Genomic DNA, 56,815 nt, shown 5'->3' on the forward strand with positions numbered 1-56,815 from the left:
TTGTGCATAATATTTATGGCACTACTGAGCTTACAGTCGAGCTTTTATATGAGCCGATATGTAAATAATCTTGCATATTTGGGGCAGTTCTGCGGAAAATAATTATTCCATTTTTTTGCGTATTTTTTCTTCCTGCTTATTTTTGATTATTCCAGTGTAAGCCTCAACTTTCTTAAGCTGAAGAGGGTTTTTTCTTAGGAAGAATTTGAAAAAAACGGTCTTTTTTATTCCTAATTTCTGTATTTTATCTATTTTTATTCCAACCAATATCATCATTTATCGATCATAATTTTCTTATCAAATATAACTAACATTAAGTTTGCATACTAGCCTTTATATACTCTACTATCATACAATGAGCTTTATAAGCCGTCATAAGTCGATGTATTCCATCGCAGCACGTGTAGTCTAATTTTAAGCCTGTCCTATAATCCCAAGCACTCAACCTTGCCCAACAACCAAAAGATACTCCCATGACCAAAAACTTCTCTCAAACAGCGGCTTTCATCTGGTCTGTCGCTGACCTATTACGTGGTGACTTTAAGCAGTCTCAATACGGCCGCATCATCCTGCCATTCACACTACTGCGCCGCCTAGAGTGCGTATTAGCGGACACCAAAGCTGCTGTGGTGGCTGAGAGTGAGCGTATCGCTGAAAAGGGTCTGCCAGAGGAAGCGCAAGAGAAGTTCATCATTCGTGCCAGCAAGCATGCGTTTTATAATACCTCGCCCATGGATTTGAGCAAGATGGGTCAGAGCGATATCAAAGATAACCTCAATACCTATGTGCAATCATTCTCTAAAGACGCGCGTGAGATATTCGAGCACTTCAAGTTTGAAGAGTTTGTCGGGCAACTGGCAGATGCTAACTTACTGTATAAAGTGGTGCAGAAGTTTGCCAATACCGATCTTAGCCCTGACGCTATCTCTAACCATGAAATGGGTTTTGTGTTTGAAGAGTTAATTCGCCGCTTTGCTGAAAGCTCAAACGAGACCGCAGGGGAGCATTTTACCCCGCGTGATATCGTGCGCCTGACGACTTCACTGGTGTTTATGGAAGATGATGACGCACTGACCAAAGACGGCATCATTCGCACCATTTATGACCCAACAGCAGGTACGGGCGGTTTCCTATCCTCTGGTATGGAATACGTGCTAGAGCTGAACCCTGATGCGGTCATGCGTACCTATGGGCAAGAGCTCAACCCTGAGTCTTATGCCATCTGTAAAGCCGATATGCTGATCAAAGGGCAAGAGGTGAATAACATTAAGCTGGGCAATACGTTGTCTAGTGATCAGCTGGTCGCTGAGAAGTTTGATTACATGCTGTCTAACCCACCGTTTGGGGTGGACTGGAAAAAGATATCAGGTGAGATAAATGACGAGCATACACAAAAAGGCTTTGATGGTCGCTTTGGGGCGGGCTTGCCGCGCGTGTCTGATGGCTCGCTATTGTTCTTGATGCATCTGATTAGCAAGATGCGTCCGATTGTCGGTCATGGACAAGGTGAGAGTGAAGGGACGGATAGTAGCACTCAAAGCAGCGCAAACAGCAATCAAGGCAGCCGTATTGGTATTATCTTAAATGGCTCACCGCTATTCACGGGCGGCGCAGGCAGTGGCGAGAGTGAGATTCGCCGTTATATCTTAGAGGCCGATTTACTTGAAGCTATTATCGCTCTACCGACCGATATGTTCTATAACACTGGCATTGCCACCTATGTATGGGTGCTAAGCAATAAGAAAGCAGATGAGCGCCGTGGCAAGGTGCAATTAATCGATGGTAGCAATCTATACAGTAAGATGCGTAAATCACTGGGCTCTAAGCGTAATGAGATGAGTGAAGACGATATCAAAACCATTACCAAAAGCTTCGGCAACTTTGAGGTGGTCGATGCGCGTGTGCTAGATAAGCCAGAAGAGGTGAAGTCTAACCGTGGCCGTCAGTCTGCCAATCCTAAAGCTGAGCCTGCTAAGACTTTTGCCAGTAAGATATTTGCCACTCATGAGTTTGGCTATCGCCGTATCACGATTGAGCGCCCACTCCGTTTGTCTGCTCAGTTATCTGACAGCGCCATTGATAGCTTACGTTATGCGCCTAAGCCGTTCGATATGGTCATGCCAGCACTGTATGAGGCATTTGGTGATAATTGGACAACTGACAGCAATAATAACAGCTATGGCGATTTATCAGCGGTCACGTTAGAAGCACGAGCAATGATTAAGGCTGATTTTAGCGAGCTGAAAGAAAAGCAAATCAAAGACGTGTTGGATAGCAAAATATGGCAGTCGCAGCTCGCCCTGATGAACAAAGCCAAGGCCCTACAATCGGCTATAGGAACGAATCAGTTCGATGACTTCAATGAGTTTGATAAAGTGCTTAAACAAGCATTAAAAGATGCTGATGCCAGTTTAGATATTAGTCTTGACGCTAAAGAGAAGAAACAACTGCTAGATGCGATCACGTGGAAAAATCCTGAAGCAGAACCCGTCATCAAAAAAGCGGTCAAGGTTGCTAACCCGCTATATGGTGCGTTTAGCTATAAAGCTGCCACGACTACTCAACAAGCAGACAAGCCAGCCAAAATTGTAGAGTTCCAAACAGACAGCGATTTACGGGATTATGAAAACGTACCGCTCAATCCTGAAGTAACCACTACTGAGCTGATTGAAAGTTACTTCGCGCGTGAAGTGCAGCCGCATGTGCCTGATGCGTGGATTAATAGCGACAAGACAGATGCCATCGATGAAGAGATTGGCATTGTCGGCTTTGAGATACCGTTTAACCGTCACTTCTACGTGTATGAGCCACCACGCCCGCTAGCCGATATCGATGCGGATTTGGATGCGGTCAGTAGCGAGATTATGCAGTTATTGGGTGAGGTGCATTCGTAATGGCAAAATATAAGCAGTATGAAGAGTATAAGAATTTTGAGAGTGTCTTTTTAGATGAGATACCAGTTAGCTGGAAAGTTAAGCCTCTTTCTGCTTTGTGTGAGTTTAGACAGGGAAAAGCACATGAGCCGTTTATAGATGATGATGGAGAATTTATCTGTGTAAGTGCTCGGTTTGTTTCAACACAAGGCAAGTCATTTAAGCGTTCCAAAGTAAATATAACCCCTGCAAAGCTCAATGATATTCTCATGGTAATGAGTGACTTACCTAATGGGCGAGCACTAGCAAGAGCTTTTTTTATAGATGACAAAAAGAAATATGCAGTAAATCAAAGGGTGTGTGCTATAACTGCAAAAAAAGTGCATGCTAAGTTTCTTTATTATCAATTAAATAGAAGCCCTTATTTTTTGATGTTTGATGATGGTTCAAATCAAACAAACTTATCTAACGATGCCTTTAATAAGTATCCTGTTTTATTGCCTCCTGAGTTTGAGCAAACCCAAATCGCCAATTTTCTCGACTATGAAACCGCCCAAATCGATACCCTAATTGATAAGCAAAAAACCCTTATCCAATTGTTAAAAGAAAAGCGCCAAGCGGTCATCAGTCATGCGGTGACGAAAGGCTTAAATCCTGATGTTTCGATGAAAGATTCAGGTGTCGAATGGTTAGGGGGTGTGCCTGAGCATTGGGAGTTTATTAAATTCGATTATGTAATAAATGCTGTCGGAGATATTGATCACTATATGCCCAAATCGATAGATACCGGCATACCATATGTAATGACAGGTGATTTACGAGACTTAGTAAGTGAGATTGATTTCGAGAACTGTAAACAAGTTGCTCATAGTGATTACGTAAAACTATCTAGAAAAATTAAAGCATCAAAAGATGACATCATTTTCGCTAGGTATGCAACGATTGGAACGCTCTCATATGTTGATATTGATGCTGATTTTTTAGTCTCATACTCTTGTGTAACCATTAAGCCAAATTCAGAAAGAACGTCTGGTAAGTATCTATTTCGTTATTTAAAGTCGCAAGCATTTTTGCAAGCAATAACAATGTATATCAACTCGAATACTCAAGGCAATGTGGGTATTGATAGCCTAAAAAATGTGAAAGTCATTATGCCACCGCTATCTGAGCAAGAAGAAATAATCAACTTTCTAAATGATGAAGTAGTGAAGATTGATCGACTTCTTGATAAAGCTAAATCAGCAATTACCTTGATGCAAGAACGCCGTACCGCTTTAATATCTGCTGCGGTTACGGGTAAGATTGATGTGAGGGGCTGGCAAGTGCCTGATAACGCTTAACAGGATAAGTTAGATATCACGCAGCATTAGAAAGCATCCTATACCTTTAAAAACTTAAGTTGATAAGCAGCTTAAGTTTAGACTATTAAAAGGGAACACCATGTCGGTTTTACAAAAGATTATTATCGTTCTCGTGCTAGGGTATTGCTCATCAGCGATGGCGGCTGAGAACCTCAACAACTTGATCGCACTAAATAAACTTGGCGATCCTCAAGCGAGTCTCAGCTATCATCCGTCAGATCAGGTAGAGTTCGACGATATGATGACTCAGTATCATTCAGATGCTAAAAAGGGCGATTCAGAAGCGCAAGTTATGTTAGGGATGGCTTATTCAGTAGGTTATGGCATTCCTCAGGATATAGAAGCCGCCGAATATTGGCTTGACAAAGCTTTGGCTCAAGGCAACCAAGATGCTGTTATATATCTAGATAATCTTTATATGCTCGAAGATGAACTGATCGAAATGTTAAGTAATTAAAGGAATTTACGTGACCGACACTACCTACGAATCTGTCTTCCAAGCCGATATCGTCAGCCAAATGCAAACGCAAGGCTGGCAAGTAGGTCATGCCAGCGGCTATCAGGCTGAGACCGCGCTATATGAGCAAGACGCACTCGACTTTGTGCAGACGACCCAGCTAAAGGAGTGGGAGAAATTCTGCCGCACCTTTCCTATCGATTCTGAGCGCCACTTTATCACTGCATTGGTGAAGCAGCTTAATAAGGCCGATGAACACTCAACCGATAGAGCCTCTCGCACTTATGGCACATTGGGTGTATTACGTCATGGCCTCAAGATTCGTAACGCTCGTTTTGATTTATGTCAGTTTAAGCCTGAGCACAGTCTCAACCCTGAGACGATGGCACGCTATGAGGCCAATATCTGCCGTGTGGTTCCTGAGGTGGTCTATAGCCCTCATACCAGCCTAAAGGATAGCACTGACGGTAAAGTCGCTAAGCGTAACCGTATCGATGTAGTGCTGTTCGTCAATGGCTTGCCCGTCACAACGATGGAGCTAAAGTCTGAGTTTAAGCAAGCGGTGCAAAATGCGATTACTCAGTATAAGAAGACACGCCTGCCAAAAGACCCAGATACCAAGAAACCTGAGCCGCTGCTGACATTTAAGCGTGGCGCATTGGTGCATTTCGCTGTTAGTCAGTATGAAGTCTATATGACCACTAGGCTGGCAGGAGATAGTACTTACTTCTTACCGTTTAACAAAGGTACCAGTGAGGGCGGCGCAGGTAATGATATCCCTGAAGATATCAGCCAATATGCCACTGATTACCTATGGAATGAAGTGCTCACGCCAGAGAACCTGCTTGCCATCCTCGGCCACTTCATGCACTTGCAGATCGATGAGGAAGAGGACGCGATTGGCCGTAAGTCTAAAAAAGAGACCATGATGTTCCCGCGCTATCATCAGTGGGATGTGGTGACTAAGTTGGTCAATGCCGCCATTGATGAAGGCGCTGGCCAGAAATACCTCATTCAACATAGTGCAGGATCGGGTAAATCTAACTCTATCGCATGGACTGCCCATCAGCTATCCACCTTATATAACAGTGACGGCGATAAGCAGTTTCATTCAGTCATTGTCATCACCGACCGTACCGTGCTTGATGACCAGCTTCAAGATACTATTTATCAGTTTGAACATGCCGATGGCGTGGTCGGTAAGATCAATAGAAAAGAGAGTGACGGCTCAAAGTCTGAGCAGCTTGCCAGCGCATTGGTCAACTCACAGCCGATCATTATCGTGACCATTCAGACCTTCCCGTTTGTACTCAAAGCCATTGAAGACTCAAGTGTGCTCAAGTCGCGCCGTTATGCCATCATTGCCGATGAAGCCCATTCCTCACAAACAGGCTCTACTGCACGCCAGCTCAAAGAAGTGTTGGTCTCAGGTGATATAGAGAGTAAGCAAGGCAGTACTGCTAATAATGCTGCCGAGAATGATGTACCACTATCTAGCGAAGATAGCCTTGATGTCATAATGGACGCCACACTTGCTGCCCGCCGTAGCAGTCCTAATCTAAGCTACTATGCCTTTACCGCCACGCCTAAACCGAAAACTATTGAGCTATTCGGACGCTTGCCTAATCCTGACTTGCCAGCCTCAAAAGATAACCTGCCAGCCGCTTACCATGTCTATTCAATGCGCCAAGCCATTGAAGAGGGTTTTATCTTAGATGTGCTCAAGAACTACACCAATTACAAAGTGGTCTATCAGCTCAAGCAGAAGCTTGCCGCCGCTGATGATGAGGTCGATGCTCGCCGCGCCAAAATTAAGCTCAATAACTGGGTGCGCTTGCATGAGCACAATATCGCCCAGAAGGTTAAGATCATTATTGAGCATTTTAATGACAACATTAAAGGCTTATTAGGCGGGCAAGCCAAAGCGATGGTCGTGACAGGCTCACGTAAAGAAGCAGTACGCTACAAAATCGCTTTTGATAACTATATTGCTGATTACGGTTATAGAAACATCAATGCAATGGTCGCGTTCTCAGGTGAAGTCACCTTTACTGATAATGACCCTGACAGCGGCGAATTACTTGGTGAGAAGTTCACCGAGCATAATATGAATATCGGGTTAAAAGGCCGTGATCTACGTAAGGCCTTTGACAGTGATGACTATCAAGTGATGCTGGTAGCTAATAAATTCCAGACAGGCTTTGACCAGCCCAAACTGTGCGCCATGTACGTGGATAAGAAGCTAACAGGCGTGGACTGCGTACAGACCCTTTCACGGCTGAACCGTACCTATAAGGGCAAAGCAGAGAGCGGTACGTTTGTGCTCGATTTCTTTAATGATCCTAACGATATTCTTGAAGCCTTTCAGCCATACTATGAGACCGCAACCTTAGCGGATGTGTCTGACCCTGATCAGGTGTTTGACCTTTATGAGAAGTTGCGTGCCAGCGGTATTTTCTTATGGCATGAGGTCGAGCAATTCGTTGAGGCCTTCTACAGTAAGAACAAGTCTAATGCGGCCATCAGTAATATCTGCAAGCCAGCGGTCGAGCGTTGGCAAAAGCAATACCATAAGGCTCGTACAAAAGCACAGCATGCTAAGAATATACTTGAGCAAGCCAAAGAGACCGGCAATGTGGTGCTAATCACCAATGCTGAGAATGACTACAAAGGTTTTAAGACCGATCAAGACGCGCTAGAAATCTTTAAGAAGGACTTAGGGACGTTTACCCGCCAGTATGAGTTTCTATCGCAAATCGTGGACTATGATAGCAAGGACTTAGAGAAACTGAGCCTATACGCGCGTAACCTACAGCCTCTACTACGTGAAAGCGGGCGTGATGAAGATGAGGTTGATCTAAGTAACATCGTCATGAGCCATTACCGTGTCTCAAAGCTGCACCAACAGGACTTAAAGCTGCAAGAGGGCAAGTCTGAGTATCAGTTAGATGGTGGCAGTGGAGCGGGCACAGCCACGCCTAAAGACAAACAAGAAGCGCTGCTATCACAGATTATTGAACGGTTGAATGAAGTTTTTGCTGGTGAGGACTTTACCGACAAGGACAAAGTGAACTTTATGAATACCATTTGGGATAAGGTCACTGAAAACGAGATCGTGGTTAAGCAGTTTACCAATAACAGTGTTGATCAGATTATGCTGGGCGGTTATCCAAACGCTGCCGAGGACGCTATGTTTGATGCCAAAGGTACGTTTGAAGACATGACCATGCATCTACTGTCTAACCCGAATCAGTTTAAGCAGTTTATTCGATTGATGCTTGATACGAAGCTGGGTGATCACGCGTAGGTAAGATTTTTAAAGAAGGATAGTATTTTAAGAGTAGTATTTAGACAAGGGAATCAAAGCATTTTTTCTTGATTCCTTTTTTCTTCTCTGATTCCGCTGTATCTATTGAAGCTTAAGCGATTAGCGTGATTCGAATATCCTGAAAAATGCGATTTTTGATTCCCTTTTAGCTTGATTCCTTGGTTTTTATTCCTAATTTAGGGTGTTAAAGATAGTAAGTAATGGCGGTTAATATGTGTAATCCAAGTTTGGATTAGGGTCTGATTCTCAATAAATATACTGTGATCAAGAAAAAAAAGCAGACGATGAATGCCTGCCTTTCATTCTTGACTCGTTGTCATAGGATGAGGGCTTCACATTAATATGACTTTAAAGTTTGGCATCTTAGCAGTAATGACCACTTCGCTCCCTAGTGACTGTACATAGTTTTGTAGGGTGGATAGTTGAATGTTCTTGCCGCTTTCTACTTGTGATATGCTCATCATAGCGGTAAGCTCCGACTGTTTGAGTTTTCTTATCTTTCTAAGTTTAGCTAGCTCAATAGATTAGCTTAAGCGCTTAGCTTTGTCAGTAATAGGGCTTTGTCTATCTTCTGGCAATGTTGCCATATAGTCATTTGAGTTCGTAAATTTACTCATTTCTTGTTCTCCTTGTTGTCTAGCGTTTCAAGGCACGCTTGATAGATGCTTTCGGCTATTGGCATCATTCGCTCATAAAAACGCTTGTCACCTGTTCTATCACCACCACATAGCATCACTGCCTGTCTATAAGGGTCGAACACATAAAATGCTCTGCATGGCTTACCGTAGTGTTGAATATCTAAGAATAGCTGCTTAAACTGCTTAAGTTGGTTGTAACCTACAATAGGTGTACGACTGGCTTAAGATAGGCGTTTGCTTAGCGTTGCTTAAACTGCTTAAGTTCGTCTCAATTTGGTTTGCTTTAAGTTCAGTTTAAGCACTTTAAGCAAGTTTAAGATTTAAGAGTCTTAATTAAAAGCCCTTAACTACAAAGGCTAAAGGTTATTCAAGCAGCTTAAGCAAGTTTTCTTAAGCGTTAATACTAGTCGTATAGTTTAGGGTTAATGAATATCATCTTGCTAAGACCTTCCATTTCTTGCGTGATATGTTTGGCAGACTCTAATTTGTCTAACTCAATCTGTAATAACTTCGTGCTTTTACGCATAGGATTAGGTGCATTATTAGCAATATAAGTTCTATTTAACTTATTAGTATTTTTAATTTTAGCTTTACCCACTAGCCAGCTACTTAACTTCTCACTATCGTTCTGTTCACCTGTGGGGGGTGCATCAAGATAACGTAAGCGCTCGGCTGTAGAATATTCAACCAACATGAAGGCACGTGTTATATCGTCTGTAGTGATAGTCTTATGCCCCTCAAAGAATGCCATTAATGATGCTATACGGCTGGCGTTTTCAGCCATACGTGACGCATAGGCTTTGACAGTGGCAAACGCTCCGCCTTGCTTTTCTCTATCCTCAATAGCTTGTAACTGGTCATAAAAGGCTTGTTCGGTCTTTTCATCAGCCCATTGCATTTTGGTACGCTTAGGCTTGCCTGTGCTGTCGGTAGGCTCATTAGCTGGTAATGGGTCTAGCAAGGTTTGACAGCGCGACCAGTATTCTATCAGGTAAGGATTAATATAAGGATTGTCATGCCTGCGCTTTGGGTCATTCCATGTCCGATATCCTCGTAAGTCAGGGGGGCAGGCAATCAGAGCGCGAGGTAAAAATCCTTGACCGTTCAGCAGTGGGTCAGTTAATGCTGGTTCCAAAATGATGCGTTGAGCCATCAGCATCAGCGTAAAACGCGCGTCATAAGCTTTAGTACGTGGATTGGCAAAAGCATTCTTAAGCGAGCGTGTACGATTGACCACACCACCACTATATAGGTCGGTGAAACTGGTTAAGGCATTAGCTGCGGTCTTGCTGGTCATTGAATGACCGTTGAAAAATTGCGCCCCGTCATCTGTTGCCCATGAGCCATTAATAATCTCAAGATTGACGTACTTATCAAGTATGGTTTCTATAGTAGCTTCTTTAAAGACAGTTTCAGGATTATAAGGCTTTGGCGTGCTATCAAGGAATGCCGTTAACTCACCACCTTTTAAGCTAGCTTTTTCTGTTTCCCATATATCTAAGTCAATTAAATATTGCTCATATTGCTGCTTTTCATATTCATTTATCTTAAAGTGGGTTAAGTTCATAGCTTCGGTTTTACCTGCACCGCTTTCAGCCTCTGTTATCAGTATCAAGCTGGCTGGCTTGTGACCATGCCCAAACGGTGCATCAACAAATTGCTGCCCTATATGTGCAAGTGCTCCTAATATGCATTGAGCTGCCATAGCAAACGGTACTTGTGCATAATATGCTACGGCTTCAACAACTCGTCTTAAAATTCCGTTCCATGCGTCTATAGGGTAAGGCGTCGGTGTACTAGGGTCATTGGCTAATGGTTCGGGGTCGGGCCATGCCTTATCTAGTAAGTCTTGAATGATGGTATCAGGGTCGCTTAAAACGTCATCAAGCGTCTGATGATTGTCAAAGGATAGCAGCAAGTCAAACACAGTAATAACGGCTTTAACGTTTACCCCTAGCAATGGCTTTGTTAGTTCGTCCTTTCTATCTATGGTAGCTATAACAATGACTTGCTTAACCTCTGCAAAATGCTTGACCATGCTATTAAAGTGAAAAGGGTTAGCACTGACTAAAATGGTGACGTTTAGCACTTGGCTTATTAATTGCCTATATAGCTCTATACCCTCAGTTAAGCTCTTTACTGCATACCATTCGCTATCTAAGTTAAGACTGCCAATGATAAAGGCGCTAGGTTGGCTTGGGTCTGTTACTTTTATAGACTTATCACTGTTAGGGGTATAAATGCCTATATTAGCTGGCTGGTGCAAGTTGTCACTTAATACCATAGCCACCTTGCCAGCAGTGTTAATTATCTCACTTTTTCTATCGCCATTATAGATAGTGAAAGTATCACCAAACTGTCTTAATTTATCGCCTTGACCTAGCTCTATCAGGCTGCTTGTTATCTCATCATTTGCTATAATATCGGTGCTAGTTTGCTTTGTTGAGCCTAGTAAAGTGTTAAGCCCCTTGTCATCAGCTTGGGGCTTTGTTTTATCTGTATTATTCATTTTCATCACCATTAGCCATATAAGACTGTATATAACCACTATCGAGCCAATACACTTGCCAATGTGTATCATCGCTATCAATGCGTTCCTGCTCTATCTGTAGCCCTAACCTTCTAAGCTCGCTTATACGAGTAGCTAAGCAAGTTATACGGTAGAGCTGTATGGCTTCCCATGTTGTAATTGACTTTCCAGATAGCAAGTGAATTTTTATAACTTGTGTCTGAGTAATTTTAGGTTTACGCATCCTGTTTAACCTCCATCTTCTTGATTTCATGCTCCAGTTGTGATGTTGGTTGCTGAAATAGAAGCAATGACAGAGATAAACCTAAAAGACATATCCAGAATAGGAAGTTTATAAAGCTTAGTAATAAGCTGCGTCTTTCTACTGGTTTTTTATGTTTGTACATAATCAGCTGCCCCTCATATCGTTAGTATGACCTTCTAACCATTGATTAATATCAGACAAGCGCCATAGACTAGCCCGTCCGATTTTCACGGGTGCTGGGAATTTATCTTGATTAATTAAATGATAGATATGTTTAGCGGAAAAACCAGTGATACCACGTGTGGCGGCTTTGGGGGTGACGGTACGCTCCTGACCTGACTTTGTAATATAGGTCTTGGCAGTACGTGCGGGCTGATTGGCAAGATCTGCCATTCTCAAATACTGATCTTTTAATATTATCATATTATTTCTTCTCTTAAATTTTTTGTCTAAATTAGCGGTAAGTCAAAAAATTGGCAATAAAGCACCTAGACCGTCTTATTGTTTACAAGACAGATTTAGTTTTTTTGTAATTTAGCTTTACGTCTGCAATTTAGCTTAGCGCCTTGATGTGCATGATTTTGCAGCTTTTAAGAGAGAAGATAAGAGAGGTCTGATATAGCAATATTAACTTGCTAATTTTGCTATCACTGGTAGTATATCTTTAACATTCTATTAATTTTCAAATATAGAATGTTAGCAATAACCAGCATATAAATTTCTGATATCTCTATCCTCTCTTTCGGGGGTTGTTTATCTCAAGAATTTGTTTCCTTATGTCGGTTTCTCAATAAAATAGGTGGGCAGATAAATCGCTTTTAAGTTTGGCGACTAGGCGCGATCTATTAGCCCATACTATTCATTACTTTCTAATCATTTTCACTAAAAGTATCTATGTGCTATCCAGTAACACAGGGTTAGCTTAGCACATCTTTATTTATTCACAATCAGTAGGTTTAGCATCGAATAATCGCTTGGATAGATATTAAAGTTAGCTGACCGTTTATTAAACAACTTTTGTTTAATTATTATGCCAGTCGTTATCAGTCGTTATCAGTCGTTATCAGTCGTTATCAGTCGTTATCAGTCGTTATCAGTTGTTAACGGTAAAATCGTTCACTTTATTGATAATAAACCTCATTATTTGGTAATATTTACTTACAATATTTTGTGTGTAGATCGTAAATAATTTTTTTAATCAATACCTTATTTATTTTTACTATAAATACTTAAGAACTCCTTGTAAGATATCTTTTGGTAACCCTTGCGCTTGTAAGCTCTGTACCAATAGGTCTTTATCATGCAGTGCTATATCAGTCGTCTGTTCATTTCGGCTACTTATTTCTTTAGCGATTTCATTAGGGGTCAATAAATCAAAGCTGATCACCTTGCCAGCACGTAAGTCATCAAGATAGTTCGCCCATCGGTTCATCATCATTTGGCGCTCGGCTAAGTGCTCTGATAAGTCATAGCGTCTTCTAACGCTAGTTTGTTCAAGGTGGGCAAGTTGTATCTCTATTAAACTTTCAGAAAATTGCAATTCGTATAAGCCAGTGCTGGCAAGTTGCCTGAAGCCGTGACCTGTCATCTTAGGGTAGGGGTCGCCTGTATAGCCCATACGTTGTAGGGCCTGATTGAACCATGCTTCACTATAATGCTTGTTTGACTCAAAGTTATAGAACACATAGCCCGTCTGTTCGGTTAAGGGTCGCATACGCTCGATAATAGCCATTGCTTGTGGTGACAGTGGGATAATATGATCTTGTCGCATCTTCATCTTAGCGGCTGGAATACGCCATACATTTTTATGATAATCAATCTCTGACCATTCAAAGTATCTCAGCTCTTTGGTTCGTACAAAGCATAGTGTCATCAGCTGTAAACCTGCTACAGTTTGCTTGTGAGCGTTTGGATGGTTATTGATGTACTGGTCAATATTGCGGAGTAGGTCGGGGAATTGGTGTTGTTCGACTGCTTTCATACGTTCGGCTTTATGTGGTCTGAGTGCCTTGTTACGTCCAATAGCAATATTGGTAATATCATAGCCCAGCGTGTTGATCGCATACTCAAAGATGGCGCTAATCAGCCCCATACACTTAGGTGCAGTTTCCGAGGTGTGTTTACCTTGTTGCTCGAAAGTGGCTTGAATGGCAAGACCTGTCTTAATAATGTCTTGCGCAGTGATCGCACCGATAGGGTAGTCACCTAGATGTTTTAAGATGTGATTGTCTAAGAACCCCTGCAGCTTTTGCACGTTCTTTACAGTGGTCTTGGATTTTTCGTCAAGATAGCTTTTCGCAATGACTTTGAATAAGTCTTTTTGCTCAAAGTTGTTCTTCTCAATGTTTTTGTGTTCGGTAGGGTCGATACCATCAGCCAATAATGCTTTTGCCTTGTCACGTTCTATACGCGCTTGCTTTAGGGAAACCTCGGGCTTGAATTTAGTATCAACCACTTGCGAAGAAAGCTTATAAGTACCGATATGATAGGTTTTTTGCTTTGGTTTGAGGTCTTTATCAGACTGATAGCGATAAGACATAACCCAATAAAGCGAACCTTTGGGATCGTAAATTAAGGAAAGGCTGTCACCGTCACTATACCTAACACGTTTGTCAGGTGCTGGCTGCTTAGCAATTGACTTAAGGCTATTGTCCGTTAGTAGGTAGTTTTTACGCTCACTCATCGTCGCATCCTAAAGCCGCATATTATAAATGTTGTGTATGTACAACAGTATGTACAACATTCTATAGGTGCTACTAGGTAATGACAAGTGATGTTGAAAGACAGGGGTTTAATCTATTGGGGGCTTGTAGAGGTTTCAGGTAATACTGGGGGAGGGTGAAACATAATGATTGGTGCGCTCGGCGGGAATCGAACCCACGACCCTCGGCTTCGGAGACCGATACTCTATCCAACTGAGCTACGAGCGCATAATATGCTGAACCAACGACTCTATTCACGGACACTCAATGGATAAATACTGCGCTAACCAACACAACATATCAATCAATAGTATGAATAATCAGTCGTATTACTAAGTATCGAATAAGTGTCGAAAAATAAAGACCGCTTAGTCTAACAAATAAAAACCATAAAGCCAATAAATGACGGTAGCGATTGATGTTTTTTAAGAAAAAACAAGATAGTCATTAAACAGGCATGGCAATTTACCTGTCTTTTCCCTTATAATGTCATGGAGAATTCATATTTATAATCACCGATTACAAGTGTGCTGGCACGCGGGATGGCTGTTTGCTATTGATGACCAAAGGTTATCAAAGGAGGATAGACAGAATGTCTGAGCTGTGCAGGCCTTTGTATACGTAATAAGAGAACGTGACGAATGAGAAAAGTAGTTATGTTATCGGCAGCTGCCATTCTAGGAATCGCTAGTATCGCGGTGAGCCAAGCTGAAAGTGTTGTAGAAACTCCTGCAACTGTCTCTGCTGTAGCAGACACACAGGAAGTCGTAGAAAATGCGCCTGAGCAGTCAGGCAATGATGCCCAAGCTGCTGCAGATACAACAGATGGCGCAGCTCCTGCTGATGAAGCCGCACCTGTAGATGGTGAAGCTGCTGAAGAAACAGCCGCTGCAGCACCTGCTGCTGTTGAAGAGCCGATTCCACAAGATACGCCACAAGTGCAAAAACTGATTGCACTATATCCTAACCTGATTGCTCGTATTCACCCTGTTGCTACCGTCTGCTTCGAAGATGATGAAGTGTGTGATGTGACGGCACGTGTTGCTGGCCCAGCACCTGGTGATGGACCTCGCGATGGTAAAGCGGTATACAATGCCGTATGTCATACTTGTCATGCAGCGGGCTTGCTAGGCTCTCCTGTCTTTGCTGATGCCGGCGCTTGGGGACCACGCATAGCAAAAGGTACAGATACTCTATATACCCATGCTATCAATGGTTTCAATGCAATGCCTGCCAAAGGTGGCGCGGATATCGTTGATGAAGAAGTTCAGAATGCTGTAGATTATATGATTGAAGCAGCAAGCTAATCTTTAACAAGTGCTTAGCTAAGCTTTTACGATAGATATCTATAAAGCGCCTATCTCATTCAATGGGATAGGCGCTTTTTTCATCATCAATATTATCAATATGAGACTTCAGCTGCACTGTAGTTGAAATTCGTCAATAGTAGCCTCATTTTATGACTTTACAGCATCTATTCTAGCTATTCGTCGTCTCAAAATATTTTTATATACATTTATAACAAACAAAGAGGTCTTCATGTCAGAAGTACCAGCACTTACGATAAAAAACTTATCCAAGACTTATGACAATGGGTTTTCGGCTCTAAAAGGAGTCGATCTAACTGTGCCACAAGGTGGATTTTTTGCATTATTGGGTCCCAATGGTGCAGGTAAATCAACCATGATTGGTATCATCAGTTCGCTGTTTAAGCCGACCACAGGCAGCGTGCATATTTTTGGTACTGACTTGTTGGAAAACCCTTCTGTCGCAAAGCAGTACCTCGGTATCGTACCGCAAGAGTTTAATTTTAATATGTTCGAAAAAGTCGAAGATATTTTGATCACACAAGCGGGATACTTTGGTATTCCTGCCAAAGAAGCCAAGCCACGAGCGAAACGACTACTAACAGCGCTTGGTCTATGGGACAAGCGTGATAGTAAATCGCGTGAGCTATCAGGTGGCATGAAACGCCGTTTGATGATTGCACGCGCATTGATTCATAAGCCAAAATTATTGATTTTGGATGAGCCAACTGCTGGGGTCGATATTGAGCTACGCCGCTCTATGTGGGAGTTCATGCAGCAGATTAATATCGAAGAAAAGACCACGATTATTCTAACCACTCATTATTTAGAAGAAGCCGAGCAACTGTGTAAGCGCATTGCTATCTTAGATCATGGTGAAATTCGTATCAATACAGAAATGAAAGATTTATTAGCACAGCTCTCGGTGGAAACATTCGTCTTTGATTTGGAAGTGCCGGTTAATAGTCAATTGGTTTTGACAGGTGTGACAGGAATAACCCAGCCGGATGATCAGACACTTGAAGTGACCTTGACGGAAGGTGAGTCGATGAATAACGTCTTCGCCCAGTTGTCAGAGCAGGGCATTACTGTGGGAAGCATGCGTAACAAAGCCAATCGATTAGAAGAGCTATTTATGCGTTTGGTAGACAAAAATATTCAAAGTGAAGACAGCATGAAGGAGGCGGGATTGTGAGTCAAGAAATGATAGATCCTAATAAAACCATGTCATTGAGCAAAAAGTGGATTGCATTTCGCACTATATTGTTGAAAGAAGTTCGCCGAATTTTGCGCATTTGGCCACAGACATTACTGCCACCAGTCATCACCATGAGTCTTTATTTTGTCATTTTTGGTAAAATGATTGGCTCGCGTGTCGGTGAGATGGGCGGAGTGCCGTACATGCAGTTCATCGTGCCTGGTTTGATTATGATGTCGATTATTACCAACAGTTACTCCAACGTGGTTTCGAGCTTCTTTAGTGCCAAATTCACCTCTAGTATCGAAGAGCTGTTGGTTTCGCCAGTATCCAAACATGCGATTCTGATGGGGTATATTAGCGGTGGTATCTTCCGTGGACTGGCCATTGGGGTTATTGTCTCAATCGTTGCGCTATTCTTTACTGACCTCGGTATTGAGCATGTGTTCGTGACCATATTTACGGTACTGGGCACCTCTATATTGTTTTCGCTTGGTGGCTTTATCAATGCCGTGTTTGCTCGCTCATTTGATGATATTTCTATCATTCCAAGCTTTGTATTGACGCCACTTACCTATCTTGGTGGTGTATTTTATTCGATGGAAAATTTGTCACCATTTTGGCAAAATATCTCATTACTGAACCCTATTGTTTATATGGTCAACTCATTCCGTTACGGTATCCTTGGCTATTCTGATGTCAATGTCTGGTACTCGATGGCTGCTATTTTTGTATTCTGCGCAGTGTTTTATACCATTGCCTATCGCTTACTCAGTAATGGCTCACGTGTGCGTTTGTAAATTGTGCGTTTATAATATGATAGCCATTAGTTTTATGAGTCGTCATTTCTCATAGTTAGCTTGTAATCAATAGACTGATAACCTTATCATAAGAGCCTAATATTGTTGGGCTCTTTTTTTATGCTTAAAATTTCTGTAAGAAGTATGAGTAAGGCGTGTGCAGCCACGTTATTAAGTACAATTACAAGCATTGCCATCGCAGCCCCATTTGCAACAATGGATGATTATGATTGGGAGGTCATAGAAGCCCCTATTTATCCTAACTTGGGTGAGACTTGTGATAGTAAAAATGAGCTGAAATATCGAGATTGCTTGGATCAGAGTGCGATGATTTATAATCAAAATCTCATCGAAAAACTACAGTTATCAAAATATATTTCTCGTCAGCTAAACCAAACCACTATTACGATACCCAATCATGAAGCTCCTATCATATTGACCGATAAGCCTGTACAAGATGAAGAGGGGGACGGCCTTAGATATGTTTATCTCATAAATCGCTACGATAAGGATAAAAATTGGCTTTATCTATCTGGACAAGTCTATGAAACTAATAACACCGTATTGGTTGATCTAAACACGGGTGTTATACAAGAGTTTGAAGGATCGCATTTGACACTTTCACCAGACATGACTTATGCAGCCACGGTTGAAGTCGAGTTTCCAGGAGAAGAAGAGGTTCTCATTTGGAAAAAGGACAAGTATGGTAGCTATCAATATGATAAAAATAATATAGATTATGATAAATTTCGGCAACACTTCAAGTTCTATGACAGTCGTGAGTATGGTCCAATGCCTTATAGTGCAAAGCTTGAGTGGGTTGCCAATGATAGCCTATTAGTAGATTTTTATTTTAAGATGAATGAGCATGACACTATTGCTTATCGAGTACGATTTAATTATGTGAAGACAGAGCCTACCTCAGACTGGCAAATGATTCCCATAAAATAACCTATTGCTGTAAAATGAATGGTTTTTATTTCATTGTATTTAGGCATGAAAGGTAAGTAATTTATGAGTATCCACGGTATTTTAGGTGAGCAAACCACGGACTATCCAACTGAGTATAGCCCAGAGACGCTATATCCTATCGCGCGAAGTATGGGACGTGATGTGATTGGCTGGCAAGATGATAAATTAACGGTTGGTGTTGATTGGTGGCAGGCATTTGAGATGTCTTGGTTGAACACGCAAGGTATTTCGCAAGTGGCCATCGCGCGCTTTGCGATTCCTGCTAGCTCACCGTTTATCGTTGAGTCAAAATCACTTAAGCTGTATTTAAACAGTATCAATTTTACCGAATTTGCCAGTTGGGCAGAGGTGCAGACGCTGATTGCTAAAGATTTATCAGCTTGTGTGCAAGCAGATGTCATTGTTGAGTTATTTGGCTTAGATGACGAGCAAGGCAATGAGCAGTCGGGATTATTAATTGCACAGCCTGAAGGCGTTTGTATTGATGAGGCCTTGGCAAACAGCAGTGAAAAAGTAGCGCTGTGTGAGTATCCTGATGCATCACTGCTGCGTGATAATGAAGCAGAGACGAGTGGCGAGAGTGTGATAAGTGACAGCACTCAGCCTTATACTTTTTATTCTAATTTGCTGCGTAGTAATTGTCCGGTGACCAATCAGCCAGACTGGGGTACATTAGCAGTATCGATTACGACGGATAAGCCTGTTAATGCGGCTAATATACTGCGTTATATTTTAAGTTTCCGTCAGCATAATGGCTTCCATGAGCAATGTGTCGAGCAGATATTTGCTGATTTGAGTCGATACTATGAGCCAAGCGCATTGATGGTTCGTGCATGGTACACGCGCCGTGGTGGTATCGATATCAATCCTTGCCGTGTCAGTGATATAACTCTCCTGCCACAGCCAAGCCGTTTAATTCGACAGTAAATAAATATCGATGTTATGAGTTGCAGTTACGTCCTATAATCAATTAACTTTATTCATCTAAGGTAAGGATACCAGTATGAAATTGAGAACTCATGTTATAACGGTAGTGGGTGTAGCTGTGCTATCTCTGTATACGATGTTATCAGCACAAGCGGCATCCGCCGAAAGTGAGTACACTTGTGAAGATGCCTATATGGAAGTGGCTTATGACTGTGGTAAAGATGCGGTCCAAGTTGAAAAAAATAGGCTTAACAAAATATACATGACTGCGTATCGCACCTTATCACCTACTCAAAAGCAGCAGCTTGATAAAGAACAGATTACTTGGCTAAAAGCTCGCAGCAAGCAGTGTGACTTTGAGCATGATGGCCCCATGAATAACACCGTGGTATATGCCATGATTAATTCTGATGTTTGCACCGCTAACGAGACACAGAAACGTAGCAAGGTCATTGCTAAAAGATATAATATTAAGTAGTTTTTTTTAGCTAAAGCACACGAGAAAAAAGCGCCTATCTCATTGAATGAGATAGGCGCTTTTTATGGCACAGTTTTTAAGACTAAAACTATTTACCGCTTACTTTCGCCATGACTTCTTCACGGCTTAGCATTTGCTTTTCTGCTTCACGGCGATTGACGTATTCGTATTTGCCTTCAGCCAAGTTACGGTCTGAAACCACGATACGATGTGGAATACCAATCAATTCTAGATCAGCAAACTTAACGCCTGGACGTTCATTACGATCGTCCAATAGCACGTTAACGCCTTGCGCTTTTAGTTCTTCATACAGAGCTGTAGCAGTCTGCATGACGGTCTCTTCTTTTGACTTCATCGGTATGATAGCGACTTCAAAAGGAGCGATTGAATCATTAACTGTTGGCGTCTTCGGCCACATGATACCGTTTTCATCATTATTCTGCTCGATAGCAGCAGCGATGATACGGCTCACACCGATACCGTAGCAACCCATCATTAGCGTGACGGGTTTGCCATCTTCACCAGAAACGCGGCAATTCATGGCTTGCGAGTATTTATCACCCAACTGGAAGATGTGACCGACTTCGATACCACGTTTGATTTTTAGCGTGCCCTTACCATCAGGAGATGGATCGCCTTCTTGCACATTGCGCACATCGACGATACGTGTAATACGTGTATCACGAGCCCAGTTCATACCGATCGTGTGTTTATTGATTTCATTAGCACCGCATACAAAGTCTGACAACGTAGCTGCAGAACGATCGACAAAGACAGGCATGTCTAGATCAACACCGATGTAACCTTTGTGCAAACCAGCCGCTTTTAGCTCTTCATCAGAAGCTAATGTCAGTGGCACATTGGCCTCTTCAATTTTTTCAGCTTTGATAGTATTGAGCTGATGATCACCGCGCAACACAACAGCAATCAGTTGTGGCTCATCATCTTCGTTATGACCGTGGACGATTAAGGTTTTGACCGTATTCTCTAACGGTACATCTAGATGCTCAGCCACCATTTTACAGCTGGTCATATCTTCTGTTAAGACGTCTTCGCGCTCCATTTTTGGCGGTTGACGCTCAGCAGTGCTTACCGATTCAGCCAGCTCAACGTTAGCCGCATAATCAGAAGAATCTGAGAATGCGATATCGTCTTCACCACTGTCTGCCAATACATGGAACTCATGAGAAGCAAAACCACCGATAGACCCTGTATCCGCTTGTACTGCACGGAAGTCTAAACCCAAACGGGTAAAGATGCGCGTATAAGCGTCATACATGTCATGATATGTTTTGGCCAATGAAGCTTGGTCAACGTGGAATGAATAAGCATCTTTCATCGTAAATTCGCGCGCGCGCATCACACCAAAGCGTGGACGAATCTCATCACGGAATTTGTTTTGAATTTGAAAGAAAGTAATCGGTAGCTGTTTATAACTACGTAGCTCACCTTGGGCAAGATTGGTAATGACTTCTTCATGCGTTGGACCAAGCACGAAATCACGATCATGACGGTCTTTAAAGCGTAATAGCTCAGGACCATAATCGTCAAAACGTCCAGTCGTTTGCCAAAGTTCAGCAGGCTGAGTCATCGGCATCAGCACTTCTTGTGCACCGATATTCTGCATCTCTTCACGAACAATGCGCTCGACTTTTTGTAAGATACGTAGCCCCATGGGCAGCCAAATATATAATCCAGAAGCGATTTTTCGAATAAGGCCAGCACGCACCATCAATTGGCTTGAGGCGATATCGGCATCACTTGGAGTTTCTTTTAATGTAGCAAATAAAAATTGACTGGCTTTCATAAATAAAGCGTAACCTTATCAACGATAAAAAATAAGAAGAAATAGTAGGATGTTGAGCGTATGGCTAATCGTTTCATGGCCGCCGCAAGCTTACCTTTATAACTTAGCAATTGACTAACATTCAGCGAATAAAAATGCTCATAAAGAGCATCTTAGTAAAACCGCTCTAATAATATAGAAGAGGGGAAATCTTGATTGATGCATCAGTATGCTGAAATACAAAATATTCAGGCTAAAAGCCTGATAGATACTTTGATACTGACATTTTATTCATACAATCTGACTATGTTAGGTAAAGTTTGCCTAAGACGCAATGACTTTTTGTCTTTTCAGACCGAACATTGCATAAAGGGAGTGATGAGGTTGTTATAACTCGATTATTTACCAGTTCTAAGCCTATTTTTAGCAAATATTGACGAATTTTTTGACTAGCAACCCATTAGTAATTATGTAGGGTATTGGTAGCTATTACTTGAAGTTACTTCGCGCAAATAGCATTTATATTTTACACCACAATCTGTCATGTGCTTCATACGATAAAACTTTGAGGATGCCTCTATGAATAGTCCTGATAATCGAACTCCTGTTAATACTACTAATACCAATCCACAGGCCAAAAAACCTATTGCCATGATGTCATGGATTGTGTTGCTTATCGGTTTATCTGCCATCGTTTTTGCGATTTACAGCATTCAAAACAGCACTAAAGAAGTGCCAATAGAAACCATTACTCGTGAGGGCGTGGTTACGCAAATTCAAAACTTAAATCGTTTAGAAACCGTTTCGTTTAGTGTTGATACCGTTATCACAAGCCAGCGTGGTGGTAGTTGGCAGAAGCTGTGGCAAGATGAGCAAAAAGGACTGTTCATTGCGCATGGACGTGTTGAGGCAGGGGTTGATCTGAGCGCGTTGACACCTGATATGGTACGTGTGGTTCAGCCTGTTGCATCCGATGTAAATGATGACCAAACATCGGAAGCTAACACGACGGAATCGACCATGCCACAAATCAATATCACCTTACCACCATCAGAGATATTCTCAGTGTATTTAGATGATATTGAGATTTATGATTGGCAGACTGGTGCATTTGGGATGATGCAAGTCGATCCAAAGATATTTGACCAAGCGCAGAGCATGGCTAAAAAAGAAGTCTTAGAGCGTGCCTGCCGCGGTGATGTAATGACGATGGCTCTACAAAATGCGCAGACGCAGTTGCAGCAACTGTTTGCCCTGACAGGTGCAGTCGTTACAGTGACCACACAAGGTGCAGGTGCATGTCAGTTTCCATCGGTTACGAATGGCTAATCTACTGTTTATTTTCCCTAAAATTAACCTTCTTTCTTAAACTCAGCAATGGTTAATAGGCGTACTGCTTTATGCTCAACCATCGGCACAGGGTAGTCAATATCGGCAAAGTCTCCTTTTTTACCGAGTGCTTTACGCATTTTCTCTTCTGAGTGCAGGATAGTAGCAGGGATGTCTTTTAGCTCAGGTAGCCAAGTCTTAATAAACTCGCCCTTTGTGTCATGGGTTTTGGCTTGGCTAAAGGGATTCATAATACGGAAGTAGGGTGCTGAGTCAGTGCCCGTAGAAGCGCTCCATTGCCAGCCGCCATTATTAGAGGCAAAGTCACCATCTATCAGCTGCTGCATAAAGTATCGCTCGCCCCAGCGCCAATCAATTAGCAAATCTTTAGTCAAAAACATCGCTGTAACCATCCGCAGGCGATTGTGCATAAACCCTGTTGCATTCAGACAGCGCATCGCGGCGTCAACTAGCGGTACGCCTGTTTTGCCTGTGCACCAGGTCTCAAAGTCATCAATATTGTATGACCAATTAATCTTAGTATCGGTCTCATGCTTATACGCTTGATGGCGAATCAGCTCTGGCTTATAGTCCAAGACATGACGATAAAAATCGCGCCATGCCAGCTCGCTTATCCAGCGATTGATGTCGTTGTTGTCGCTGTCGTTACCATGCAATTTTTCTTGAGCTTTATTTGCCTGTAGATAGCACAGTCTGGGGCTGATTGTGCCAATAGTGAGGTAAGCCGATAACTGACTGGTCGCATGCAAGCTAGGCACATCACGACTCACATCATAGTTATTGATATCCTCAGCGATAAAGTCTTCTAAACGTTGGCAAGCCGCTGTTTCACCAGCAGGATAGGCGTCACGAGCATTTTCGAGTTGGGCACTTGTATCTGTATTATTATCAGTTTCATTGCTGTTTAACTGTTTTTGATAGTCGTTGACCGTCTTTGTGCTGAGATTTTTTATCTCTTTTACCGTGCTTGCCGCATTTTCTGTCGGCTCTAAAGTCACGTTATTATTGTCACTAACAGCGGGTGCTTCATGCATTTGTATATCGCTCACCTCCAACGTATGTCGCCATTTTTTATAAAATGGCGTAAACACTTGATACATGCTGTCGCCATCGTTAGTCGTGATGGTTTGCGGTGGTAAGATACATTGATCATGCCATCGTACAAACTCAATATCGATTTTTGCCAGTTGCTCAGTTAATTGTTCATCACGATCGATTTCATTACCTTCGTACTCATGGTTGGCCATGATAGCGCTGATATGATTGGTATTGCAGATAGCTAATAGCGCGTCAATAGAGTCAGAAAAGTTTGGGCAAACCTGTACTGTTAAAGTGATGTTTAATTGTTCTTGCAGTTTTTTTGCGAGGATAGGCAACGTACGGGCGATGTGGTCGACTTGCACAAGCGATGTATCATGGGCTTGCCACTGCTCAGGCGTGAGAAAGAATATGGCACTGACTCGTGCATTATCTTCGTTTGCCCGTTCACAAATCGCAGCCAAGGCGGTATTATCATGAACTCGTAGGTCACGACGAAACCACATCAAGTAATGCGGCGGATTTGCACTAGTTGCCTTACCACTATCACTGTCGTTGCAGTCAGTTGGATTGGCCGTTGCCGATGCAGTCTTAGACATTCAAGTATTCCTGTATTAATCAATCGCAATCATAAACAAAACTGGGAATAAAAGTATGCTAGGATAAGTTTTTGGATGCAATGGCTTTGCTGTTTGATTAACAAAACCTCATCACATATAACGATTTACCTTTAGCTTGAACCTATCTAATGCCGTTATAATCGGTGTCATATTTAGTATCATGAAATGCAAGGTCACAAAATGCACGTCAAGTTCTGCGGTTTTACTCAGCTTAGTGATATACAGACTGCGACACAGTTGGGAGTTGATGCGGTCGGCTTGGTGTTTTATCCGCCCAGTCCGCGTGCCGTGACGCTAGCGCAAGCCCAGATATTAAGTACTGCCTTGCCTGCTTTCGTGAGCGTGGTGGCGTTGGTGGTTAATATGCATCAAGATGAGTTAGTCGAACTGGCAGACAATGTGTCTTTTGATATCATACAATTCCATGGCGATGAGAGTGCTGAGCAATGCCAACAGCTGGCGAGCACAGTCAATAAACGCTGGATTAAAGCGTTGCGTGTCAATGCCGATACGGATAGTGCTGCTAGCGTGAGCGCTCAGATTGACGAGTTTGCCAAAGCAGGAGCGAGTAGTATCTTATTAGATGCCTACCATCAGCATAAATACGGTGGTACGGGTGCACGCTTTGATTGGAGTCTCATACCGCAAGACAGCTCGCTACCAATTATCTTAGCGGGTGGTCTGACTGCTGATAATGTCGCTGCGACTTTAGAGCTGCCTATTTACGCTGTCGATGTCAGTGGCGGTATTGAGATAGATAAAGGTAAAAAAGATCCTGCAAAAATGCGCGCCTTTATGAAAGCAGTAAAACGCGATCGATGGCAAAACGCGACGCCTAGCGAACCTTCGAACACAAGTAGCTAGTTTTATATCAGCTCAATAGCTCGTTACTTAAACTATTTCTCCCTGATTTATCCCAAAAAATACCACTTATTACAGTAGGAATTACCATGAGTCATGTCGATAACAATAATTTATCTGCTACTGCACAAGCTATCAATACCTTTACCAATCCAGCGGACGTACAGGATTTTAATCAATACCCTGATGCCCGTGGACATTTTGGCGTACATGGCGGTCGCTTTGTCTCTGAAACGTTGATGGCCGCCCTAGAAGAGCTAGAGGCGCTATATACCAAAGTAAAAGCCGATCCTGCATTCTGGGAAGAGTATCACAATGATTTGGTCAATTATGTCGGTCGCCCAACACCGCTTTATCATGCCAAGCGCTTGAGTGATGAGATTGGTGGGGCGCAGATTTATTTTAAACGTGAAGATTTAAACCATACTGGCGCACACAAGGTCAATAACACCATCGGACAAGCACTGCTTGCCAAAATGTGTGGCAAGAAACGTATCATCGCTGAGACTGGCGCAGGACAGCATGGTGTAGCGACAGCGACGATTGCAGCCCGTTTAGGACTTGAGTGTATCGTTTACATGGGTGCGGACGATGTCGAGCGCCAAAAAATGAACGTCTATCGTATGCGCTTGCTCGGTGCGACAGTTGTGCCGGTCACTTCTGGTTCACGTACGCTCAAAGACGCCATGAATGAAGCCATGCGCGACTGGGTCACCAACGTCGATAGTACGTACTACATCATCGGTACGGTTGCAGGCCCGCATCCTTATCCGCTACTGGTTCGTGATTTCCAAGCAATCATTGGTAAAGAAGCACGCATTCAGCATGTAGAAAAAACAGGTAAGTTACCGGATGCCTTGGTTGCTTGTGTCGGTGGTGGCTCAAACGCGATTGGTTTGTTCTTTGACTTCCTCAATGATACTGATGTCAAAATGTATGGCGTCGAAGCAACAGGTGATGGCATCGAAACTGGTCGTCATTCAGCGCCACTAGCGGCTGGTCGTATCGGCGTGCTACACGGCAACCGTACTTACCTAATGGCAGATGATGAAGGTCAAATCCAAGAGACGCATTCTATCTCAGCAGGTCTTGATTATCCTGGTGTGGGCCCTGAGCACAGCTTCTTAAAAGACATGAAGCGTGTTGAGTATGTGGGCTGTACTGACAAAGAATCGTTGGAAGGCTTCCATGAAGTTACGCGCAAAGAAGGTATCATTCCTGCGCTTGAATCTGCTCATGCCGTTGCTTACGCACTAAAGCTAGCGAAGACAATGACACCTGATCAGACTATTATTGTGAATATGTCAGGTCGCGGTGACAAAGATTTGCATTCAGTGATGAAGGCGGAAGGGATTGAGTTGTAGTAGCTTTTATATGCTATTAATCTACATCTTATAAGAAAAATGGCTCAGCGCCCCTTATTACTTAATTTACTCAATAGAGATTATTTAATGAGGGGTCAAATGAGTCGGTTTATAACAATTAAGAGACCACTATGACTAGAATTGAAAGCACTTTTGCAACTTTAAAATCACAAAATAAAAAAGCCCTCATTCCTTATGTGATGGCAGGCGACCCCAATCCAGCGACGACAGTAGGCTTGCTACATGACTTAGTGAAGCATGGCGCAGATATGATCGAAGTTGGTCTGCCATTCTCTGACCCAATGGCTGACGGCCCTGTGGTCGCTTTGGCTGGTGAGCGTGCATTGGCTGCTGGCACGAGTACTCGTGATGCGCTAAAAATGGTCGAAGAGTTTCGTCAAACAGACACACAAACACCAATTATCCTGATGGGCTATCTCAATCCAGTTGAAATCATCGGTTATGATAACTTCGTGGCGCTATGTGAGCAGTCAGGTGTTGACGGTATCTTGATGGTTGATTTGCCACCAGCAGAGGCGGGCAGCTTCACGCAGCACTTGACTGATCATTCGATGAATGAGATTTTCTTGCTATCGCCAACGACTTTGCCTGAGCGCCGTGAGCAAGTATTGACGCATTGTGGTGGTTATATCTATTATGTGTCATTAAAAGGTGTGACAGGTTCGGCCACGCTCGATACTGACGCTGTTGCGACTCAAGTCAAAGCCATCAAAGCAGAGACGGATTTGCCGGTATGCGTCGGTTTTGGTATCCGTGATGGTGCCTCTGCCAAAGCGATTGGTACTCATGCAGATGGCGTGATTGTTGGCAGTGCGCTGGTACAGAACTTTGCTGATATAGATGCTAATGATGCCGATGCTGTTGCAGCTGCTCAGCAACAAATCATGGTAAAAATGGACGAGTTACGTGGTGCGCTTGATAGTTTGAGTGCCTAAGTTAAGTAACGTTAAATTATCGTCATTTAAGTTTTCGTTATAGTGCTAATAGCGTTATTTATAGACAGTAGCGTCTATAAATAACAATGTTTATAAAGACACTGTCAAATGACTTTGCTAAAGTTAGTTTACGTGTGTAAACTAACATCACACATAAATTGTTACAGTTTCGCGTAGGCGTGCCTTATAACTGCTCATGTTATGACTGTATGTGACTTTTAAATTTACTCTTAGGGACAAGTGAATGAGCCAGCTTGTCGATAAGCCTTTGATAATGGCGAATAATATGACTGATACGATAACAAAACCTGATATGACTACTTCTAATAATGCTGAGCCTAACAATAACATTGCTGGGCAATCTTGGTTTAATCGCCCGATACCAGGCGTTAAGCAGCAATTGACTGCACCATTAAGCGCGGTAGAGACTGAACCATCAACTAAATGCAGTAACTGTCATTCGATGATTACCAATACATCGCTGATTTTCAACAGTTATGTGTGCCCACATTGCGATCATCATTTACCGATGAGTGCTCGTGAGCGCTTAAACTGGCTACTTGATCAGGTCAACGGTGAACTTGGACAAGAATTCGTTGCAAAAGATCCGCTGCGTTTTGTGGATAGTAAGCCGTATCCTGCACGTATGGCTGAAGCACAAGAAAAAACAGGTGAGTCTGAGGCGCTGATTGTGCTGTATGGCAAGCTGCGCAATCTCGATGTGGTGACTTGTGCGTTTGATTTCCGTTTTATGGGTGGCTCTATGGGGTCAGTCGTTGGTGATCGTTTTGTGCAAGCTGCCGAAAAAGCGCTAGAAGATAAAGTACCTTTAGTGTGTTTCGCTGCTTCTGGTGGCGCACGTATGCAAGAAGGCCTGTTGTCATTGATGCAAATGGCACGAACAGCTGCTGCGATTGAGCGTTTGAGAATTGCCGGTATTCCGTATATTGTTGTCTTGACCAATCCTGTCTATGGTGGCGTGACTGCTTCACTTGCTATGCTTGGTGATATTCATTTAGCTGAACCAAAGGCGATGATTGGCTTTGCAGGCAAGCGCGTGATTGAGCAGACGGTACGTGAGACATTGGAAGAACCGTTCCAGCGTGCAGAGTTCTTATTAGAACATGGCGTAGTGGATGAAGTGGTACATCGTCATCAGATGATTGAAACGATCTATCGCTTGTTGGCAAAGTTAAGCCGCATGCCTAATGTTGATGCTTGATACATTGTAGATGCTTCCTTCCAAATAAGCAGGTGGTTGGTATAACTGCCTAGTATAGTGCTACTATCTATAAATATGCAGAACTCCCTAATAGCATTTATCGTCATACAACGGTAAATGCTATTTTTGGTTTTGGTCAGGTAGTTATATACTAGGGCTTATCTTCTAATCGATGACTTTCTAACTGATAGCTTTCTAATCACCAATTTTCTATTCGAATATTTCAATATAGGTTTCATCTATGTCTGACACTTCACTTTCTAACCCGAATAGCCCTAATGAGAATGCCAGTTTGACGGAATGGCTTGATTACATGCAGCAGATACACGTGTCGGCGATAGACATGGGGTTGTCGCGCGTATTGCCAGTTGCTGATGCCTTAGGCGTAGTACAGTCAGCTAAAGACGATGCGTATGTGTTTACGGTGGCAGGCACCAATGGTAAAGGCTCGACGACTGCTGTCATTGCACAAATGTGTCAAGCAGCAGGTTATAAAACAGCTTTATATCAATCACCGCATTTGAGTGTCTTTAATGAACGCGTGCGCATCAATGGCGAGATGGTCAGTGACCAAGTCTTGATTGCTGCCTTTAGCAAAGTAGAAGCGGCACGGCTACAGTGTGATTTGACCCTATCGTTTTTTGAGATGACAACACTGGCGGCATTGTTAATATTTGCTGAAGCAGATTGTGATGTGTGGGTGTTAGAGGTTGGGCTAGGTGGTCGTCTAGATGTGGTCAATATTATTGACCCTGACATGGCCGTGATTACCAATATTGCAATCGATCATGTCGACTGGTTAGGTGACAATGTGGAAGATATCGGCGCAGAAAAAGCAGGTATATTGCGTGATGATATCAGCCTAATCTATGGTGCTGTTGAGATGCCGAACAGCGTTCAGCAAGCGATTGATAAGCATCAGGCAAATTGTTATCAAGTAGGGCAAGACTTTAGCCACCGCGACATTGATGCAGCGACGTGGCAATACAGTAATGCTGCTGTCACTATGCAACTGCCGCGCCCAGCATTATCGTTGACCAATACGGCCAATGCATTATCAGCAGTACTCGCAAGTCCGTTGAATGTCGATACCCATGCTATCGAGGCAGCGTTGCAAACGGTCAAGTTAGCAGGTCGATTTGATTATCGCGAGATAGATAATCGTCATTGGTTATTTGATGTGGCGCATAACGAGCAAGGTGTTGAGTTTTTATTAGCGCAATTACTACCGCTTTGGCAGCAGCATGTCGCAGATCAAAATACCGCTGAACATGCTGATAGCGCACCTGCCACCATTAAAATGCTGTTTTCCATGTTAGCTGATAAGGACATTGAAAAAGTCGTACAGCGTTTAACCGAGGCAGGATTACCAATTAGTGAGTGGTTTATTGCTGAAATTGACTATCCACGGGCAGCCAGCACTGAGCATTTGCAGGGTATACTAGTAAATCATGTCGATAGTGCTCAAGTACATGAATTTGAGCGTTTGCAAGCCGCGACTTATGCAGTCAGAGCGGCCAGTCAACCGCAAGACTTAATCGTAGTATGCGGCTCTTTCCATACGATAGGAGAGGCTCTATCTGCACTGGATGCTGATAATTTAAGTTAAACTGGTCGCTGTTTAATGTTAATCTTAACGGTAGCGTGATGGCAGACAGTATAGAAAATATGCTTTATAATCAAAATGCTTCAGAGCATTGAAACTAAGAGCACTGACATTAAAAGATCGATAGTGCATTTGGAAATTGATACATGTAACCCGCGGCAATCGCTAGTCATCAAAGCTCTCTATGATATAACTCTCTACGATATAACTTTGAGACGACAGCTGCGCCGCTCAATCAACCTTATTACCAACTAAGAGACGTAAACGGATGAATTTTTCGAGACAAGCCTTATTGGGCATTGGGATGATTTTAGGCGGTAGCGTGATGCTATACGCTATGGTGCAACAGATTGGCGATAGCAGCGATGAGCAGCCTGCGCCAACCTCAGCGATTGTAGATACGCCAAGTACTGAGCAAGCAGCTGCGCAGCCGTTAACGACTGACATCGAGACAGAAAAACGCATCTTGGCACAGAAACAAAAAGAGCGTGCTGCTCGTGTCGCAGAGCAAGAAAAGCGTGCACAGCAATTTTTGACAGAACAAGAAGCCGCCGAAGCAGAAGCATTGGCGAAAGCACGTGCTGAAAGCCAGCAATATGTGGCCAATAGTGCACCAGCCGTTGACGAGACTGAAAGTACAGAAGCGGCAAAAGAGGTCGCTAAAGACCTAACCGTCCAACCTCGTACGGATAGTGAGTCGGCTGCTGATGATAAGAAGTCTAGTGATGCTGAAAAGCAAAAAGCTGCTCAAGCGCAACAAGAAGCAAAGCGACAAGCTGAAATTAAAGCAGAAGCCGCTGCTAAAAAGTTAGCTGATAGTAAAAAAGCGGCTGAGGCAAAGAAACAAGCAGAAGCTAAAACACAAGCAGAGGCAAAAAAGCAGGCTGAAGCACTAGCAGAGCAAAAGCGAATAGCTGCCGAAGCGGCTAAGGCTAAGAAAGAGCCACCAAAATCACCTTCTGACTATGAAGTAAAAAGAGGTGATGGGCTCATTAAGCTAGCAAGACAATACAACATGCCGGTAGAAGTATTGGCTCAAGCCAATAATATCTCGCCACTGTCCTCGTTACAATTGGGTCAAAATATAACGATTCCATCACGTGCTCAAGTGCAACGATTAGAACGTGAAGCCGCCGCTGCTGAGGCCAAGCGTCAAAAAGAAGAAGCCTTAGCTAAGAAAACAGCAGAAGCCAAGCGGGAAGCGCAGCAGAAACTCAGCGAAGCTCGTAAAGAAGTCAAAGAGACAGATGCGAAGGGTAGCTTTGGGGTACAAGTGGCCTTGGCGAATGATCAGAACAGAGCGGATGATTTGGTAAAAAAGTTCCAAGCAGCAGGCTATCAGGTTAAAACCAGTCGTACCAGTCGCGGCGTCCGAGTCGTGGTCGGCCCTGAGCGTGGTAAAATCGCAGCCTTGGCGCTAAAGGATAAGATTAATAGTGACCCTAAAGTGAATACAACGGGCGCTTGGGTCTTATACTGGTGATAGCTGGTTTACTAAGCCTGTATTCTAGGACACGCCCTAGTATATTGAATTAAACATATCATCATCACGAAAACACGACATCTACTGTCGTGTTTTTTGTTTTATCGTTTGCCGATTTGGGTCAGCTTGGTTACGATAAGCACCGTTTTTCTCTATTTCTCTTTTTATAACCTGTCAGTCTATAAGGGCTGCCTTGCCGTGGTCAGTTATGTGTCGACTCTTCTACAAGATCGCCATAACTATCTGACCGCTTTAATCATGTATAAGGTAAAACCATGTCATTTGGTGTTATATTTTTAATCTTAGCCGTTGGATTTTTAGGGCTAATTACCGTACCAAAGCTGTTAGAAAAACGTGTAGTCGTCGAGCCTGATCCAAAGCCTGTACGCGGCGATGAGTTGGCTATTTGGCCGTTTGCACCGATGCCGATCATGACGGATACTGAGGTAATATTTTTTAATAAGTTAAAAAATGCGCTGCCTGAATATCACATATTTGTCCAAGTTCAGCTATCACGAATCATTGAAGCCAATAGTAGTGAGACATCAGAACGTAGCTTCTGGTTCAATCGTATCTGCCGACAGAGCGTTGACTATGTGATCGTGGATGTTGATGCTCAGACCACGCTGGTGGCTATCGAGCTGGATGACTGGACGCATAGCAGCAAAGCGCGGCAAAAGGCTGATGACAAGAAAGACAAAGCGCTTGCCAGTGCAGGTATTGCGATGGTGCGCTTTCATGCGGAGCGTATGCCCAGTGCAGATATGCTTAGATATGAGCTGATGCAGGTGATTGAAAGTTATTAAGTTTTTCCGTTTTAAGTATCTAGGTTAGCTAGGATGCTTCATCTATTTGGTTTGGTTGTTTGGGACAAATCACGATTGGTCTATCACCCACAAAATATAACCCTGTCGCAGGCGGTTCATTATCTGACCGAACCGTTTGCGTTTGACACGCATCATAAAAGCCGCGCTTGGTAAACCATTCAATATAATGCGCAGCTCGTAATGATGTCATATCGATGGTAGCGAGATTAGCCATATCATTCTTATCGCACCATTCATGCATCGGAAAGCTCGGTGCTAGCCAAACAGGGTAGCTAAAGTTATTGGTATCTATTGGCAAAAAGAATCGTCCTTTTATAATGCCATAACGTTTATCAATTTTAACTTGTCCATGATTGTCAGTATCTACCCACACCGCCCGAAACTGCTTGGTCTGCATGTGTGTCATCTTGCGCTGTAGGTTGTCATTGGCATTAATCCCCACCCAGTTCACAGGCTCAAACGGTGCTGACCCCATAAAAAACTTAATGGCCAGCTCCCAATGCTCAACCAGCTTGTCTTGATGATTGTACAAGATTAAATCTATCTCACCAGTTGTCTGCTTGCCGTTAAATAACTGTACGTTATTAGCGAGCGTCTCGTACAAATGCAGCTTGCGCGCAAATCCGTCTTCTAACCAAAATGACAGCAACCCTTCAAAATGAAATCCTAATCGATTGGGACTTGGGCGCTTGAGTAAATAGCGAGTCAGCGCTTGATAATCAGGAGTGGTATCCAGCTCTGTTAACCGCTGCTCATACGCCTCAAACTGCGCCTGCCAAAAGTGAGCGCTATGAACTGAAATAGCATGTGTATTCTCATGCGGTGCAAAGTCTATCCACTGCGTTAAGACATTAGGACAAGCTATCGCATAAGCCAAATCACGCACATAGGGACGGCGGTAACGCTCCCAAGGGGCATCAGCTATCAGGCAGTTAGGTGTGGGCTGAGCGATAGACTCGGACATAGGTTAAACCAATGTAAAGGTGTAGCATTTACCCTAACGTCTCGCTCTATAAAAGTCTATAGGATACGAGTATCGGCTAGGGTAGTGCTCAGTCCTTTAGTTTTAAAACATGATGTTAATGTGATGGATATGAATGCTGATATCAGGTGGTGATAGTAAGTAAGGCAATAGAATGCTAAGTACCGTTTTTAGTATTGGCAGTATCCACTTTGAGAAGTTGCTAGGTACGCTATGCGGTGGCTGTTGTTCTAGATTAAGTGGGGTGTGATCTTTCTGGGTCATTATTTAGCTCCATATTTACCGTAACTTGATTGCTACGGCTGGTATGGATGTATTCTATGAAATAGGATAGTTCGATAGTTCTATATAGAAAATGGCAGAGTTCTATAGAACTTCATCAGCCTTCTTTAACCATTTTGCAATAAAGTCTTTTTTAACTGACAGCCCTAGTCCTTCGGCTTTCGCTTGAATAAGCTTATTAAGTTCTCCATAAGGATCGGCTAGTTCTTCTTTATCATATTCAGCCATTTTGATAAGTGTGGTCACTAATGCTTGCATAGAGGCTACACTTTTATGGTGTGTTGGCTCGTCATTAGCTGACTTGTCTTCTATTTCAGTTTTGGCTTGTGCTAGTTGGCTTTCAAGGCCTGCTATCTTTTTTCTTAGTTTCTCGATAACTTCGGTATCGGCTTCGGTTTGGTTAAAAAGTTTGTCTAGGTCTAATTTTGGATAAAGCAAATCGTGAAAAGTAATTGAAAGATCATCTTTTATTTTACGGTAATCAAGAACGTCATTTTCGAAGATTTCTTGCTTTCCCTCTACATGATAAGGCTCAACAGTACAGTTGATTACATTGATACTGTTTGAACAGTTGTTTTCAATCAGCTTGTTAAAACTCTTATCATTGACAAAATAATGCCCTCCATAAATCATATTACGATTGATATCTGATAAACCTATCTCATAGGTAATTAAGCTACCTGACTTCCTTGTTGTTACTGCTTTTTCTAACCAATCCACATTACCACTATAATAAAATACTGGATGCAATTTATCGTTTCGCACAAGTTGAATAATAGTTTCAAGTAGTCTATTTTGGTCTATTGAACATTCTAAATTAAAATCATAGTCACATTTATCTGTTAAGTATTCGGCAACATTATTCAATGTTAAAAATTCCTGAATATGATATAAAGCCACATTTCACCTCATACCCCAAACCTAAAAAAGGTGTAAGGCGCTGGCATCGTTTGAGGTGGTAAAAATGCCGTTCAGGTAATTAGCCCTAGCCTTACAGGATTTTTTATTATTTTTTGCTCTATCAACTATCACCAGTCAAATTTAGCACAAAAAAAAGCCAACCATTGAAAACAATGATTGGCTTTTATCTTTACTACTATGTTTGGTCGGAACGGCAGGATTTGAACCTGCGACCACTACACCCCCAGTGTAGTGCGCTACCAGACTGCGCTACGCCCCGAGTGACTGACTATTTTACGCAAAATTATGTATATTGCAAGGGCTATTTATAGTAGCCAAAATCTATCACATTATTTTGCCTATTACAGTCAGCTGAACCAACCAGTAGCTTGCCTTAACCCAATAACTCTTTTAGGATTTGGTTTACTTGCTGCGGATTGGCACTACCGCGACTGGCTTTCATCACTTGACCGACCAGACCGTTAAAGGCTTTTTCTTTACCGCCACGATACTCATCGACCATCGCTTGGTTTTTCCCAATAACGTCTTCAACGATGGCTTTAATAGCGCCAGTGTCGGTTTCTTGCTTGAGACCTTTTTCTTCGATGATCTTATCGGCTGCATCATCAGCATCGCCGCCTTCACGCTCGTATAGAGCACTAAAGACTTTCTTAGCCAGTTTGCCAGATAGCGTGTCATCTTTGATGCGTTTTAGCATACCAGCCAATTGCTTGGCGCTGATAGGGGAGTCAGTGATTTCTTTGTCATCTTTGTTCAGTGCGCCGAGCAAATCGCCCATGACCCAGTTGCCTGCCATTTTGGCATCTGATTGTCCCACTTCTGCGACCACGTCTTCGAAGTAATCGGCAATTTGACGGCTACCAGTCAAGATACGAGCATCATATTCTGATAGACCAAGCGCTTCTTCAAAACGTGCACGACGGGCTACAGGTAGCTCAGGCATCGCCGCTTTAATCGCATCAACCGTATGCTGCTCGATACGGACAGGTAGCAGGTCAGGATCAGGGAAATAGCGATAGTCGTTGGCATCTTCTTTAGAACGCATCACACGAGTTTCATCGCGCTCTGGATCATATAGCATCGTCGCCTGAACGACTTTGCCACCGTCCTCTAAGATATCGATTTGACGCTCGATTTCACGATTGATAGCGCGTTCGATGAAGCGGAACGAGTTTAAGTTTTTAAGCTCAGTACGCGTACCGAGATCATAACCAGGTTTGCGTATAGAGACGTTACAATCACAGCGGAACGAGCCTTCTGCCATGATAGCATCAGAAATACCCAGCCAAGTCACCAACTGATGAATCGCTTTGATGTAGGCAAGCGCTTCATGAGCAGAGCGCATATCAGGCTCAGAGACGATTTCAATCAGCGGCGTACCAGCACGGTTGAGATCGACGCCAGTCATACCATCGACAGCATCATGCACTGATTTACCAGCATCTTCTTCTAAATGCGCGCGGGTGATGCCCATACGTTTAGGGTATTCGTTCTTATCCCCTTCATTGACCACGACATCGATGTAACCTTCGCCGACGATCGGGTTGGCCATCTGAGTGATTTGATAGCCTTTAGGCAAATCTGGATAGAAGTAGTTTTTACGGTCAAACGTATTAAATAGACCTAACTCAGCGTTGACGCCGATACCGAATTTTAGCGCGCGATCGACCACGCCAGCATTTAGCACTGGCAACACACCAGGCAAGCCCAAGTCTACGATGCTGGCTTGGCTGTTTGGCTCGTGACCAAAGTCAGTCGGCGCACTTGAGAATATTTTACTTTCCGTGTTCAACTGGCAATGAATCTCAATGCCGATGACGACTTCATAACCATCAACGAACAGCTCTTTACGCACGGCGTGCTCGCGGACGGCATTGTTATCAGTAGTAGTTGCTGTATTCATTATACCGTCTCCTTTGCGATGGCAGAGTGCTGTAGATGATGATCCGTATGCTGCTGGAACAGATGCGCGGTCGTGAGCAGTTGACTCTCTTGCCAATGCTTACCGATTAATTGCAAGCCAATTGGTAGACCGTCTGAGGTCAAACCGACTGGTTGGCTAAGCGCAGGCAGACCCGCTAAGTTGACCGCGATGGTATAAACGTCACCTAAGTACATGGTCGCAGGGTCGAGATTATCACTGAGCCTGTAAGCAGCCGTTGGTGCGGTTGGACTGGCAATCACATCACAGCTAGCAAATGCTTCATCGAAATCTTTAACGATTAAGCGGCGAATTTTCTGTGCTTTCGTATAGTAAGCATCGAAGTAACCAGCCGATAGCGCATAAGTGCCGGTCAAGATACGACGCTGTACTTCAGGCCCAAAGCCTTCAGAGCGTGAGCGCGTGTATAGATCGATCAGATCCGTTGGGTTTTCACAGCGATAGCCGAAACGTACGCCATCGAAGCGAGATAGGTTTGATGATGCCTCGGCAGGCGCTAGCATGTAGTAAGTGGCAAGCGTGATTTCAGGATCAGTGATGTTCACTTCTACAATGGTCGCGCCCAGCTCTTCATATTTGTTCAGAGCCGCACGTGCTGCTTGTTCAACTTCGCTATCAAGCCCTGCACCAAAGTATTCTTTAGCCACACCAATACGCAAGCCAGCAAATGGTTTGTCACCAGCAGCGGCTTCTGCATCGTTGATGTCTTGTACATAGTCAGGCATGTCATATTTGATCGAAGTCGCATCGCGTGGATCGTGACCAATCATTGGCTGTAGCAGGTAAGCGCAATCTTTAGCGCTGCGTCCCATGCTACCAGCTTGATCCAGACTTGAAGCGTAGGCAATCATACCAAAGCGTGACACTCGGCCATAGGTAGGCTTGATACCGGTTAGGCCGCAGAATGAGGCTGGCTGACGAATAGAGCCACCCGTATCACTACCGGTAGCAACTGGAACGAAGCCAGCGGCAACGGCAGCAGCACTACCACCTGATGAACCGCCAGGGACACGCTCTAGGTTCCAAGGGTTTTGTACGGTGCCATAGTATGAGCTACTGTTGTCTGAGCCCATGGCAAACTCATCCATATTGAGCTTACCCAAGCTAATCATGCCTGCTTTATCGATGTTAGAAACGATAGTGGCATCATAAGGCGACACAAAGTTGTGTAGCATCTTTGAGCCACAAGTCGTCAATACGCCTTGGGTACAAAAGATGTCTTTGTGTGCCATAGGGACGCCGAGTAGTGGACGCTGATCGCCTTGTGCACGCATCTCGTCTGCCGCTTTTGCTTGTGCGCGTGCTGTCTCAGAGGTGTGAGTGATAAAGCTGTTAATTTTGCTGTCTAGCGCATCGATACGCTTGATATAGTGTTCTGTCAGCTCAAGGCTACTAAATTGTTTGTCTTGTAAGCCCGTAATAAGCTGCTGGGTACTTAATAAATGAAGTTCAGACATAAGGTGTCGTCCGTCAAAATGTTAATAACATAAAATCGAATGAAATAAAGGAAGAGAAATAACCGACCGCTTACTCAATCACTTGTGGTACCAAATACAAACCGTCTTCAATGGCTGGCGCGACCGATTGATTGCGTTCGCGGTTGATATCGTGTTTGGCAACATCGACACGCAGCTCTTGGCAGGCTTCATGGATGTTCGATAATGGTTTGATATCAGTGGTATCTACGTTAGCAAGCGTATGCATAAGCTTTAGTACTTTACTGATGTCGTCGGCATAGTTATCGGCCGTAGTCTCATCGACACCTAAACGCGCAAGGCTGGCAACTTCTAGTATTTCTTCACGACTGACGTTGCTGTCAGACGTTGTTGGCTGCTGTGACATAGTTTCTCCAGTGAAGGACAGTTTTTGTTAGATTTGGGTACTAGTTAGATTTAAATAATAGATTAGATACTGAACAGGTACTAAGATAAAATCTGATATAGAGTTACGTTATTATAAAGCATCTGACCTAAGTTTACAGAGCATGACGCTTGATTGATGCACAATATCAACCAAGAGCAAGTGATTTGCAAAATTGACTGAATAATTCACGGTTGATTTCCAATTGCTTCCCCATTATGTTCTGAAATACGTTACAGTATGCACTTGTGCTATTAAGCAAAACCTCATCTGCCTGTAGAACCCTTGTTAGTTATTGAATTAAATGGTGTTTCATTAGATTTGAGCGATAGAGACTGCTATTTCAAACTTTGAAACAACTTTTAACGTTTAAGACTAAATTCCTTACTTATTGATGCAAATACCTGTGTTTTTTTTGAGCTAAATAGGTATAATTTAGCTCGATTTTTTCATTTCATCATTATTGCTTAGGTTTGGCTTGTTGCGATGTTCAGCTTTCGCTTCAGGTAATGTCTAATGACGACCTGCTCAACACTGACGAGTAACACCTCAGTCAATCTCATTCGCCTCATTCGTAAGACGCTGGATATATTAGTCATGAACCTGTTTGGATTTTTATCAAATAATATCGCTATCGACCTCGGTACTGCGAACACCCTCATTTTTATTCCTAATAAAGGTGTCGTACTTGACGAGCCTACGGTAGTGGCGCTACGAAGTAATCGTACGCAAAACCCTACTGTTGCTGCTGTTGGTATCGATGCCAAGCAGATGCTTGGTCGTACACCTTCCAATATCACGGCGATTCGCCCACTAAAAGACGGCGTGATTGCTGACTTTGAAGTGACCCAAAAGATGCTCAAGCATTTTATCATGAAGGTAAAAGCCAAGCGTTTTATGGCACAGCCTAATGTGGTCGTTTGTGTGCCTTGTAAGTCTACCCTAGTTGAGCGTAAAGCGATTCGTGAGGCAGTATCATCAGCAGGCGCTAGCAAAGTATTGTTGCTAGAAGAGCCAATGGCGGCAGCGATTGGTGCGGGTATGCCAGTTCACGAAGCCAGTGGTTCTATGGTCGTTGATATCGGTGGCGGCACGACTGAGATTGCTGTTATCGCTCTATCTGGCTGCGTCTACGCTGAGTCTATCCGTATCGGTGGCGATATTTTTGATGAAGCAATCATTACCCATGTACGCCGTACGCACGGTTGTGTCATTGGTGAGACGACCGCTGAGCGTATCAAAAAAGAAGTTGGCTCTGCACTGAACGAAGAAGGCCAGTTAGAAGTAGAAGTGCGTGGTCGTAGCATGGCAGAAGGCGTGCCAAAAACGTTCACAGTCAATTCAGAAGAAGTACAGAAAGCACTAAGTGATCCATTGAGTGGTATCGTTAGCGCAGTAAAAGCAGCGCTTGAGCAAACACCACCTGAGCTGTCATCGGATATCGCAGAGCGCGGTATTGTATTGACGGGTGGCGGCGCTTTATTACGTGATTTAGACAAATTAATTTCAAGAGAAACAGGTCTGCCTGTAACAGTTGCCGAAGATCCACTGACTTGTGTCAGCCGCGGCGGTGGTATCGCTCTTGACTTTATCAACAACAAAAGTTTAAACATGATTTTTGTGTAAAACGTATTAACTAAGTTCTATCGTTTTTGATAGTACACAGTGCTTAGTTATTGTTAAAATGAAGTAACAGGTTATAAAGATATAAAATTAAAGGTAGCCCGCTGCGCTACCTTTAATCACATTATTCAATGCTAGAATTCCGTACTGGCTACCGCTTATTTTATAACCTCTGAGTTAGACGACTTATGATTCCAAGTATTTTTGCGCGCCAGCCATTAGCACTTCGCAAGACTGCCATCGTATTGATAGTAGCCTTAGTGTTGATGTGGTTTGATAGCAAAAACTCAGACTGGTTTAAACCAATACGTAATACTAGCCATGCCGCTATGCAGCCTATTTATGAGTTATCGTTATTACCGAGCTACGCCAAGCATTGGGTGAGTGGAAGCTTGCAATCTAAAGAAGCCCTACGCCGCGAAAACATACAGCTAAAGTCTCAATTGATACACGCGCAAGCCAAGCTCCAGCAGCAAGACTATATCTTGGCACAAAATGCGCGCCTGCAAGGTATTCTGTCGACTACTGAGCCTGAACAGTTTGATCTCACTCTCGCACAAGTTATCGGTACAGATACCAATTTGCTCAGACAAATTGTGATGCTTAATAAAGGCGCACAAGATGGTGTGCAAGTTGGACAAACGGTCATTGATGAAAAAGGTATCTTAGGGCAAATTATTAACGTTTATCCTAATACCAGTCGTTTGCTATTGATTACTGACGAACAGCAATCGGTTGCCGTTACTGTCAAGCGCACAGGTCAACGTGCTATCGTTACAGGGAAAGGGATACCAACGTCATTGAGCCTCGATTACGTATTCAAAACCTCAGACGTGCGTGTGGGGGATGAGTTGGTTTCGTCAGGGCTCGGTGGTCGTATTCCAGCGGGTTACCGTGTTGGCCGTGTTGCTCATGTCAAAGATGGACAAGCGGACAACTTTAGAAGCATAGAAGTCACGCCAGCAGCTAACTTTATTGACAATGCGTATGTTCTCATTCTGCAAGACAAACGAGCCAACAGCAATGATATTGTTCTCGATGAGCGCTAGATAAGCATCATTTAGCGAACAATGCGTTGATAGTCGCCGAATAGCCTATTTATTGGTATATTCTCAATCACAGTGTTCATCCCATTAATGCCTAGCTATGCTCTAATAGCCGCCGCTAACACCCGCTAAGGTAAGTACTCATGTCGTATCCTGATTCTGAGAATGCAACGGTAGTACTCATTGTTACGATTATTCTAAGCTTTGTCGTTGCTTCCTCACTTAATGTATATCCATTGAGCCCTAGTATGGCCACGCTGCGTCCTATGGTCATGATTATGGTGCTGATTTTTTGGTTGTTGTTTCAACCGCGCTATGTTGGCATCTTTACGGCATTTACCATCGGTATTATTGCTGATCTACTGATGGATACCCACTTGGGAGAGCAGGCCTTTGCCGCAGTAGTAGTCGCTCTCTTTATCAAAATTACCAGTGTATATATCAGACAAATGAACACCGCTAGTGCATGGCTAGTAGCCAGTTTTGGATTGATCATTTTTCAATTGAACTTGTGGATGCTACAGATGTTCATCCAAAATGTTTTTGTCGCTCAAGCCACCCTATCATTATTAATGAGCATCCTGAGCTGGCCTCTGGTTTTATTCGCTCTACGTAAGTTTGCGCGTTAATCACTACGTTTATGAGCAACAGTGCTTATGAACAATAATACCTATGAATAATGATGCTCGTTCATAACTCATAGAGCGATAGCGATTGTTCAGGCCGATTCTGACACGCCTATTAATAAAATTTTTTAGTATTCAATACACATGAATTTATATAAAGAGAGTTGCGATGGATATCGTTTTAGCATCTGGTTCGCCGCGTCGTCGTGAGCTATTAGAAAGAGCGCAACTGGATTTTAGTATCTTGAGCGTGGATATTGATGAAACGCAATATGATAACGAATCGCCAAAAGACTATATCGAGCGCATGGTCGTCACCAAAGCTGAGGCTGCGATACAAAAGCTAAATGAGACGGGCAATGCAACTAAGAGTGACCTTGCTAAGCAGATTCTCATCTTAACGTCTGACACCATTGGTGTACTGCCAGACGGTAAAACGGTTTTGGTTAAACCAATCGATCGCGAGCACGCTTATAGTATGTGGCAGCAAATGTCTGATAGTGTTCATGAAGTATGGACCGCGGTTCAAGCAACTCACATACAGCTGTTGCCCACAACATCAGAGCACGATGTATCAACGCATAATCCAACTTTCCAGATTATCAAGCAGCAGAAAATCACTGAACGTACAGAAGTGAGCTTTATCCCGCTGACACCACAGATGATGAGTAACTATTGGGATAGTGGTGAGCCTGCTGATAAAGCAGGTGGTTATGGTATTCAAGGCTTGGGTGCGGCATGGGTCAGCAGTATCAATGGCAGCTATACCAATGTTGTTGGTTTACCGCTTTCGCAAACGCTGGCATTAATTAAAACGCTTACCGATGCGAATCTAGATTAAATAGATAAGATAAATCTATGTAGAGAGGGTTTATTAGCGAGAAATCAGTCGTCAACTCTCTGCACATAATGACACGTGAGAGTAATGGGCGAGAGCAAGCCGCATTTGTTACACTATAAAGATAATAGGCGATGAACGTCTAACAAGAAAGCTGAGAGATAAGAGAAAACATTATGTCCGAAGAGCTGCTGATTAATATTAGTCCAATGGAGTCCCGTGTCGCAGTACTAGACAACGGCATCTTGGGCGAGATTTATATTGAACGTCATCATAAACTGGGGTTGGTGGGTAACATTTACCTAGGTACAGTCGTACGTGTCCTACCTGGAATGCAGGCAGCATTCGTTGATATCGGGCAGTCGCGCACAGCATTCTTACATGTCAATGATATGCAGCGTGAGCCTCGTGCAGTAAAGAAAACGACTGACACTGCCAAAAATCAAACCAATGGCGCGATAGAAAGTGCTACTGATGACTTGGACGTCACACTACCGATAGTCAACACTCAGAATACGGAAGTCATACCGACTTCTAAAACACTCATTCAGCATCGTTTGCACGAAAGCCAACGTATCTTAGTACAGGTGACAAAAGATCAATTGGGCAGCAAAGGCGCTCGTTTAACCACCAATGTATCACTACCGTCACGCTACTTGGTTTATCTGCCATCAAGTGAACATATCGGTATATCTCAGCGCATCGATGGTGAAGAGGAACGTACTCGTCTAAAGACTGAGCTGACTAGCTTGATGCAGACGGTCAACCTAAAAGGCGGATTGATTGCTCGCACTGCTGCTGAACGTGTTCCTGTTGATAAGCTCGAAGAAGACATTTACTACCTATTGCAGCTTTGGCGTACTATCTGTGCCCGTCGCCAAGAAATCAATCATCATCAAAGCTCAGAGCTGATTTATCAAGAGCTAGCGTTACCATTGCGCTCGATCCGAGACTTGGTACATGCTGATACCGAAAAAGTTATCATTGATAATGCGCAAATCTATGAGCAAGTCAGATACTTTGCCAAAGAGTTTGTTCCTTTTGTATATGATCGAATCGTACACTATACCGCTGAGCAATCACTCTTTGATGTACACCGTGTCGAAGATGACTTAAAAGATGCTTTGAAGCGCCGTGTCGACCTAAAGTCGGGTGGTTATCTCATTATCGACCAGACCGAAGCAATGACAACGATAGATGTCAATACAGGGTCTTTCGTTGGTGGTCGCTCTTTAGAAGACACGGTTTATAAAACCAATCTAGAGGCTACACATGCTATTGCCCGTCAGTTACGTTTACGAAATCTAGGCGGCATTATCATCTTGGACTTTATTGATATGCTTGAACAACAGCATAAAGATGATGTGCTCGAGAGCTTACAATCACAGCTTACGCAAGATTATGCCAAAACTAAGATTACGCAAGTCAGTGAGCTTGGCTTGGTAGAGATGACCCGTAAACGCACACGTGAGTCACTAGGGCAGCAGCTCTGTGAGCCATGTTCGACCTGTCAAGGTCGTGGGTTTGTAAAAACTGCCGAGACGGTCTGTTTTGAGATATTCCGTGAAATTATGCGTTGTGCCCGTACTTATAATTCTCCAAAAAAGTTCACCGTAGTGGCGCATGCAGCCGTTATTGACTTGTTACTAACTTCAGAGTCGGACACCGTCGCAGATCTAGAGTATTTATTAGGTAGAGTCATTACTTTTGATGTAGAAAATCTTTATACTCAAGAGCAATACGACATCGTTTTGGATTGATACGATTTCCACTACTAACATAGATAAAGGTAATTATTAGAAATAGATAGCTTTGTTTATAAAGCGTAATATCTGGATTCGCTATAGATATAGCCCTTGCAATGAACGAAATACTATGTATAATATACACCACTGAATTATATATGCGCAGCCAATCAAACAGCTGGCGCTATGACAGCTAGAGCATCGTTTCTAGCACTATTTCATTATGCCTCTACTAACATCCGATAATGGAAGGGTTGGTGGGGCTTTAAACTATTTTGCTTTTAGCAGGCTATAAGTTCCAATAAAGAACTCATTCTGGTTAAGAACAGAAGGCAGCTTTAAGTAAATATTTAACCAAACGGCTTTTGATCATATCTTTGCAAAGCAAGAATGACAAAAGCACATATTAGGAGCTTGCTGGCATGGCTAACCAGAGAATCCGTATCCGTCTTAAGTCTTTTGATCATCGTCTGATCGATCAATCTGCACAAGAGATTGTTGATACTGCAAAGCGCACCGGTGCGCAAGTTTGTGGTCCTGTACCGTTGCCGACTCGCATTGAGCGCTTCAACGTTCTAACTTCACCACACGTAAACAAAGACGCTCGTGATCAGTACGAAATCCGTACTCATAAGCGTATGGTTGATATCGTTCAGCCTACTGATAAAACTGTGGATGCGCTAATGAAATTAGATTTAGCGGCGGGTGTTGACGTTCAAATTGCTTTGGGTTAATGCACATAAACACCCAACCCATTAATATAAGATATAAAGAGGTCTAAAATGGCGATCGGTTTAGTCGGTAAAAAATGCGGCATGACCCGTGTCTTCACTGAAGCAGGCGCATCTATCCCTGTAACAGTGGTTGAGATCAGTGCTAACCGCATTACTCAAGTAAAAAATACTGATGTAGATGGCTATCAAGCCATCCAAGTCACCACAGGTACTCGTCGTGACAGCCGCGTAACAGCAGCTCAAAAAGGTCACTTCGCTAAAGCTGGCGTTGCCGCTGGTCGTGGTGTTTGGGAATTTCGTGCCAACGAAAGCGATCTTGAAGGTCGTGAAATTGGTGGCGAGATTCTAGCTGACTTGTTCGAACAAGGTCAGATGGTTGATGTTACAGGAAACAGTAAAGGTAAAGGTTTTCAGGGTCCTGTAAAGCGTCACAACTTTAGTATGCAAGATGCGACTCATGGTAACTCAGTATCTCATCGTGCACATGGTTCAACTGGTCAGAACCAGTCACCAGGTAAAGTATTCAAAGGCAAAAAGATGGCGGGTCAGATGGGTAACAAACGCGTTACCGTTCAAGGCCTAGAAGTGATTTCGGTTGATGCCGAAAAAGGGTTACTTGTCATCAAGGGTGCTATCCCAGGTGCCACCGGTGGCGATGTTATCGTACGTCCGTCAGTCAAAGCCTAAGCAAGGGGATTAACGTGGATTTAAAAACAGTTACAGGTGCTGCGGTTGAGCTTTCTGATACGGCATTTGGTCGTGAATTCAACGAAGCACTAGTGCATCAAGTCGTCACCGCTTATTTAGCTGGTGCTCGCCAAGGTACACGCGCACAAAAAACCCGTGCCGAAGTTTCTGGCGGTGGTATTAAGCCATGGCGCCAAAAAGGTACTGGTCGCGCTCGTGCGGGTTCTATTCGTAGCCCAATCTGGCGTGGGGGCGGACGTGCATTTGCGGCCAAACCACAAGATTGGTCACAGAAAGTAAACCGTAAGATGTATCGCGGTGCGATGCAGTGCATCCTAGCCGAATTGATTCGCCAAGAGCGTCTGATTTTGGTAGAAGAGTTGAGCGTTTCTGGTCCTAAGACCAAAGAGCTGATCGCAAAGTTAAATGAGCTTGGTGCACCTCGTGCATTGATCGTCACTAAAGAAGTTGACGAAAACTTATACTTAGCCGCTCGCAACATTCCACATGTCAACGTACTTGATACAAGTGAAGTTGACCCAGTGAGCTTGATTGCTTTTGACAAAGTAATCATGTCAGTTGAAGCTGCGAAACAATTTGAGGAAGCACTAGCATGAATAACGCAAGACTTTATCAGATCCTAAGAGGACCTGTATTCTCAGAGAAATCTCAAATGCTTGGCGACTCACTTGGTGTGCAGGTATTTAAAATTGACTCTAAGGCTACTAAGCTTGAAGTTAAAAAAGCAGTTGAGATGATGTTTGAAGGTGTTGAAGTATTAAAAGTAAACACTTTGAATGTTAAAGGTAAGACAAAGCGTTTTGGTAAAAGTATTGGCCGTCGTAATGACTACAAAAAAGCCTATGTTACCTTAAAAGCTGGTCAAGATGTACAAATGGCTGATGCTGGTGAAGAGGTCGCGAACACGACTGCTTCTACTAGTGAAACAGCGAATAACGAATAAGGATTACACTCATGCCTATCGTAAGAGCAAAGCCAACATCACCAGGCCGTCGTTTTGTTGAAAAAGTAGTGCATCCACACCTTTATAAAGGTCGTCCGTTTGCAGCGCTTCTAGAATCAAAAAGCAAGACCGGTGGTCGTAACAATAATGGCCGCATTACTACTCGTCACATTGGCGGTGGTCATAAGCAACATTATCGTATTATCGATTTCAAACGTACTAAAGACAATATCCCAGCTACGGTAGAGCGTATTGAATACGATCCTAACCGTACTGCGCATATTGCACTACTTAAGTACGCTGATGGCGAACGCCGTTACATCATCGCTGCTAAAAAACAAGCAGTTGGTGATACAGTAATGTCAGGTGAAACTTCACCAATCCGTCCAGGTAACTGTTTACCACTGAAAAACATCCCATTGGGTACTGTGATTCACAATATCGAACTTAAAATCGGTAAAGGTGCACAGATGGCTCGCGCAGCGGGTGCTAGTGTTCAGTTGTTAGGTCGTGACGGTATTTATGCTATTCTACGTTTGCGTTCTGGCGAAACTCGTCGCGTACACGTGAATTGCCGTGCTGTTATCGGCGAAGTTTCTAACACTGAAAACAACTTGAAATCACTTGGTAAAGCCGGTGCTTCACGTTGGCGTGGTGTTCGTCCTTCAGTTCGTGGTGTCGCTATGAACCCGGTTGATCACCCACATGGTGGTGGTGAAGGTCGTAACAAAGGTCGCCATCCAACTAGCCCTTGGGGTCAGAAGTCTAAAGGACTTAAAACGCGTAGCAATAAGCGTACTGACAACATGATCATCCGCCGTCGCGCCAAGAAGAAATAAAGGAAGAATTTCATGCCTCGTTCATTGAAAAAAGGTCCATTCATAGACGCGCATTTGTTTGCTAAAGTTGAGAATGCATTAGACACCAACTCACGCAAGCCAATTAAGACTTGGTCGCGCCGCTCGATGATTTTGCCACAAATGGTTGGCCTAACTTTATCTGTTCACAACGGCCGTACTCATGTACCGGTTATTGTGAGCGAACAGATGGTTGGTCATAAACTAGGTGAATTTGCCCCGACTCGTACGTATCGTGGTCATGGCATTGACAGAAAAGCTAAGAAATAAGGTGCTTATCATGGAAGTAACTGCAAAATTACGCGGTGCCGCCATATCGGCACAAAAAGTTAGACTCGTTGCTGATGAAGTTCGTGGCAAATCTATCGAGCGTGCTTTGGATATCCTAACGTATAGTAATAAAAAAGGCGCTGTGTTTGTTAAGAAATGTCTTAACTCAGCCATCGCCAATGCCGAAAACAACAACGGTCTAGATATCGATACTCTTAAAGTATCAACTATCTACGTTGATGAAGGCATTACGCTAAAACGTATCCTACCACGTGCCAAAGGCCGCGCTGATCGTATCAGTAAGCGTACCTGTCACATCACTATTAAGGTAGGGGAATAAGTTATGGGTCAAAAAGTACATCCAATCGGAATTCGTCTTGGTGTTGTAAAAAAGCATAACGCAAACTGGTATGCTAGCCCTAAACAATACTCAGAATACCTAATCAACGACATTAGAGTTCGTGAATATCTACGCAAAAAGCTAGACAACGCTATGATCAGCAACATCATGATCGAGCGTCCTACTGGCGCTGCTAAGATTACCATCGCCACTGCGCGCCCTGGTATTGTTATCGGTAAAAAAGGCGAAGATATCGAAAGACTTCAAAAAGAATTGACCAAAATAATGGGCGTACCTGCTCAGGTCAACATTGAAGAAATCACGTCACCTGATCTTGATGCACGTTTGGTAGCAGACGGTATCAGTAGCCAGCTTGAGCGTCGTGTTATGTTCCGTCGTGCGATGAAACGCGCTGTACAGAACAGCATGCGCTCTGGTGCTAAAGGTATTAAAGTTGAGTTGTCTGGCCGTCTTGGCGGTGCTGAGATTGCTCGTACTGAATGGTACCGTGAAGGTCGTGTGCCACTGCATACACTCCGCGCTGATATTGACTATTCGTCAGTACGTGCAGAGACAACTTACGGCACTATCGGTGTTAAAGTTTGGATTTTCCGTGGCGAAATCCTTGACGGTATGAACAGTGTATATAATCCCGTTAAAGAAGAGCAGGCTCGTGCGCCAAAACGCCGTGGTCGTGGAAACGGAAATCGTCGAAACTCAGACAGAGGTTAAACTATGTTACAGCCAAAACGTACCAAGTTTCGTAAAATGCACAAAGGTCGTAACACTGGGCTAGCTCATCGTGGAAGCACCGTTGCATTCGGACAAATTGGTCTAAAATCTTTGACTCGTGGTCGTATGACTGCCCGTCAAATTGAAGCAGCACGTCGTACCATCACTCGTAAAATTAAGCGTGGCGGTAAGATTTGGATTCGTGTATTCCCTGACAAACCGATTACCAACAAGCCATTAGAAGTACGTATGGGTAAAGGTAAAGGTCCAGTCGAATATTGGGTATGCGAAATCAAACCTGGTAAAGTGTTATATGAAATCGAAGGGGTCTCAGAAGAGCTTGCTCGCGAAGCATTTATACTTGCTGCAGCAAAATTGCCCTTTAAAACTACCATTGTTAAGCGGACGATAATGTAATGAAGATCAGTGAATTACGTGATAAATCATTAGAAGAACTGACCCAGTTACTTGATGAAAAGCAACTTGATGCTTTCCGTATTCGTATGGCTAAAGCAACTGGTCAGTTGGGTAATACCCATGAAGTACGTGGCAATCGTCGTACGATTGCACAGCTTCAGACTTTGATTAACGAGAAACAACGAGGCGACTCATGAGCGATAACAATCAAACAGCTACCAATGCTAGCGTATTGACAGGACGAGTTGTCAGCGACAAGATGGACAAGTCCATCACAGTTTTGATTGAGCGTCTGGTTCGTCATCCTCTATATGGCAAACAGCTTCGTCGTTCTACGAAAATCAAAGCACACGATGAGAACAACGTTTGCCAACAAGGCGACCTTGTCCGTATCAAAGAAACGCGTCCAATCTCAAAAACCAAGTCTTGGACTTTGGTTGATGTGGTTGAAAAAGTAGAAAAAATCTAAGTAAATTGCATTAAAAGCCAGAAGCTGTTAAAATATCCGCCTTTTTAAGGATGCTGATTGCGCCGAGCGTATATCACTCACATTAAGAGTAAGTCGCGGTTATTTATATTACAATGCCGTCTACTCATACTGTGCTAGCGGCAGCAACTGGTTTTTATTGCTCATACGTGTGGAGTAACGCTATGATTCAGGTTGAGTCAATGCTGGAAGTTGCAGACAATAGCGGTGCAAGACGAGTTCAGTGCATTAAAGTACTGGGTGGTTCTCATCGTCGTTATGCATCAGTTGGCGACATTATTAAAGTAACGGTTAAAGAAGCCATTCCGCGTGGTCGTGTTAAAAAAGGCGACGTGATGAATGCTGTAGTTGTACGCACCAAAAAAGGCGTTCGTCGTCCTGATGGTTCTGTGTTACGTTTTGACGACAATGCTGCGGTATTGTTGAACCAAAACAAAGCACCGATTGCAACTCGTATTTTTGGACCGGTAACTCGTGAACTACGTGGTGATCAGTTTATGAAAATTGTATCACTAGCACCAGAAGTATTGTGAGGTAATCCATGTCAAAATTACGTAAAGGCGATACAGTTATCGTGATTGCTGGTAAAGATAAAGGCAAGCAAGGTACTGTACAAGCTGTAAAAAATGATCGTATTAAAGTAGAAGGCATTAACATTGTCACTAAACATCAGAAGCCAAATCAGGCAGCTGGCGTTGAAGGCGGCATTCTTAAGCAAGAAGCTTTCCTACATATTTCAAATGTCGCAATATTAAATGCGCAAACCCAAAAAGCTGATCGTATTACTTATCAGTTCAGCGAAGACGGCCAGAAACAACGCGTCTATCGTTCGAACGGTGAAGTAGTGGCGACTGCGTAAGACACTAAGGGTGTAATGGTAATGGCAAGATTAAAATCTTTATATAACGATAAATTAAAGCAGCAAATCCAAGAAGAGCTTGGTTTGGCGAATGTGATGCAAGTGCCTAAAATCACTAAAATCACACTTAACATGGGTGTAGGCGGTGCGTCTCAAGATAAGAAATTACTTGAAGGTGCTGTAGCTGATATGACTGCAATTGCTGGTCAAAAACCTGTTGTCACCAAAGCGCGTAAATCAGTTGCTGGCTTTAAGATTCGTGAAGAATGGCCAATTGGCTGTAAAGTAACGCTACGCGGTGAGCAAATGTACGAATTTTTAGATCGTCTCGTTGCCATTGCAATTCCTCGTATTCGTGATTTCCGCGGTTTTTCACCTAAAGCCTTTGACGGACGTGGTAACTACTCATTGGGTATCAAAGAACAAATTGTATTCCCAGAAGTAGATTTTGACAAGATTGATCGTATCCGCGGTATGGATGTGACAATCACCACGTCAGCTCAATCTGATGAAGAAGGTCGTGCGTTGCTTAAAGCATTCGGCTTCCCATTTAAATAAGGTAAAGACGTTATGGCAAAGAAGAGCATGATTAACCGCGAATTGAAGCGCGAAAAAATGGTTGCTAAGTACGCTGATAAGCGTATCAAGCTAAAAGAAACTATCAGTGATATGACTGCAAGTGACGAAACTCGTATGGAAGCGATGTTAGAGCTACAAGCTCTTCCACGTAACTCATCGCCAGTACGTCTGCGCAATCGTTGTGCTATCACCGGTCGTCCTCACGGTTACTTCCGCAAGTTTGGCTTATCACGCAATATGCTGCGTGAGCGTGTCATGCAAGGCGATGTGCCTGGTGTTCGTAAAGCAAGCTGGTAAGGGGTAACTATATGAGTATGCAAGATACCGTTGGGGATATGCTAACCCGTATTCGTAACGCACAAATGGCTAACAAAGTATCGGTAGCAATGCCGAGCTCTAAATTACGTAAATCAATTGCTGATTTACTAGTTAGCGAAGGTTATGTGGCTAGTGCTGTTGTTACTGAAGAAGCAAACAACAAAGCAAGCCTTACTATTGAACTAAAATACTTCGAAGGCCGTGCTGTCATCGAAACTATTCAACGTTTTAGCCGTCCTGGTTTACGCCAGTTCCGCGGTAAAGACGCTATCCCTACTGTTAAGCAAGGTATGGGTGTTGCTATCGTATCAACTAGCCAAGGTATCATGAGTGATCGTGCTGCACGCGCTGCTGGTATCGGTGGTGAAATCGTCGCATTTGTAGCGTAAGTTACACGACGATAAAGTCTATTTGATACTGTTGGGCTTCTATCAATGTGGTAATGGTAAATTATTTAACATTGGTAGGTGTCTAACGTAGTCAACTATGCTAAACTAACACGCTTTTTAGCCTGTTAGTTTTTTCGCTAATATAAAGAAGTTAATTTTTTAAGGAATATTCCTATGTCTCGTGTGGCTAAAGCCCCAGTGACGCTGCCAAATGGTGTAAGCGTTACTTTGAACGATCGGCAGGTCGAAGTTAAAGGCAAGAACGGCAATTTGTCTTTACGCCTGCATGCATTGGTCGAGCTGAAACAGGAAGATGATGTTATCATTTTCTCACCTACAGTCGATTCAAAAGAAGCTATGATGCACACTGGCACCATGCGCGCTCTGCTTAACAACTATGTTACAGGCGTGAATGAAGGCTTTGTAAAACGTCTTCAATTAATTGGTGTTGGTTACCGCGCACAAGTTACTGGCAACAAAGTAACTTTGAACGTTGGTTACTCTCATCCAGTAGAGTATACGTTACCTGAAGGTGTGTCAGCTGAAACCCCAACGCAAACTGAAATTGTTTTGAAATCAAACAATAAGCAGCAGCTTGGTCAAGCAGCGGCTAATATCCGTGGTTTCCGCCCACCTGAGCCTTATAAAGGCAAAGGTATTCGTTATAGTGACGAGCATGTGATTCGCAAAGAAGCCAAGAAAAAATAAGGTGAGTTGAAATGTTTGATAAAAAAGCAGCTCGTCTGCGTCGAGCTAAGAAAACCCGCGCGCATATCCGTTTTTTAGGCGTTAATCGCTTAACGGTTAACCGTACGCCAAAACATATGTATGCCCAGATTATCTCTCCGAACGGTGGTGAAGTGATTGCTCAGGCATCTACCTTAGACGTCAGCTTGCGCTCAGGCGCTACTGGTAATGCTGATGCAGCAACGTCTGTAGGCCAATTGATCGCAGAACGCGCAAAAGCAGCTGGTATCACTAAAGTTGCCTTTGACCGTAGTGGTTTCAAATATCATGGTCGAGTTAAAGCTTTAGCAGAAGCAGCTCGCGAGAACGGATTGGAGTTTTAATCATGGCTAGAAATGATAAAAATGATAAAAATGAACAGACTGACGGTCTAGTAGAACGCTTAGTTACCGTTGATCGTGTTGCAAAAGTTGTTAAAGGTGGTCGTATTTTCTCTTTCACTGCACTAACTGTAGTGGGTGATGGCAACGGTCGTGTTGGTTTTGGTCGCGGTAAAGCACGTGAAGTGCCAGCTGCTATCCAAAAAGCACTAGAAGCTGCCAAACGTAATATGATTACTGTTGAGCTAAATGATGCAACTTTGTATCATCCGATCAAAGCACGTCATGGTGCTAGTAAAGTTTATATGCAACCTGCATCTGAAGGTACTGGCGTAATCGCTGGTGGCGCAATGCGTGCTGTGTTAGAAGTTGCTGGTGTCAAAGATGTTTTGACTAAATGTTATGGTTCTACCAATACTGCTAACGTTGTTCGCGCAACGTTTAACGGTTTACGTGATATGTCAACTCCAGAGAAGATGGCAGCTAAACGTGGTAAATCTGTAGACGAAATCTTGGGTTAACTTAGACTAGGTGAGTTACGATGAAAAAAATGAAAGTCACTCAATTTAAATCGGGTGCCCATCGCCTAAAGAGCCACAAAGCGAGCTTGAAAGGATTGGGTTTACGCCGTATTAACCATACTGTTGAAGTAGAAGATACTCCTTCAACTCGTGGTATGGTAAATCGCGTTAACTACATGGTAAAAGTGGAGGAAGCGTAATGGGTCTTAGATTAAATGAATTATCACCAGGTGTTGGTGCAAAGAAAACTGCACAACGTCGTGGTCGTGGTATCGGTTCAGGTCTTGGTAAGACTGGTGGTCGTGGTGTAAAAGGTCAGAAATCTCGTTCAGGTTCTAGCGTACGCTCAGGATTTGAAGGTGGTCAAATGCCTTTATATCGTCGTCTACCTAAATTTGGTTTTACCAGTAAAATGGCAATGAAGACAGCTGAAGTACGTCTGTCTGAACTAAACCAAATTGAAGGCGATGTTGTTAGCATTGAAACACTTAAAGCTGCTAACCTTATCCGTCATGATATGAAGCGTGCCCGTGTTATGTTATCAGGCGAAGTCACTAAAGCTTATACTTTTAAAGGTATCAAAGTGACTAAAGGCGCTAAGCTAGCAATCGAAGCTGCTGGTGGTAGCATCGAGGAGTAATAACGTGTCAAAACAATCAATGTCATCGACTGGTATACCGCTCAATCCATTTGCATTTATACGCAAGTATGATGAATTATGGACGCGTTTATTATTCTTAATCGGCGCATTGATTGTTTATCGTTTAGGGTCACATATTCCAGTACCGGGTATCAATCCGGTTAACTTGGCTGATCTGTTTTCGCGCAACGAAAACACCATCCTGAGCATGTTTAATATGTTCTCAGGCGGTGCACTAGAGCGTATGTCTATTATGGCACTTGGTATTATGCCATATATCTCAGCATCGATTATTGTACAGATGATGTCTGCGGTATTGCCATCGCTTGAAGCCCTCAAAAAAGAGGGTGAAGCGGGACGACGCAAGCTAAACAAGTATACCCGTCAGGGAACGCTTGCCTTAGCCCTAGTACAGTCATTAGGGATGTGTGCTGGCTTAATCAGTCAAAACCTTACCTTATCTTCTGGTCTTACTTTCTATATTCCAGCTGTTACTTCTTTAGTGGCAGGCGCTATGTTCTTAATGTGGCTTGGTGAGCAGATTACGGAGCGTGGTGTAGGTAACGGTATTTCAATGCTCATTTTTGCGAGCATTGTGGCTGGTACGCCAGGTATGATTTCGCAATCTATCGAACAGGTCAATCAAGGTCAGATGAACTTGATTGTACTATTTATTTTTGTGTTACTAGGTATCGCGGTTACTGCTGGCATTGTTTATATTGAACGTGCTCAACGCCGTGTTCCTGTAAACTACGCACAAAAGCAGCAACAGGGTCGTAAAATTTATGCTCAGCAGCAGTCTCATCTGCCGTTGAAGCTAAACATGGCAGGGGTTATTCCCGCTATCTTTGCGAGTTCTCTATTGTTGTTTCCAGCAAGTTTAGGGCAGTGGGTTGGTCAATCAACCGATCCTACCTTTACACAAAAAATATTACAGAATATGGCGTTAGTATTGTCTCCAGGACAGCCGCTATATTTAGTATTGTTTGGTGCAATGATTATTTTCTTCTGCTATTTTTATACGGCGCTAGTATTTAGCCCACGTGAAGTAGCTGAAAACCTTAAACGTAGTGGTGCGTATATCCCAGGTATTCGCCCAGGACAACAAACTCAGCGTTACCTCGATCATGTATTAAACCGATTGACCTTTATTGGCGCGATGTATATGACGGTTATTTGTTTAATGCCAATGGTCGTCCAGTCATCGTTTGGTGTGCCGTTTCAACTCGGTGGTACGTCTTTACTGATTATGGTGGTTGTGGTAATGGACTTCATCTCGCAGATTCAAGCGCATTTGATGACCCATCAATATCATGATCAGACGTTAATTCAATCGCCCACTCAATCTTAAATGAGCGGTACGATATTTCAAGGAGCATGCTATGAAAGTTCAAGCATCAGTTAAAAAGATTTGTGGTAGCTGTAAAGTTGTGCGCCGTAAAGGCCGTGTACATATTATTTGTACAGCAGAACCTCGCCACAAGCAACGTCAGGGTTAATACTTAGTATCACAAAGCCTCAGGTTTTTGTTACTATTTAAATTAATACTTGAAAAATAACGGCGGATGCGATATCATCCGCCACTTGCCGTAGTTTATGCAAAAACTTTTATAATACTATCGAAGAATAAGTCTGTTATCAGACCAAAGCAGAGATTGAGATTACAAAGGCTTTAGTATTGACAGCAACAAATCTGAAAAGTAATGCCTTATCGTTAGATAACGCTTATTTTTCTTTAATGGAGAGAAATCAATGGCTCGTATTGCCGGCGTAAACATTCCGGATAATAAGCATGCTGTTATTTCACTAACTTACATCTTTGGTGTAGGTCGTACCACTGCTCAGAAAATCTTAGAAGCAGTTGGCATTGCCCCTACTACTAAAGTCAGTCAGTTAGATGATACACAGTTAGATGCTATCCGTGCACAAATTGCAAATTACATGACTGAAGGTGACCTTCGTCGTGAAGTTTCAATGAATATTAAGCGTTTAGTTGATCTTGGTTGTTACCGTGGCATCCGCCATCGTCGTAACCTACCAGTTAGAGGTCAGAATACCAAGAACAACGCTCGTACTCGTAAGGGTCCGACACGCCCTCTCAAAAGATAATTAACTTAGGAAGCTAAAAGATGGCAAAAGACACTCGCAGTCGCAAAAAGGT

The 56,815-nt window shown here is 43.3% G+C and carries 62 protein-coding genes and 2 tRNA genes (1 of these 64 running past the window's edge); 48 read left to right on the plus strand and 16 right to left on the minus strand.

Going from position 1 to position 56,815, the window contains the following annotated elements; all coding sequences use genetic code 11:
• Positions 1-473: 473 nt before the first annotated feature.
• The 4 genes from AAEY75_RS11935 (at position 474) to AAEY75_RS11950 (ending at position 7,998) form a co-directional block, all read left to right on the plus strand.
• The gene (locus AAEY75_RS11935; protein WP_352259693.1) at positions 474-2,894 is read left to right on the plus strand and encodes a type I restriction-modification system subunit M; all 2,421 of its coding nucleotides are present in this window, start codon (positions 474-476) and stop codon (positions 2,892-2,894) included.
• The gene (locus tag AAEY75_RS11940) at positions 2,894-4,213 is read left to right on the plus strand and encodes a restriction endonuclease subunit S (protein ID WP_352259694.1); all 1,320 of its coding nucleotides are present in this window, start codon (positions 2,894-2,896) and stop codon (positions 4,211-4,213) included. The genes AAEY75_RS11935 and AAEY75_RS11940 overlap by 1 nt, the downstream gene beginning before the upstream one ends.
• Before the next feature lie 100 nt (positions 4,214-4,313).
• Complete coding sequence (locus tag AAEY75_RS11945) at positions 4,314-4,691, plus strand: tetratricopeptide repeat protein (protein WP_352259695.1); 378 nt, start codon at positions 4,314-4,316, stop codon at positions 4,689-4,691.
• Positions 4,692-4,752: 61 nt separating this feature from the next.
• Positions 4,753-7,998 (plus strand): type I restriction endonuclease subunit R, encoded by a 3,246-nt coding sequence (locus AAEY75_RS11950; RefSeq protein WP_352259721.1) that lies wholly within the window; start codon positions 4,753-4,755, stop codon positions 7,996-7,998.
• A 353-nt stretch (positions 7,999-8,351) separates the two neighbouring features.
• Here AAEY75_RS11950 and AAEY75_RS11955 read toward each other — a convergent pair whose 3' ends face one another.
• The 7 genes from AAEY75_RS11955 to AAEY75_RS11985 all read right to left on the minus strand — a co-directional run bounded on the left by AAEY75_RS11955 (position 8,352) and on the right by AAEY75_RS11985 (position 14,361).
• Positions 8,352-8,483 (minus strand): hypothetical protein, encoded by a 132-nt coding sequence (locus tag AAEY75_RS11955; RefSeq protein ID WP_352259696.1) that lies wholly within the window; start codon positions 8,481-8,483, stop codon positions 8,352-8,354.
• Positions 8,484-8,632: 149 nt separating this feature from the next.
• Positions 8,633-8,863, minus strand: a complete 231-nt coding sequence (locus tag AAEY75_RS11960) for a type II toxin-antitoxin system RelE/ParE family toxin (protein WP_352259722.1) — start codon at positions 8,861-8,863, stop codon at positions 8,633-8,635.
• Between the two features lie 197 nt (positions 8,864-9,060).
• The gene (locus tag AAEY75_RS11965; protein WP_352259697.1) at positions 9,061-11,166 is read right to left on the minus strand and encodes a DUF3987 domain-containing protein; all 2,106 of its coding nucleotides are present in this window, start codon (positions 11,164-11,166) and stop codon (positions 9,061-9,063) included.
• Positions 11,159-11,410, minus strand: a complete 252-nt coding sequence (locus AAEY75_RS11970) for a helix-turn-helix domain-containing protein (RefSeq protein ID WP_352259698.1) — start codon at positions 11,408-11,410, stop codon at positions 11,159-11,161. The genes AAEY75_RS11965 and AAEY75_RS11970 overlap by 8 nt, the downstream gene beginning before the upstream one ends.
• Positions 11,411-11,575: 165 nt before the next feature.
• A complete protein-coding gene (locus AAEY75_RS11975) occupies positions 11,576-11,854 on the minus strand; it encodes a helix-turn-helix transcriptional regulator (RefSeq protein ID WP_352259699.1) in 279 nt (92 codons plus the stop codon).
• 796 nt (positions 11,855-12,650) lie between these two features.
• On the minus strand, positions 12,651-14,114 hold the full coding sequence (locus tag AAEY75_RS11980) for a tyrosine-type recombinase/integrase (RefSeq protein ID WP_352259700.1): 1,464 nt from the start codon (positions 14,112-14,114) through the stop codon (positions 12,651-12,653).
• Between the two features lie 170 nt (positions 14,115-14,284).
• Positions 14,285-14,361: transfer RNA gene (locus AAEY75_RS11985), tRNA-Arg, on the minus strand.
• A gap of 428 nt (positions 14,362-14,789) precedes the next feature.
• Here AAEY75_RS11985 and AAEY75_RS11990 point away from each other — a divergent pair.
• The 6 genes from AAEY75_RS11990 to AAEY75_RS12015 all read left to right on the plus strand — a co-directional run bounded on the left by AAEY75_RS11990 (position 14,790) and on the right by AAEY75_RS12015 (position 19,815).
• Positions 14,790-15,440, plus strand: coding sequence for a c-type cytochrome (locus AAEY75_RS11990; RefSeq protein ID WP_227681464.1), 651 nt, complete (start codon positions 14,790-14,792; stop codon positions 15,438-15,440).
• 232 nt (positions 15,441-15,672) lie between these two features.
• Positions 15,673-16,635 carry an ABC transporter ATP-binding protein gene (locus AAEY75_RS11995; protein ID WP_197217925.1) on the plus strand — a complete coding sequence of 321 codons (963 nt, stop codon included), beginning with the start codon at positions 15,673-15,675 and terminating at the stop codon, positions 16,633-16,635.
• Between the two features lie 29 nt (positions 16,636-16,664).
• Complete coding sequence (locus tag AAEY75_RS12000) at positions 16,665-17,438, plus strand: ABC transporter permease (RefSeq protein ID WP_197217984.1); 774 nt, start codon at positions 16,665-16,667, stop codon at positions 17,436-17,438.
• A gap of 120 nt (positions 17,439-17,558) precedes the next feature.
• A complete protein-coding gene (locus AAEY75_RS12005) occupies positions 17,559-18,389 on the plus strand; it encodes a hypothetical protein (protein WP_197217924.1) in 831 nt (276 codons plus the stop codon).
• A gap of 63 nt (positions 18,390-18,452) precedes the next feature.
• Positions 18,453-19,337: an NADPH-dependent 7-cyano-7-deazaguanine reductase QueF gene (gene queF, locus AAEY75_RS12010; RefSeq protein ID WP_197217923.1), complete on the plus strand. Its 885-nt coding sequence runs from the start codon at positions 18,453-18,455 to the stop codon at positions 19,335-19,337.
• Positions 19,338-19,413: 76 nt separating this feature from the next.
• Positions 19,414-19,815, plus strand: a complete 402-nt coding sequence (locus tag AAEY75_RS12015; RefSeq protein WP_197217922.1) for a lysozyme inhibitor LprI family protein — start codon at positions 19,414-19,416, stop codon at positions 19,813-19,815.
• An 88-nt stretch (positions 19,816-19,903) separates the two neighbouring features.
• Here AAEY75_RS12015 and AAEY75_RS12020 read toward each other — a convergent pair whose 3' ends face one another.
• Positions 19,904-21,622, minus strand: a complete 1,719-nt coding sequence (locus tag AAEY75_RS12020; protein ID WP_352259701.1) for a proline--tRNA ligase — start codon at positions 21,620-21,622, stop codon at positions 19,904-19,906.
• A gap of 558 nt (positions 21,623-22,180) precedes the next feature.
• Here AAEY75_RS12020 and AAEY75_RS12025 point away from each other — a divergent pair.
• Complete coding sequence (locus AAEY75_RS12025) at positions 22,181-22,930, plus strand: DUF4230 domain-containing protein (protein WP_352259702.1); 750 nt, start codon at positions 22,181-22,183, stop codon at positions 22,928-22,930.
• Between the two features lie 23 nt (positions 22,931-22,953).
• On the opposite strand, the gene AAEY75_RS12030 is transcribed toward AAEY75_RS12025, so the two are convergent.
• Positions 22,954-24,588 carry a cryptochrome/photolyase family protein gene (locus AAEY75_RS12030; protein ID WP_352259703.1) on the minus strand — a complete coding sequence of 545 codons (1,635 nt, stop codon included), beginning with the start codon at positions 24,586-24,588 and terminating at the stop codon, positions 22,954-22,956.
• Positions 24,589-24,789: 201 nt separating this feature from the next.
• On the opposite strand from AAEY75_RS12030, the gene AAEY75_RS12035 reads away from it, so the two are divergent.
• From AAEY75_RS12035 to AAEY75_RS12065, 7 genes are all read left to right on the plus strand, one after another.
• The gene (locus AAEY75_RS12035) at positions 24,790-25,473 is read left to right on the plus strand and encodes a phosphoribosylanthranilate isomerase (protein ID WP_352259704.1); all 684 of its coding nucleotides are present in this window, start codon (positions 24,790-24,792) and stop codon (positions 25,471-25,473) included.
• 86 nt (positions 25,474-25,559) lie between these two features.
• The gene (trpB, locus tag AAEY75_RS12040) at positions 25,560-26,834 is read left to right on the plus strand and encodes a tryptophan synthase subunit beta (protein ID WP_227680946.1); all 1,275 of its coding nucleotides are present in this window, start codon (positions 25,560-25,562) and stop codon (positions 26,832-26,834) included.
• Positions 26,835-26,965: 131 nt separating this feature from the next.
• On the plus strand, positions 26,966-27,790 hold the full coding sequence (trpA, locus tag AAEY75_RS12045) for a tryptophan synthase subunit alpha (protein ID WP_352259705.1): 825 nt from the start codon (positions 26,966-26,968) through the stop codon (positions 27,788-27,790).
• Between the two features lie 313 nt (positions 27,791-28,103).
• The gene (accD, locus tag AAEY75_RS12050) at positions 28,104-29,012 is read left to right on the plus strand and encodes an acetyl-CoA carboxylase, carboxyltransferase subunit beta (RefSeq protein ID WP_110923994.1); all 909 of its coding nucleotides are present in this window, start codon (positions 28,104-28,106) and stop codon (positions 29,010-29,012) included.
• Between the two features lie 241 nt (positions 29,013-29,253).
• On the plus strand, positions 29,254-30,621 hold the full coding sequence (locus AAEY75_RS12055) for a bifunctional folylpolyglutamate synthase/dihydrofolate synthase (RefSeq protein ID WP_352259706.1): 1,368 nt from the start codon (positions 29,254-29,256) through the stop codon (positions 30,619-30,621).
• A 265-nt stretch (positions 30,622-30,886) separates the two neighbouring features.
• Positions 30,887-32,101: a LysM peptidoglycan-binding domain-containing protein gene (locus tag AAEY75_RS12060; protein WP_352259707.1), complete on the plus strand. Its 1,215-nt coding sequence runs from the start codon at positions 30,887-30,889 to the stop codon at positions 32,099-32,101.
• Between the two features lie 275 nt (positions 32,102-32,376).
• The gene (locus tag AAEY75_RS12065) at positions 32,377-32,907 is read left to right on the plus strand and encodes a DUF2726 domain-containing protein (RefSeq protein WP_352259708.1); all 531 of its coding nucleotides are present in this window, start codon (positions 32,377-32,379) and stop codon (positions 32,905-32,907) included.
• Between the two features lie 28 nt (positions 32,908-32,935).
• Here the strand turns inward: AAEY75_RS12065 and AAEY75_RS12070 are convergent, their stop codons facing one another.
• From AAEY75_RS12070 to gatC, 7 genes are all read right to left on the minus strand, one after another.
• Positions 32,936-33,892, minus strand: coding sequence for a DUF1853 family protein (locus tag AAEY75_RS12070; protein ID WP_352259709.1), 957 nt, complete (start codon positions 33,890-33,892; stop codon positions 32,936-32,938).
• Between the two features lie 102 nt (positions 33,893-33,994).
• The gene (locus AAEY75_RS12075) at positions 33,995-34,174 is read right to left on the minus strand and encodes a hypothetical protein (protein WP_352259710.1); all 180 of its coding nucleotides are present in this window, start codon (positions 34,172-34,174) and stop codon (positions 33,995-33,997) included.
• A 102-nt stretch (positions 34,175-34,276) separates the two neighbouring features.
• Positions 34,277-35,092 carry a hypothetical protein gene (locus AAEY75_RS12080; RefSeq protein ID WP_352259711.1) on the minus strand — a complete coding sequence of 272 codons (816 nt, stop codon included), beginning with the start codon at positions 35,090-35,092 and terminating at the stop codon, positions 34,277-34,279.
• 203 nt (positions 35,093-35,295) lie between these two features.
• Positions 35,296-35,372, minus strand: a tRNA-Pro gene (locus tag AAEY75_RS12085).
• A 114-nt stretch (positions 35,373-35,486) separates the two neighbouring features.
• The gene (gene gatB, locus AAEY75_RS12090) at positions 35,487-37,016 is read right to left on the minus strand and encodes an Asp-tRNA(Asn)/Glu-tRNA(Gln) amidotransferase subunit GatB (RefSeq protein WP_352259712.1); all 1,530 of its coding nucleotides are present in this window, start codon (positions 37,014-37,016) and stop codon (positions 35,487-35,489) included.
• Positions 37,016-38,512, minus strand: coding sequence for an Asp-tRNA(Asn)/Glu-tRNA(Gln) amidotransferase subunit GatA (gene gatA / locus AAEY75_RS12095; RefSeq protein ID WP_352259713.1), 1,497 nt, complete (start codon positions 38,510-38,512; stop codon positions 37,016-37,018). The genes gatB and gatA overlap by 1 nt, the downstream gene beginning before the upstream one ends.
• A 70-nt stretch (positions 38,513-38,582) precedes the next feature.
• Positions 38,583-38,897, minus strand: a complete 315-nt coding sequence (gatC, locus tag AAEY75_RS12100) for an Asp-tRNA(Asn)/Glu-tRNA(Gln) amidotransferase subunit GatC (RefSeq protein WP_197217892.1) — start codon at positions 38,895-38,897, stop codon at positions 38,583-38,585.
• Between the two features lie 606 nt (positions 38,898-39,503).
• On the opposite strand from gatC, the gene AAEY75_RS12105 reads away from it, so the two are divergent.
• The 30 genes from AAEY75_RS12105 to rpsK all read left to right on the plus strand — a co-directional run.
• Positions 39,504-40,541 carry a rod shape-determining protein gene (locus tag AAEY75_RS12105; RefSeq protein WP_197102436.1) on the plus strand — a complete coding sequence of 346 codons (1,038 nt, stop codon included), beginning with the start codon at positions 39,504-39,506 and terminating at the stop codon, positions 40,539-40,541.
• A 185-nt stretch (positions 40,542-40,726) separates the two neighbouring features.
• A complete protein-coding gene (gene mreC, locus AAEY75_RS12110; RefSeq protein ID WP_197217891.1) occupies positions 40,727-41,587 on the plus strand; it encodes a rod shape-determining protein MreC in 861 nt (286 codons plus the stop codon).
• 140 nt (positions 41,588-41,727) lie between these two features.
• Positions 41,728-42,213, plus strand: coding sequence for a rod shape-determining protein MreD (gene mreD / locus AAEY75_RS12115; RefSeq protein WP_197217890.1), 486 nt, complete (start codon positions 41,728-41,730; stop codon positions 42,211-42,213).
• A 166-nt stretch (positions 42,214-42,379) separates the two neighbouring features.
• Positions 42,380-43,051, plus strand: coding sequence for a Maf family protein (locus tag AAEY75_RS12120; RefSeq protein WP_197217889.1), 672 nt, complete (start codon positions 42,380-42,382; stop codon positions 43,049-43,051).
• A gap of 173 nt (positions 43,052-43,224) precedes the next feature.
• A complete protein-coding gene (gene rng, locus AAEY75_RS12125) occupies positions 43,225-44,808 on the plus strand; it encodes a ribonuclease G (RefSeq protein WP_197217888.1) in 1,584 nt (527 codons plus the stop codon).
• Positions 44,809-45,215: 407 nt separating this feature from the next.
• Positions 45,216-45,527, plus strand: a complete 312-nt coding sequence (gene rpsJ / locus AAEY75_RS12130; protein ID WP_010196670.1) for a 30S ribosomal protein S10 — start codon at positions 45,216-45,218, stop codon at positions 45,525-45,527.
• Between the two features lie 48 nt (positions 45,528-45,575).
• A complete protein-coding gene (rplC, locus tag AAEY75_RS12135) occupies positions 45,576-46,214 on the plus strand; it encodes a 50S ribosomal protein L3 (protein ID WP_110923941.1) in 639 nt (212 codons plus the stop codon).
• A 14-nt stretch (positions 46,215-46,228) separates the two neighbouring features.
• On the plus strand, positions 46,229-46,831 hold the full coding sequence (gene rplD, locus AAEY75_RS12140) for a 50S ribosomal protein L4 (protein WP_110923942.1): 603 nt from the start codon (positions 46,229-46,231) through the stop codon (positions 46,829-46,831).
• Complete coding sequence (rplW, locus tag AAEY75_RS12145; protein ID WP_011279789.1) at positions 46,828-47,178, plus strand: 50S ribosomal protein L23; 351 nt, start codon at positions 46,828-46,830, stop codon at positions 47,176-47,178. The genes rplD and rplW overlap by 4 nt, the downstream gene beginning before the upstream one ends.
• Positions 47,179-47,189: 11 nt before the next feature.
• Positions 47,190-48,017 carry a 50S ribosomal protein L2 gene (rplB, locus tag AAEY75_RS12150; protein WP_110923943.1) on the plus strand — a complete coding sequence of 276 codons (828 nt, stop codon included), beginning with the start codon at positions 47,190-47,192 and terminating at the stop codon, positions 48,015-48,017.
• A 12-nt stretch (positions 48,018-48,029) separates the two neighbouring features.
• On the plus strand, positions 48,030-48,305 hold the full coding sequence (gene rpsS, locus AAEY75_RS12155; RefSeq protein ID WP_021813372.1) for a 30S ribosomal protein S19: 276 nt from the start codon (positions 48,030-48,032) through the stop codon (positions 48,303-48,305).
• A 10-nt stretch (positions 48,306-48,315) separates the two neighbouring features.
• Positions 48,316-48,645, plus strand: a complete 330-nt coding sequence (gene rplV, locus AAEY75_RS12160) for a 50S ribosomal protein L22 (protein ID WP_010196689.1) — start codon at positions 48,316-48,318, stop codon at positions 48,643-48,645.
• A 3-nt stretch (positions 48,646-48,648) separates the two neighbouring features.
• Positions 48,649-49,377, plus strand: coding sequence for a 30S ribosomal protein S3 (rpsC, locus tag AAEY75_RS12165; protein ID WP_110923944.1), 729 nt, complete (start codon positions 48,649-48,651; stop codon positions 49,375-49,377).
• 3 nt (positions 49,378-49,380) lie between these two features.
• Positions 49,381-49,794, plus strand: a complete 414-nt coding sequence (rplP, locus tag AAEY75_RS12170; protein WP_110923945.1) for a 50S ribosomal protein L16 — start codon at positions 49,381-49,383, stop codon at positions 49,792-49,794.
• Positions 49,794-49,991, plus strand: a complete 198-nt coding sequence (gene rpmC, locus AAEY75_RS12175; protein ID WP_110923946.1) for a 50S ribosomal protein L29 — start codon at positions 49,794-49,796, stop codon at positions 49,989-49,991. Before rplP ends, rpmC begins: the two co-directional genes overlap by 1 nt.
• The gene (gene rpsQ / locus AAEY75_RS12180) at positions 49,988-50,263 is read left to right on the plus strand and encodes a 30S ribosomal protein S17 (protein ID WP_021813375.1); all 276 of its coding nucleotides are present in this window, start codon (positions 49,988-49,990) and stop codon (positions 50,261-50,263) included. The genes rpmC and rpsQ overlap by 4 nt, the downstream gene beginning before the upstream one ends.
• Positions 50,264-50,445: 182 nt before the next feature.
• Positions 50,446-50,814, plus strand: a complete 369-nt coding sequence (rplN, locus tag AAEY75_RS12185) for a 50S ribosomal protein L14 (RefSeq protein ID WP_010196702.1) — start codon at positions 50,446-50,448, stop codon at positions 50,812-50,814.
• 8 nt (positions 50,815-50,822) lie between these two features.
• Positions 50,823-51,140, plus strand: a complete 318-nt coding sequence (rplX, locus tag AAEY75_RS12190) for a 50S ribosomal protein L24 (RefSeq protein WP_110923947.1) — start codon at positions 50,823-50,825, stop codon at positions 51,138-51,140.
• 21 nt (positions 51,141-51,161) lie between these two features.
• On the plus strand, positions 51,162-51,698 hold the full coding sequence (rplE, locus tag AAEY75_RS12195; protein ID WP_110923948.1) for a 50S ribosomal protein L5: 537 nt from the start codon (positions 51,162-51,164) through the stop codon (positions 51,696-51,698).
• 12 nt (positions 51,699-51,710) lie between these two features.
• Positions 51,711-52,016, plus strand: coding sequence for a 30S ribosomal protein S14 (gene rpsN / locus AAEY75_RS12200; RefSeq protein ID WP_021813378.1), 306 nt, complete (start codon positions 51,711-51,713; stop codon positions 52,014-52,016).
• An 11-nt stretch (positions 52,017-52,027) separates the two neighbouring features.
• Positions 52,028-52,426: a 30S ribosomal protein S8 gene (rpsH, locus tag AAEY75_RS12205; RefSeq protein WP_110923949.1), complete on the plus strand. Its 399-nt coding sequence runs from the start codon at positions 52,028-52,030 to the stop codon at positions 52,424-52,426.
• A 174-nt stretch (positions 52,427-52,600) separates the two neighbouring features.
• Entirely contained in the window at positions 52,601-53,134 is a 534-nt protein-coding gene (rplF, locus tag AAEY75_RS12210; RefSeq protein ID WP_110923950.1) for a 50S ribosomal protein L6, read from the plus strand.
• 11 nt (positions 53,135-53,145) lie between these two features.
• A complete protein-coding gene (gene rplR, locus AAEY75_RS12215; protein ID WP_110923951.1) occupies positions 53,146-53,496 on the plus strand; it encodes a 50S ribosomal protein L18 in 351 nt (116 codons plus the stop codon).
• A gap of 2 nt (positions 53,497-53,498) precedes the next feature.
• Positions 53,499-54,014, plus strand: coding sequence for a 30S ribosomal protein S5 (gene rpsE, locus AAEY75_RS12220; protein WP_010196711.1), 516 nt, complete (start codon positions 53,499-53,501; stop codon positions 54,012-54,014).
• A gap of 20 nt (positions 54,015-54,034) precedes the next feature.
• Positions 54,035-54,214: a 50S ribosomal protein L30 gene (gene rpmD, locus AAEY75_RS12225; RefSeq protein WP_010196714.1), complete on the plus strand. Its 180-nt coding sequence runs from the start codon at positions 54,035-54,037 to the stop codon at positions 54,212-54,214.
• Positions 54,214-54,654 carry a 50S ribosomal protein L15 gene (gene rplO, locus AAEY75_RS12230; RefSeq protein WP_110923952.1) on the plus strand — a complete coding sequence of 147 codons (441 nt, stop codon included), beginning with the start codon at positions 54,214-54,216 and terminating at the stop codon, positions 54,652-54,654. Before rpmD ends, rplO begins: the two co-directional genes overlap by 1 nt.
• Before the next feature lie 19 nt (positions 54,655-54,673).
• Positions 54,674-56,005, plus strand: coding sequence for a preprotein translocase subunit SecY (gene secY, locus AAEY75_RS12235; RefSeq protein ID WP_181416317.1), 1,332 nt, complete (start codon positions 54,674-54,676; stop codon positions 56,003-56,005).
• 31 nt (positions 56,006-56,036) lie between these two features.
• Positions 56,037-56,153, plus strand: coding sequence for a 50S ribosomal protein L36 (gene rpmJ / locus AAEY75_RS12240; RefSeq protein ID WP_010196721.1), 117 nt, complete (start codon positions 56,037-56,039; stop codon positions 56,151-56,153).
• Between the two features lie 253 nt (positions 56,154-56,406).
• The gene (gene rpsM / locus AAEY75_RS12245) at positions 56,407-56,763 is read left to right on the plus strand and encodes a 30S ribosomal protein S13 (protein ID WP_010196723.1); all 357 of its coding nucleotides are present in this window, start codon (positions 56,407-56,409) and stop codon (positions 56,761-56,763) included.
• Between the two features lie 20 nt (positions 56,764-56,783).
• Positions 56,784-56,815: the beginning of a 30S ribosomal protein S11 gene (gene rpsK / locus AAEY75_RS12250; protein WP_058368279.1), read on the plus strand. 358 nt of this gene lie beyond the right edge of the window; only the first 32 of its 390 coding nucleotides appear in the window; the start codon lies at positions 56,784-56,786; the stop codon falls past the right edge of the window.

This window comes from Psychrobacter sp. TB55-MNA-CIBAN-0194 (genome assembly GCF_040309505.1).
Taxonomy (GTDB): Bacteria; Pseudomonadota; Gammaproteobacteria; order Pseudomonadales; family Moraxellaceae; genus Psychrobacter; species Psychrobacter fozii.

Bases quoted from the DNA above. Each gene is read 5' to 3' on its own strand.
- rpmJ (WP_010196721.1), top strand. From the start codon at position 56,037: ATGAAAGTTCAAGCATCAGTTAAAAAGATTTGTGGTAGCTGTAAAGTT.
- trpA (WP_352259705.1), top strand. From the start codon at position 26,966: ATGACTAGAATTGAAAGCACTTTTGCAACTTTAAAATCACAAAATAAA.
- AAEY75_RS11975 (WP_352259699.1), bottom strand. From the start codon at position 11,854: ATGATAATATTAAAAGATCAGTATTTGAGAATGGCAGATCTTGCCAAT.
- rplC (WP_110923941.1), top strand. From the start codon at position 45,576: ATGGCGATCGGTTTAGTCGGTAAAAAATGCGGCATGACCCGTGTCTTC.
- AAEY75_RS11990 (WP_227681464.1), top strand. From the start codon at position 14,790: ATGTTATCGGCAGCTGCCATTCTAGGAATCGCTAGTATCGCGGTGAGC.
- rpsH (WP_110923949.1), top strand. From the start codon at position 52,028: ATGAGTATGCAAGATACCGTTGGGGATATGCTAACCCGTATTCGTAAC.
- AAEY75_RS12005 (WP_197217924.1), top strand. From the start codon at position 17,559: ATGCTTAAAATTTCTGTAAGAAGTATGAGTAAGGCGTGTGCAGCCACG.
- accD (WP_110923994.1), top strand. From the start codon at position 28,104: ATGACTACTTCTAATAATGCTGAGCCTAACAATAACATTGCTGGGCAA.
- AAEY75_RS11955 (WP_352259696.1), bottom strand. From the start codon at position 8,483: ATGATGAGCATATCACAAGTAGAAAGCGGCAAGAACATTCAACTATCC.
- rpmC (WP_110923946.1), top strand. From the start codon at position 49,794: ATGAAGATCAGTGAATTACGTGATAAATCATTAGAAGAACTGACCCAG.
- mreC (WP_197217891.1), top strand. From the start codon at position 40,727: ATGATTCCAAGTATTTTTGCGCGCCAGCCATTAGCACTTCGCAAGACT.
- queF (WP_197217923.1), top strand. From the start codon at position 18,453: ATGAGTATCCACGGTATTTTAGGTGAGCAAACCACGGACTATCCAACT.
- AAEY75_RS12120 (WP_197217889.1), top strand. From the start codon at position 42,380: ATGGATATCGTTTTAGCATCTGGTTCGCCGCGTCGTCGTGAGCTATTA.
- AAEY75_RS11945 (WP_352259695.1), top strand. From the start codon at position 4,314: ATGTCGGTTTTACAAAAGATTATTATCGTTCTCGTGCTAGGGTATTGC.
- trpB (WP_227680946.1), top strand. From the start codon at position 25,560: ATGAGTCATGTCGATAACAATAATTTATCTGCTACTGCACAAGCTATC.
- AAEY75_RS12075 (WP_352259710.1), bottom strand. From the start codon at position 34,174: ATGACCCAGAAAGATCACACCCCACTTAATCTAGAACAACAGCCACCG.
- mreD (WP_197217890.1), top strand. From the start codon at position 41,728: ATGTCGTATCCTGATTCTGAGAATGCAACGGTAGTACTCATTGTTACG.
- rplX (WP_110923947.1), top strand. From the start codon at position 50,823: ATGTCAAAATTACGTAAAGGCGATACAGTTATCGTGATTGCTGGTAAA.
- rpsJ (WP_010196670.1), top strand. From the start codon at position 45,216: ATGGCTAACCAGAGAATCCGTATCCGTCTTAAGTCTTTTGATCATCGT.
- rpsC (WP_110923944.1), top strand. From the start codon at position 48,649: ATGGGTCAAAAAGTACATCCAATCGGAATTCGTCTTGGTGTTGTAAAA.
- rplB (WP_110923943.1), top strand. From the start codon at position 47,190: ATGCCTATCGTAAGAGCAAAGCCAACATCACCAGGCCGTCGTTTTGTT.
- gatC (WP_197217892.1), bottom strand. From the start codon at position 38,897: ATGTCACAGCAGCCAACAACGTCTGACAGCAACGTCAGTCGTGAAGAA.
- rpmD (WP_010196714.1), top strand. From the start codon at position 54,035: ATGAAAAAAATGAAAGTCACTCAATTTAAATCGGGTGCCCATCGCCTA.
- secY (WP_181416317.1), top strand. From the start codon at position 54,674: ATGTCATCGACTGGTATACCGCTCAATCCATTTGCATTTATACGCAAG.
- AAEY75_RS12065 (WP_352259708.1), top strand. From the start codon at position 32,377: ATGTCATTTGGTGTTATATTTTTAATCTTAGCCGTTGGATTTTTAGGG.
- rplP (WP_110923945.1), top strand. From the start codon at position 49,381: ATGTTACAGCCAAAACGTACCAAGTTTCGTAAAATGCACAAAGGTCGT.
- AAEY75_RS12025 (WP_352259702.1), top strand. From the start codon at position 22,181: ATGAATAGTCCTGATAATCGAACTCCTGTTAATACTACTAATACCAAT.
- rplE (WP_110923948.1), top strand. From the start codon at position 51,162: ATGGCAAGATTAAAATCTTTATATAACGATAAATTAAAGCAGCAAATC.
- AAEY75_RS11970 (WP_352259698.1), bottom strand. From the start codon at position 11,410: ATGCGTAAACCTAAAATTACTCAGACACAAGTTATAAAAATTCACTTG.
- rpsM (WP_010196723.1), top strand. From the start codon at position 56,407: ATGGCTCGTATTGCCGGCGTAAACATTCCGGATAATAAGCATGCTGTT.
- rplN (WP_010196702.1), top strand. From the start codon at position 50,446: ATGATTCAGGTTGAGTCAATGCTGGAAGTTGCAGACAATAGCGGTGCA.
- AAEY75_RS11965 (WP_352259697.1), bottom strand. From the start codon at position 11,166: ATGAATAATACAGATAAAACAAAGCCCCAAGCTGATGACAAGGGGCTT.
- gatB (WP_352259712.1), bottom strand. From the start codon at position 37,016: ATGAATACAGCAACTACTACTGATAACAATGCCGTCCGCGAGCACGCC.
- AAEY75_RS11995 (WP_197217925.1), top strand. From the start codon at position 15,673: ATGTCAGAAGTACCAGCACTTACGATAAAAAACTTATCCAAGACTTAT.
- rplV (WP_010196689.1), top strand. From the start codon at position 48,316: ATGGAAGTAACTGCAAAATTACGCGGTGCCGCCATATCGGCACAAAAA.
- AAEY75_RS12030 (WP_352259703.1), bottom strand. From the start codon at position 24,588: ATGTCTAAGACTGCATCGGCAACGGCCAATCCAACTGACTGCAACGAC.
- rpsE (WP_010196711.1), top strand. From the start codon at position 53,499: ATGGCTAGAAATGATAAAAATGATAAAAATGAACAGACTGACGGTCTA.
- AAEY75_RS12000 (WP_197217984.1), top strand. From the start codon at position 16,665: ATGTCATTGAGCAAAAAGTGGATTGCATTTCGCACTATATTGTTGAAA.
- rplF (WP_110923950.1), top strand. From the start codon at position 52,601: ATGTCTCGTGTGGCTAAAGCCCCAGTGACGCTGCCAAATGGTGTAAGC.
- AAEY75_RS12020 (WP_352259701.1), bottom strand. From the start codon at position 21,622: ATGAAAGCCAGTCAATTTTTATTTGCTACATTAAAAGAAACTCCAAGT.
- gatA (WP_352259713.1), bottom strand. From the start codon at position 38,512: ATGTCTGAACTTCATTTATTAAGTACCCAGCAGCTTATTACGGGCTTA.
- AAEY75_RS11935 (WP_352259693.1), top strand. From the start codon at position 474: ATGACCAAAAACTTCTCTCAAACAGCGGCTTTCATCTGGTCTGTCGCT.
- AAEY75_RS11950 (WP_352259721.1), top strand. From the start codon at position 4,753: ATGCAAACGCAAGGCTGGCAAGTAGGTCATGCCAGCGGCTATCAGGCT.
- rpsS (WP_021813372.1), top strand. From the start codon at position 48,030: ATGCCTCGTTCATTGAAAAAAGGTCCATTCATAGACGCGCATTTGTTT.
- AAEY75_RS11940 (WP_352259694.1), top strand. From the start codon at position 2,894: ATGGCAAAATATAAGCAGTATGAAGAGTATAAGAATTTTGAGAGTGTC.
- AAEY75_RS11980 (WP_352259700.1), bottom strand. From the start codon at position 14,114: ATGAGTGAGCGTAAAAACTACCTACTAACGGACAATAGCCTTAAGTCA.
- rpsQ (WP_021813375.1), top strand. From the start codon at position 49,988: ATGAGCGATAACAATCAAACAGCTACCAATGCTAGCGTATTGACAGGA.
- AAEY75_RS12015 (WP_197217922.1), top strand. From the start codon at position 19,414: ATGAAATTGAGAACTCATGTTATAACGGTAGTGGGTGTAGCTGTGCTA.
- AAEY75_RS12055 (WP_352259706.1), top strand. From the start codon at position 29,254: ATGTCTGACACTTCACTTTCTAACCCGAATAGCCCTAATGAGAATGCC.
- rplO (WP_110923952.1), top strand. From the start codon at position 54,214: ATGGGTCTTAGATTAAATGAATTATCACCAGGTGTTGGTGCAAAGAAA.
- rng (WP_197217888.1), top strand. From the start codon at position 43,225: ATGTCCGAAGAGCTGCTGATTAATATTAGTCCAATGGAGTCCCGTGTC.
- AAEY75_RS12035 (WP_352259704.1), top strand. From the start codon at position 24,790: ATGCACGTCAAGTTCTGCGGTTTTACTCAGCTTAGTGATATACAGACT.
- rplW (WP_011279789.1), top strand. From the start codon at position 46,828: ATGAATAACGCAAGACTTTATCAGATCCTAAGAGGACCTGTATTCTCA.
- rplR (WP_110923951.1), top strand. From the start codon at position 53,146: ATGTTTGATAAAAAAGCAGCTCGTCTGCGTCGAGCTAAGAAAACCCGC.
- AAEY75_RS12060 (WP_352259707.1), top strand. From the start codon at position 30,887: ATGAATTTTTCGAGACAAGCCTTATTGGGCATTGGGATGATTTTAGGC.
- rpsN (WP_021813378.1), top strand. From the start codon at position 51,711: ATGGCAAAGAAGAGCATGATTAACCGCGAATTGAAGCGCGAAAAAATG.
- AAEY75_RS12070 (WP_352259709.1), bottom strand. From the start codon at position 33,892: ATGTCCGAGTCTATCGCTCAGCCCACACCTAACTGCCTGATAGCTGAT.